This window comes from Lysobacter sp. P5_C4, assembly GCF_054049695.1.
In genome coordinates, this window is sequence record NZ_JBFULX010000002.1 from 679270 (window position 1) to 735923 (window position 56654).

The following is a 56654-nucleotide window of genomic DNA, read 5'->3' on the forward strand; positions in this document are numbered from 1 at the left end:
GGATGACCAGGTCGGGCTGTTCCTTCTCGACCAGCTTCAGCAGCGCGCGCGCGGCGGTGAGCGGGGCGATGGGGCCATCGGCGACCACGTGGATCGCGCGGTTGGCGCCCATGGCCAGGCCGTTGCGCAGGTGGGCCTGGGCATCGGCGGGGGCGATGGTGGCCACGATCACTTCCGTGGCGATGCCTTTGTCGCGCAACCGCAGGGCTTCCTCGAGCGCGATCTCGTCGAACGGGTTGGCCGAGAGCTTCACGCCCTCGGTGACCACGCCCGAACCGTCGGGTTTGACCTGGATGCGGACGTTGTAGTCCACCACGCGCTTGTAGCCGACGAGGATCTTCATTGGGGGAGGGCATCCGGTGAACGAAGCGGACCGCGATTTTAGCCCGGCCGGCCGGCAAGGTGGACGAAAGACCGATGGGCGCAGGACGTGCAGGCGCTAGAATCCATGCTCTTTGCATCGGAGGTTCCATGGCCGGCAACAAGCTATTCCCGGACGCGGCGACGGCCTTGGCCGACCTCGTCGCGGACGGACAGACGCTCGCGGTCGGCGGTTTCGGCCTGTGCGGCATCCCCGAGGCGCTCATCGCCGCGCTGCGCGACACCGGGGCGAAGGGCCTCACGGTGATTTCGAACAACGCCGGCGTCGACGGCTTCGGCCTGGGCCAGCTGCTCGCGACGCGGCAGATCCGCAAGATGATTTCCTCGTATGTCGGCGAGAACAAGGAGTTCGAACGCCAGTACCTCGCCGGCGAGCTGGAACTCGAATTCAATCCGCAGGGCACGCTGGCCGAACGCCTGCGCGCGGGCGGCGCAGGCATCCCGGCATTCTTCACCCGCACCGGTTACGGCACGATCGTGGCCGACGGCAAGGAAACGCGCGAGTTCGACGGCCACCACTACGTGCTCGAAACCGCGCTGCACGCCGACGTCTCGCTGGTGAAGGCGTGGAAGGCCGACAAGGCCGGGAACCTCGTGTTCCGCAAGACCGCGCGCAATTTCAACCCGGCGGTCGCGATGGCCGGCAAGACGACGGTGGTGGAAGTGGAGCAGCTGGTCGAGATCGGGCAGATCGATCCCGACCACGTGCACCTGCCCGGCATCTACGTCGACCGTATCGTCGTCAATGCGACGCCCGAAAAGCGCATCGAACAGCGCACCGTCCGCCAGGGAGGCGTGTAATGGCCTGGACCCGCGATGAGATGGCGCAACGCACCGCGCAGGAACTCACCGATGGCGCATACGTCAACCTCGGCATCGGCTTGCCGACGCTCGTGGCCAACTACATTCCCGACGGCATCGACGTGTGGTTGCAATCGGAGAACGGTTTGCTCGGCATCGGGCCCTTCCCGGTGGATGCCGAGGTCGATGCGGACCTCATCAACGCCGGAAAGCAGACGGTCACCGCGCGCCAGGGTGCGAGTTATTTCGGCAGCCACGATTCCTTCGCGATGATCCGCGGCGGCCACATCGACCTGGCGATCCTCGGCGCGATGCAGGTCACCGACCAGGGCGATCTCGCGAACTGGATGGTGCCCGGCAAGATGGTCAAGGGCATGGGCGGTGCGATGGACCTGGTCGCCGGCGTCAAGCGCGTGGTCGTGCTGATGGAACACACCGCGAAGAACGGCGAACACAAGTTGCTCCCGCAGTGCACGCTTCCGCTCACCGGCGTGGGCGTGGTGAATCGCGTGATCACCGAACTCGGCGTCTTCGACGTGACCCCTGCGGGCCTGCGCCTGACGGAACTGGCGCCGGGCGTCGCGCTCGACGAGGTGCGCGAGAAGACCGGCGTCCCGCTCGTCGAATGACGGGCGCGTCGAACGCGACCTCCGCGCAACTGCCGCCTTGCGCCGTGTGCGGTGCGCGTGACTATCTCGATCGCGCGGTGCTCTGGCCCGCGCTCATCGACGAATGGGAACTCGCCGCGCACGAGGCCGCCTTCGTCGATCGGCAGCAGGGCACGGTCTGCACGCAGTGCGGTGCCAACCTGCGTTCGATCGCGCTCGCCGCCGCGCTGTGCCGCAGCGCCGGGCACGCCGGAACACTCGATGCATGGATCGCATCGGCGCCGACGTTGTCGGTGCTCGAAGTGAACGAAGCCGGCACGCTGCATGCGCGCCTGCAGCGGCTTCCGGGGCATGTCTACGGCGCATGGCCGCAAATCGACCTGCAAGCGCTCGCGTATCCGGATGCGTCCTTCGACCGCATCGTCCATTCCGACACGCTCGAACACGTGCCCGATCCGAAGGCCGCGCTGATGGAGATGCGTCGCGTGCTGAAACCGGGGGGTGCGGCGGTGTTCACCGTCCCGATCCTCCCGGGCCGCCTGACGCGCGGCCGGCGCGGTCTTCCGCGCAGTTACCACGGCGATCCGTCGACCGCGACCGACGACCTGCTCGTGCACACCGAATTCGGGGCCGACACCTGGGCCATGGTGCTCGAGGCCGGATTCGCCGCCTGCACGCTGGTCGGCTTCGATCCGCCGGCCGGCCTGGCGGTGATCGCCTCGCCCTGAACCGGTCCAGGGGTGACCTGCCGGGTCATTGCTGAACCAAACGGGTCACTTCACGGTAACCGCAGCAAAACGCCCACGTCGATTCGTGACGGCACGAGGCTTGCGTCTGCCATCGCATCGGGATAATCCTTAGCCGAGCGGGACTTGGAAGTCCCGTGCACGCTGCATCAGGGGGCCGTCTCCCACGGTTCGCGGCGGTACACCACCTCAACGGGAACCCATTTCAATGCGCCTTCCTCTGCTCCTCGCCAGCGCACTCGCCCTGGCGGCCTGCACCGCACACGACACACCTTCCGACGGCGATGGAACCGCCGCGAAAGGCACCGCCGCGGCGTCCGCTCCGCATGCGCCCGCCGGCCTGCGCGACCATCGTGCGCGCGCCATCGCCGGCTTGCCGGACCGTGGGCAACTGCTCGCTTACACCGCCGGCGCGCCGGTCACCCGCAGCGCCTACACGTGGCACGACATCGCGTTGAGCGAAGCGCACGCCATGAACGCCATTGCGACGGGCACGCTCGACGTGCCTGCGCCCGACGGTTCGACCATCGCGCTGAAGTTCGACCACGTGGTCGACCACGGCGACGGGAACTGGACCTGGGTCGGTCGCCCGGCAGGCACCAAGCCGGGCACCGAGGCGATCATCACCTTCGGGCCGAAGGCCGTGTTCGGCACCGTGCCCTACGGCCGCAAGCCCTCGCTGCGCATTGCTTCGGCGCAGGGCCGCACGTTCCTGATGGAAACCGACCCGGTGAAGCTCGCGCGCCTGCACAACGACCCGCGCCGGCCGAAGGGCCCCGATTCGTTGCTTCCGCCGGTCCTCGCAGGCGCGCGCGACAAGGTGCGCCAGCGCGCCGCCGCGCAACCCGGGACGCAGGCGCTGGTCGCCTCGGGCCTGGTGCCGGAGTCGAGCACCGTCGATGTCGTGCTCGGTTACACGAACACGTTCGCCTCGCGCCTGGGCGGAACCTCGCAGGCGAACACGCGCCTGACCTTCCTCGTCGCGGTCGCCAACCAGGCCTTCGTCAACAGCCAGATCAACGGCCGACTGCGCCTCGTCGGCACCGTGCCGGTGGATTACCCGGACGCCACCGACAACGAAGCGGCATTGCGCGAACTCAGTGGCGTGACCTGCACCGAATTGTCGAACGGCGGCCTCACGTGCGACGACGCGCCGATTCCCGCCGCGCTGCAACCACTCACGAATGCGCGCGAAACGCTGCACGCCGACCTGGTGTCGCTGGTGCGCAACTTCAGCGAGGCAAACGTCAGTTGCGGCATCGCCTGGCTCATCGGCGGCGGCGAAATCCCGATCACGAAGGACGACGCCTATGCGGCCGTCTCCGTGGTCAGCGATTCGAACGGCAACGGCTACGACGACAGCAGCGGAAGCCCGTTCCCCGACAACGGGTGGGTGTGCCGCAACGAAACCCTGGCGCACGAACTCGGCCACAACATGGGCTCGGCGCACGACGCGACCACGGCCGCGGGCGACGACGGCCTCTTGACCATGGACGAACACGGGGCCTACCCGTATTCGTTCGGTTACAAGACCAGCGCCGGCAACTTCTTCACGATCATGGCCTACGAAGACGACGGCCAGAAAAGCTATCGCGTCTTCTCCAACCCGCGCATCAACTACTGCGGGAGTGCGTGCGGCACGGCCGACGCGGACAACGCGCGGAGCCTGTCCAGCACGATCCCGATCGTCGCCTCGTTCTACACCTCGCTCGCGCAATCCACGCCGATCCCGCGTTCGGATTTCAACGGCGACGGCAATGCCGACATCTTGTGGCACAACACCAACGGCGCGAACGTGCTCTGGTACAACCCCGCCGGCACGTCGACGCTCAACGTCGCGGCCACGGCGGCGCCGTGGACGCTGGGCGGCATCGGCGACGTCAACGGCGACGGACGCGGCGACATCGTCTGGCGCAACACCTCGACCGGCGGCAACTCGATCTGGCTGTCGGGCAACAACCAGACGCGTGCGTCGATGGGCGCGGTCGCAACCGCGTGGAGCATCGCGGCGGTTGCCGACTTCAACGGCGACGGCAAGGCCGACGTGTGGTGGCGCCATCCGACGACCGGCGCGAACGTGCTGTGGCGTTCGGCGAACGTGGCGACGAAGTCGACGCTGGCCAATGCGGGGACGGTGTGGAAGTTCGTCGCGGCGGCCGACTTCAATGGCGACGGCGCGGCCGACGTGCTGTGGCGCAACCCCACCAATGGCGCGAACCTGATCTGGCGTTCGGGCAACGGGGCGACGACGCAATCGGTCAACAACATGCCGGCGCAATGGATCGTCGCGGGCGTGGGCGATTTCGACAGCGACGGCAAGGCCGACATCCTGTTCCGCAACACCTCGACGGGCGCGAACGAAATCTGGCGTTCGGCCTCCTCGGCCACGAAGACCGCGGTGGCGACCGTCTCCAATCTTGCCTGGCGCGTGGCCGGCGTCGGCGATTTCGATGGCGACGGTCGCGCCGACATTTTCTGGCGCCACACCAACGGTGCCAACCAGGTCTGGAAGTCGGGCACGCAGGCGCAGATCCCGACCAGGGCCTCGGTTGGCACGGCGTTCCAGCCCAACATGTAACGCGTTACTTCAACAGGCTTCGCAAAACCCTCACGCCCCGCGCTTCCAGCGCGGGGCGTATTTGTTGGCGCGGTGTGAAACAAGCGGCGACGATCCGTGCGTTTTCATCACGTCACCTCCATGAACCCTGCCGTATCACCTGCAGACCTTCAACGGGGGATCCCCATATGCGTAATCTGCTCGCGATCTCGATCGCCTGCGGGCTGCTTGCGGCCTGCCACGGCGACAGTACTTCCACCGTGGGTGCCGACGCGCGCAGCGCCGTTGCCCATCCGCATTCGCAAGGTGCCGTGCGCAAGGCATCGGGCATCGCTTCGCTCGCCGACCACGGTTCGCTGGTCGCGTACGAAGGCGCGCCGGTCCAGCGCGGCGCCACCACCTGGCGCGACGTGCAGATCAGCGAAGCGCATGCGTTGCGCGCCGCCGTCGCCGGCGGAGCGTTGACGCTCCCGGCGCCCGATGGTTCGACGATGAAGGTCGGCTTCGTTCGCCGCGTCGAACACGCCGACGGCAACTGGTCGTACGTCGGTCGCGCGGAAGGCGCGCCGGTCGGCAAGGAAACCGTGCTGACCTTCGGCGACAAGGCCGTCTTCGGCACGATCCCCTACAAGAAGGGCGCGCCGCTGCAGATCACGACGATCGGCGATCGCACCTTCATGGTCGAAAGCGATCCGAACAAGGCCATCGCGCTCGGCATCAAGGATCCGACCGGTGCCGATTCGATCAACCTGCCCGCCGAAGCGACCGCGTTCGCGAACGACATGCGTCCGCGCGTCTCCGCCGCGATGGCGTCGCGTACGAGCGCCGCGGGTGCGCAATCGCTCGTCGCCTCCAGGGCGCCGATCACCACGAGCACCGTGGACATCGTCGTCGGTTACACCGCCGGCTTCGCGACGCGCCTGGGTGGCACCTCGCAAGCGGTGACGCGCCTGCGCTTCCTCGTCGATACGACGAACCTGGCCCTCGCCAACAGCAAGGTCGGCGGCTCGCTGCGCGCGTCGCAATTCATCCAGGTGGATTTCCCGGACGAAACCAACAACCGCGAAACGTTGTTCCAGCTGACCGGCGTGTCGTGCACGAACCGTAGCAACACCGGCGAGCTTCCCGACAGCGGCGTGACCTGCACCTCGGCCGCGCGCCCGGCCGCGCTGGAACCGCTCGCGCTCGCACGCGAACAGTTCGGCGCCGACCTCGTCACGCTGGTGCGCGCCTTCGACAACGATACCAACGGCAGCTGCGGCATCGGCTGGAAACTCGGTGGCGGGCAGACGCCGATCAACGCCGCGAGCGCGGCGTTCGGCTACTCGGTGGTGAGCGACTCCAGCGGCACGATCTTCACCGATGGCGGCGCGAACTGCCGCGACGACAATCTTGCGCATGAAGTGGGCCACAACCTCGGCCTGCAGCACGACGTCGCAACCGCGGCCGGGAGTGACGACACCAACGGCGACACCAACCTGCTCGATCCGGAAGAATACGGTCGTCTCGCCGATTCGTTCGGTTACTTCGCAGCGCCCGAAGCCGGCGACTTCTTCGACACGATGGCGGTGCGACGCCCGGGCAAGGACAACTTCCTGATCTATTCGAACCCGAGCGTGGCCGATTGCAACGGCTTCGCGTGCGGCGTGGCCAACGAGGCGAACGCGGCGCGCACCTTGAACCTGACCATCCCGCAGGTCGCGGCCTTCCGCAAGAGCGTGGTGCCGACGGTGGGCAACTGGTATCGCGGCGACTTCGACGGCGACGGCAAGAGCGACCTGTTGTGGCGCAACCTCACCTCGGGCAGCAACGTGGTGTGGCGCGGCGCGGTCTCGCAGCAGTCCATGTCGATCAAGGGCGTGGCGAGCATGGTGTGGCAGATCGCCAGCACCGCCGATTTCGACGGTAACGGCAAGTCCGACATCGTCTGGCGCAACAGCACCAGCGGCCAGAACCTGTTGTGGCGCGACGGCCAGAGCACCTTGCAGGGCACGCTCGGTTCGCCGCCTGCGCCGTGGGGCATCGTCGGCGCGGGCGACTTCAACGGCGACGGCAAGGCCGACCTGTTGTGGCGCAACGGCGGCACCGGCGGGAACGTTTACTGGCGCGGTGCGGTCAACACGCAGGCCACGTCGCTGCGCGCGCTGGCGGACCTGGATTGGGTGGTCGCGGCCATCGGCGACTTCAACGGCGACGGCAAGTCGGACATCCTCTGGCGCCACAGCACCACGCGCGCGGCGCAGATCTGGCTGTCGGGCAACGGGGCGACCACGCAGGGCGTCACCGCCTGGGCGGCGCAGTGGACGGTGATGGGCGCCGGCGATTTCAACGGCGACGGCAAGGCGGACATCCTGCTGCGCAACCTCGCCACGGGGCAGAACGTGATCTGGCGTTCGGGCAATTCGGCCACGCCGCAAGGCATGGCGGTCCAGCCCAACCTGGATTCGGTGCCGGTCGCCATCGGCGATTTCAACAACGACGGCAAGGACGACGTGATGTGGCGCAACGTGGTCAATGGCCAGAACGTGATCTGGCTGTCGGCGAACGCCAACACGGTGATGAACCTCACCACGACGCTCACGCCGACCTGGTTGCAGGCCGGCTGACGCGGGCATTGGGTCACGTGGAAAAACACCGGGCGCGCAATGCGCCCGGTGTCATTTTGGATCACAGGTTCTGGTAGTTCGGGCCCGAGCCGCCTTCGGGCGTGACCCAGGTGATGATCTCGTACGGATCCTTGATGTCGCAGGTCTTGCAGTGCACGCAGTTGGCGGCGTTGATCTGCAGGCGCTTGCCGGTGCCGGCGGGGCCGTCGGGATCCTCGACGATCTCGTAGACGCCGGCCGGGCAGAAGCGCGTACACGGGTTGTCGTATTCGGCGGCGCACTTGGTGACGCACACGCTCGGGTCGTGCACCACCAGGTGCACCGGCTGGTCTTCGTCGTGTTCGGTGGCGGCGAAATACACGCCGGCCAGGCGGTCGCGGGGCGCGAGGTCGCGCTGCACGTAATCGCGCGTGGCCCGTTCGCGTTCGGCCACCTTGTCCAGCGCGTTCCAGTCGGGCTTGTTCTTCAGCGTCCAGGGCGACAGACCGAACGTCACGGTTTCCCATGCCGCGTTCGCCAGGCCGAACCAGAGGCCGCGCTTGAAGCCCGGCTTGATGTTGCGCACGCGCCTGAGCTCGCGGAAGACCTTCGACTTGCGCACCTTGCGGTCGAAGCCGCGCGTGTTGGTGTCGAACTCCACGATGTGTTCGGCCGCGAGCAGCGCGGTTTCGATGGCCTGGTGCGTGCCCTTGATCTTCGGCACGTTGAGCGTGCCGGCCGCGTCGCCGATCAGGATGGCGCCGGGCATTTCCAGTTTCGGCAGCGATTGGTAACCGCCCGTCACGATCGCGCGCGCGCCCGCCGACACGATGGTCCCGCCCTCGAGCAAGGGCTTGACCGAGGGATGGTTCTTCCACTGCTGGAAGGCTTCCCATGGCTTGTACTGCGGATCGGTGTAATCCAGGCCGCTGATGTAGCCCAGGGCGATGCGGCCCTTGTCCAGGTGATAGAGGAAGCTGCCGCCGTAGGTGCGGTCGTCCGCGGGCCAGCCGAGCGAATGCACGATCTTGCCCGGGCTCACGCGTTCTTCGGGCACCTGCCAGAGTTCCTTGATGCCGATCGAGTAGCCCTGCGGATCGCAGCCGGCGTCGAGCTGGAAGCGCTTGATGAGCCGTTTGGTGAGATGCCCGCGCGCACCTTCGGCGAGCACGGTGACGCGCGCATGGATGTCGATGCCCTGCGTATAGGCGGGCTTGTGCGTGCCGTCCTTCGCCACGCCCATGTCGCCGATGCGCACGCCGATCACGCGGCCGCTTTCATCGTGCAGCGTTTCCGACGCCGCGAACCCCGGGAAGACATCCACGCCCAGCGCTTCGGCCTGCGGCGCGAGCCATGCGCACAACGCGCCGAGGCTGACGACGAAGTTGCCCTTGTTGTGCATCTGCGGCGGCGTGGGCAGCTTGAACCCGCCGGTCTTGGTGAGGTACCAGAATTCGTCCCTGGCCGCGGGGATGCAGATCGGCGGCGGGTTGTCGCGCCAGCCGGGCAGCATTTCGTCCAGCGGGCCCGGTTCGATCACCGCGCCGGACAGGATGTGCGCGCCGATCGTCGAGGCCTTTTCGATCACGCAGACCGTCATGTGCGCGTTGTGCTGCTTGACGCGGATCGCACAGGCCAGGCCGGCGGGCCCGGCGCCGACGACGACGACGTCGTACTCCATTACGTCGCGTTCGGTTTCGGTCATGGCGCCCTCCATTGGATCGCGCCATTCTAAAGCGCATGGCGGCGCAGGCGATTCATCTGGCAGATGCGGACGTGGCCTTCGACCCCGCGTGGCTGGGCGAAGGGCAGGCGTGGGCGTTGTTCGAGGCGCTGTGCTCCGGCCTGCCGTGGGAGCGCCACCGCATCACCGTGTACGGCCGCACGCTCGATGCCCCGCGGCTCAGTTGCTGGATCGGCGATGTGGCCTACACCTATTCCGGGACGCTGTTCGAACCGCATCCCTGGCCCGCGGCGCTGGCACCGGTGCGCGAACGGCTGGAGCGCGAACTGCGGGGCGGTTTCAACAGCGTGCTCGCCAACCTCTACCGCGACGGCGCCGACCGCCTGGGCTTCCATCGCGACAGCGAACCCGAGCTCGGGCCCGAACCGTTGATCGCATCGGTGAGCCTCGGTGCGACGCGGCGCTTCCGCTTCCGTGCGCGCGAAGGAAAACAATCGCTCGGGCTCGACCTCACGCACGGCAGCCTGCTCGTGATGGCAGGTGCGACGCAACGCAACTGGCTGCACGCGGTGCCGCCCACCGCACGCGCGGTGGGGCCGCGCATCAACCTGACCTTCCGGCACGTCGCGCCGAAATGAGGCGCCTCAATCTTCGTCGACGAGCAACTCCAGCGCCATGACCAGCGCGTCCTCGCGCCCGTCCTTCGCCGGGTAATAGCGCGGGCGGCGGCCGATCTCGTTGAAGCCTTCGTCGTGGTAGAGCGCGATCGCCGCGGCATTGGACGGACGTACTTCGAGGAACACGCGCTGCGCACCGCGCCCGCGCGCGAGTTGCAGGATCGCGCGCAGCAAACGGCGCCCATGGCCGCGACCCTGGACTTCCGGCGCGGTGCACACGTTGAGCACGTGCGCTTCGCCCGCGGCGACGCTCAACACCGCGTAGCCCAGGATGCCGCCGTCCTGCACGAGCACCCACGCCGGATGATTGGCGAGCAGGCAATCGCGGAACACGCCCTGCGTCCAAGGAAAAGCGTAGGCGCGTTGTTCGATCGCCATGACATCGGGCAGATCGACTTCCCGCATCGGGCGCAGCGCGGGAAGGGGCAGGCTGTCGGCTGCGAGCGCGCTCATCGGCGCGCGGCCTTGCGCAACGCGCGCAACTGCGGCCACAACGCGCGCTTGGCGGCGGGCGTGCGCAACTGTGCGAGCGACGGGAGCCTGGGAAGCGATGGCAGGTCGGTCTTCGCCGCGCGCGCGATCGCCTGCGTCAGCGGTGTGTCTTCGACGGCATCGGGGTGCTGCACGCGGTACACGACATGCCCGAGCGCGTCGAGCACGTCGCGCTGGAAGTCGTCCCACGGCGGCGAGACATCGCTCATGTCGCCTCGCTCACGACCTTGCGGCGACGGAACCACATCACCGGGCCCGACAACGCATACAGCGCGGTCACCGCGAGCAGCACGCGCGGCGGGTCGATCCACAGCGCGATCAGCGCGGCGACGGCGATCACGATCGCGGTGAACGGCACGCGTTCTGCGCGCGCGCCCTGGCCGCTGCCCTTGAAGCTGTTGTAGCGCACGCGGCTGACCATCAGCAGGCCGGCGAACACCGCGACCGCAGCGGCCGGATAGCGCAACTCGGTGCCCGAATAACCGATCTCGTCGCAGGTCCAGACGAAACTCGCCATCAACCCGGCGGCCGCGGGACTGGCCAGCCCGATGAACCAGCGCTTGTCGACCGTGCCGACCTGGCTGTTGAAGCGCGCCAGCCGCAAGGCGGCGCACGCTGCATAGAGGAAGGCGACGAGCCAGCCGACCTTGCCGAAGACCACGCCGTCGAGCTTCATCGACGACAGCGCCCAGTGGTACATCACCAGCGCCGGCGCCATGCCGAAGCTGACCAGGTCGGCGAGGGAGTCGTACTGCACGCCGAATTCGGTCTGGGTGTTGGTCATGCGGGCCACCCGGCCGTCGATGCCGTCGAGGATCGCGGCGATGAAAATCGCGAGGCAGGCCGCCTCGTATTTGCCCTGGGCGGCCGCGATGATCGCGAAGAACCCCCCGAACAGGCCGCCGGTCGTGAACAGGTTGGGCAGCAGGTAAATGCCGCGCGGACGTGGCCGCGCCGGTTCGATGGGCTCCATGGCCGAAGTGTAGCGCCTGCGACGCAGGTCGCTTGCGCGCCCCCCGTCGCAGTGCTGCAATCGCCCCACGCGAATACGCGATGTCCTCAGGGGAAGCGCCATGAACCGTTCGATCCGCCTGCTCGTGGGTGCCTGTGCCCTGGTGATGTTGGCGCCTGCGGTCGCGCAGGAGGTCTACACCTGGAAGGACGCCAAGGGCGTCACCCACTATTCCGATTCCCCGCCGCCGGCCGGCGCGAAGAAGAAGAACGTGCGCATCGCGGCCGACCCGGTGCCGTCGGCCGCGCCCGCCGCCGTCGTGAAGCCCGCCGACGCGGCCGATGCCGCGGCCAAGCCCGACACCGCCGACCAGCAGGCCGCCGAGCAGGCGGCCGCCGCGCAGCGGGCCAAGCAGCGCGAACAGTCCTGCAAGCAGGCGCAGGCCAACATCGCGGTGTTGAACAGCCAGGCCGGCGTGTCGATCGACCGCGACGGCGACGGCAAGCCCGACGCGGTGCTGGACGACAAACAGCGCCAGCAGGAAGTGCAGGCCATGCAATCGGTCGCCGCCGCCAACTGCAACTGACATCGTGGCGGGCAGCGCCGGGTGCGCGGCACGCGAGCCCGCCGATCCGGGCCCGCGTGTCCGGGCGCGCGATCGACGTCGACGGCCGCCGCCCTTGGTGCGCTCCGCGGTACGGGCCGGGGGCGCTGCGGGGTCCCGTGGCAGAATGCGGCTCTTTCCGCCGTCCGAAGTCCCCCGATGCGCCTGTCGCAATTCCATCTCCGCACCGTCAAGGAAACGCCCGCCGACGCCGAAGTCGTCAGCCACCAGCTGATGCTCCGCGCGGGCATGGTCCGCAAGCTCGCCGCTGGCCTGTACACGTGGTCGCCGCTCGGCCTGCGCGTGCTGCGCAAGGTGGAAGGCATCGTGCGCGAGGAAATGAACCGCGCCGGCGCGATCGAACTGCTGATGCCCTCGATCCAGCCGAAGGAGCTGTGGGAAGAGACGGGCCGCTGGCAGAAGTTCGGCGGCCAGCTGTTGAAGATCAGGGACCGCAAGGAAGCCGAGTACTGCTACGGCCCGACGCACGAAGAGGTGATCACCGACTTCGCGCGCAACGAGTTGTCCAGCTACAAGCAATTGCCGGTCAACTTCTACCAGATCCAGACCAAGTTCCGCGACGAGATCCGCCCGCGCTTCGGCGTGATGCGCGCGCGCGAATTCCTGATGAAGGATGCGTACTCCTTCCACGTCGACGAAGCCTCGCTCGCCGACGAATACCGCAACATGTACGACACCTACACGCGCATCTTCACGCGCCTGGGCCTGAAATTCCGCGCGGTGTTCGCCGACACCGGCGCGATCGGTGGCAATGCCTCCCATGAGTTCCAGGTGCTCGCCGATTCGGGCGAGGACGCGATCGCCTTCTCCGACGGGTCGGACTACACCGCCAACATCGAATTGGCCGAGGCGCTCGCGCCCGGTCCACGGCAAGAGGCGGCGGAATCCTTGCGCAAGGTGGAGACGCCGACACAGAAGACATGCGAAGACGTCGCTGCGTTGATGGGTATCACGCTCGATCGCACCGTGAAGTCGGTTGCTGTGATGGGCGATAACGGCTTCGTTTTGGTCCTGGTGCGCGGCGACCACGTCGTCAACGAGGTCAAGCTGCGCAAGCTCGCCGGCCTGTCCGACTACCGCCTCGCCACCGAAGCGGAAATCGCCACGCACCTCGGTGCCGATCCCGGCTTCCTCGGTCCGCTGCAGTCGCGCGCCGACATCACCGTGATCGCCGATCGCAGCGTCGCAGCGATGCACGATTTCGTCGTCGGTGCCAACGAAAACGGCTGGCACGTCGCGGGCGTGAACTGGGTGCGCGACCTGCCCGAAGCCGACATCGTGGCCGACGTGCGCAACGTCGTTGCAGGCGATTCCTCGCCCGACGGCAAGGGCACATTGGGCATCGCGCGCGGCATCGAAGTGGGCCACGTCTTCCAGCTCGGCCGCAAATATGCCGAGGCGATGCAATGCACCGTGCTCGACATGGCGGGCAAGGCCGTCGTGCCGATGATGGGTTGCTACGGCATCGGTGTTTCGCGCATCGTTGCCGCCGCGATCGAACAGAACCACGATGCCAACGGCATCCTCTGGCCCGAAGCGATGGCGCCGTGGCAGGTGGCCGTGTGCATCATCAACCCGAAGAACGATGCGAACGTCGCCGCCGCCGCCGAAACGCTGCACCGCGAGCTCAACGCGGCGGGCATCGACGCGGTGCTCGACGACCGCGGCCTGCGCCCCGGCCAGATGTTCGCGGACATCGAGCTGATCGGCGTGCCGCACCGTGTCGTCGTGTCCGAGCGCGGGCTGGCCGCGGGCACGTTCGAGTATCGTGCGCGCACCGCGGCCGATGCCGAACAACTCGATCGCCAGGCGCTCTTCGCACGGTTGCGCGCCTGACCGATTTCCCTGTCCGTGTCCCCTTCACCTTGCGGAGGAACGCCCCGATGCCCATCGACCTCAACGGCCTGTCGGCCAAGGAACTCGACGCGCTGATCGCGCAAGCGAAGAAGCGTCGCACCACGATCAGCAAGCGCAAGCCCATCGCGCTGGTCCGCAAGAAGCTCACCGCGCTGGCGCGCGCGGAGGGTTACACGATCGGTGAACTGTTCGGCGGCGCGGCAAGCGCTGCGCCGGCGAAGAAGGCCACGGCGACAGGCGCTGCGCCTTCGCGCAAGTCGACCAAGGGTTACAAGCTGGGCAAGGTCGCGCCGAAGTACCGCAATCCGCAGAATTCCGCGGAGACGTGGGCCGGCCGCGGCCAGCAACCGAAGTGGATGGCCACGCAGATCGCCGCCGGGCGGAAGCTCGAAGACTTCCTCATCCGGTAAACGTCACAGGTTGCGGCGCGCGGAAATCAGCAGGTTTCCGAACAACAGCCCCGCAACCAGCGCCATCAACGAGTTGAGCACCGCGATCGCCGCGGCGCTGCCTGCATCGACGTTCTGTTGTTGCACCAGGTTGATCACGCCGCGCAGCGCGACGCTGCCCGGTACCAGCATGATGATGCCGGGGACGCGCACCAGCGCGCCCGGCCGTTGCGCAAGGCGCGCGTAAGCATTGCCGAGCGCGGAGGTCACCAGCGCAGCGAGGAAGACGCCGGCCGGGCTGTCGAACGCCTGCCCGCCGAAGCGCGCGATGAGATAACCCGTCGCCGCCGACAGCATCACCACCCAGTAGTCGCGCAAGCCCGCGCGGAAGAGCACGGCGAAGGCGAACGCGCCGCTCACCAGTGCCAGCCCTTCCACCCAGTCCGGTTGCGGGCGCGATGCACGGATGTGCGGTTGCAGACCGATGTACTGCGCAAGCTTGAACGCGATGACGGTGCCGATCGTGAGCTTGAGGATCGTCGTCAGCGCGCCGGCGAAGCGCGCGGTCCCGGACACCAGGTGCCGGCTCGTGAGTTCGTTCACCGCGTTGGTGAGCGTCATGCCGGGCAGCAACACGATGAGCGCGGCGATCGTCACCGTGTTGAGGTTCAGCGGTCCGATCGCGCTGGCAACGGTGATCGCGACCAGGCCGGCGACGACGCCGGCGATCGCGTCGCTGGCTTCGTTCAATCGCGCGCGGCCTTGCGAGGCGAGTTCGAGCAGGCCGATCAGCAGGCCGATCAAACCTGCAGTGCCGATGTCGAGCCAGGGCAGGCGCAAGAGGCCCGCCACCGCGGCGGAAGCGAGGCCGAAACCGAAGATCTGGATCGCGCGCTGTCGCGTCGTCGGCGGTTTGGAGAGTGCGCGAAGTTGCGCATGTCCTTGCGCGATGCCGACGCGGCCGGCCATCACGTCTTCTGCGATGCGATCGGCCTCGCACAACTTGTAGAGGTTCGTGTCTCCGGGCGCCAAACGGATCACGCGCGTCGTATCCGAGACGCCGGCGGGTCGACGCGGATCGCTGAAGGACAGGATCATGCCCGTGGGGTTGGACCACGGTTCGCAGTCGAGTCCGAGGCGTTGTGCGACTGCGACCACTGCGCCTTCGAGCCGTTGCGCGGTGGTGCCGTAAGCGTGCAGGTGCTCGGCGACTTCGAGCACGAATTCGATGCGTTCGGCATAGCCGGCGCTCGCGGCGTCGGCCGTTGCCGCCGCCGCTGTGGGAACCAAAGAAGGAGGGGCACTCATGTTCGAAGCATCGCACGACACTTGCACCCGCCAAGGCGGCGGCGCCGGCACAGGCGCGTCCGCGAGCGGACAAATCCTTGCAATTAGTCCCAATATGGATTACAAGGAGTTCGCCTCCCGCCTGGGGTCCGCCATGGCCCAACCACTCGAAACACCGCACGTGCATGCACCGGACCTGTCCTCGGCGGAGTCCGCCGCGGCCGCGCTGCGCACCTTCTTCCGCATCGCCGATGCCTGGGGCCTGTCCAACGACCAGCAGCGCCAGTTGCTCGATTGCGGCCGCAGCACGTTCTACGAATGGAAAAGCGGGCGCGTGAAGCGCGGCCTGGACAACGCCACGCTCGAGCGCCTGTCGCACGTCTTTGGCATCTACGCCGCGTTGCAGTTGCTGCTGCCCATCCCGGAACGCGCGCACGCCTGGATCAAGGGCGACAACGCCGCGCCGCTGTTCGGCGGCAAGTCCGCGCTCGATCGCATGCTCGCCGGGCAGGTGTCGGATCTGTTCGTCGTCCGCCAATACCTCGACGCGCAACGCGGCGGTTGGTCCTGAGGCGCGCGTGCGGCTGACGCACGTCCAACTCGCGTGGGACACCTCGTGCCGGCTAGTCGCAAGCCGGTATCCGGCGGTGGGCCTGTTCGATGCCGTCGCCGATCCGGCCGACCTCGATGTCGTGTTCGCCGTCGAAGCACTCGGCAACCCGCGCCTGCGGCAGGAACACGGCGCGCTTTCGCTCCTGCCGCAGGACCAGCGCATCAGCGGTCCGGGGTCGACGCCGGTGATGTCGGCGTTCACCCATCTCAATCCCGAAGGCTCGCGCTTCTCCGACGGCACCTGGGGCGTGTACTACGCGGCGAGTGATCTAGACACCGCCGTCGCCGAGGTGAGCCACCACCGCGCCCGTTTCCTCGCACGCACGGCGGAGCCGGCGATCGAAATCGACCTGCGCTGCTATCGCGTCCCGGTCCGCGCGCGGCTGCTCGATCTCCGCGGCCGCCGCGCGCCGGCAGGCCTCCTGGATCCCGCCAGTTACGCCGTCTCGCAGCCATTCGCGCGCACGCAGCGAGACGCGCGCGAGCCGGGCATCGTCCACGACAGCGTGCGGCGCCGCGGAGGGCAATGTGTCGCGCTGTTCACCCCGAAGGCGACGGTGCCCCCCGCGCAGCAGGCCGAACACGTCGCCCTGTGCTGGAACGGCGAGCGCATCGCCGCGTGGTACCGCAAGTCCGACGCCCGGTTGCTGTAATCGCGCCGTCGACGCCCGGCGCAAGCGGGACTCTGTATGCTCCGCGCCAAAGGGGACCCGATGCGCGACGAAAGCCGCCCGCCCAGTCTAGAAACCGATGCCGACAGCCGCCTGCGCCTGCTCGGCAGCTGGACGCTCGTGCATGCCGCCGGCATGGCCGAGCAATTGCGGATGGCGCCGGAGTCGGTCGAAACCGTCGACGCCCACGACATCGAACATCTCGACTCCGCCGGCGTCCTGCTCTTGCTGCGCTATGCCCGCCGCCGCGGCCTGGAACTGGAGAGCTTCCACTTCCGCGACGACCACGTGCCGCTGGTCTCGGCCATCGAAGATGTCGCGGACGACCGCCCGAAGAAGAAACGCGAATACGGTGTCAGTGCCGCGCTCGCCCGCCTGGGTTATGCCGTGCACGACAACTGGCGCGAGATCCTCGCGCTGGTCGGTTTCCTCGGCGAAAACCTGATGAAGTTCGGCCGCATGCTCGCGCAGCCCCGGCGCTTCCGCCTCACGGCGACGGTCTACCACATGGAACAGGTGGGGCTCGACGCCGTGCCGCTCGTGTTCCTGCTGTCGTACCTGGTCGGCGCGGTGATCGCCTTCCTCGGCGCGAACATCCTGCGCGACTTCGGCGCGGAGATCTACGTCGTCGAACTGGTCAACGTGGCCTTCCTGCGCGAATTCGGCGTGCTGCTCACCGCCATCATCCTGGCCGGCCGCACCGCGAGTGCGTTCACCGCGCAGATCGGCGCGATGCAGAGCCGCGAGGAAGTCGATGCGATCCGCACCCTCGGCATGGACCCGATCGACCTGCTCGTGCTGCCGCGCGTCATCGCCTTGCTGGTGATGCTGCCGCTGCTCACGTTCATCGCGATGATCGCCGGTTTGCTCGGCGGCCTGTCCGTCGGCGCCTTCAGTCTGGACATTCCGCCGCAAGCGTACCTCGCGCGCATGGAAGCGACGATCGAAGTGCGGCATTTCCTCGTGGGCCTGTCGAAGGCGCCGTTGTTCGCCCTCGTCATCGGGTTGATCGGGTGCCTGGAAGGCCTGCAGGTCGAAGGCACGGCGCAATCGGTCGGCGAACGCACGACATCGAGCGTGGTGCAGAGCATTTCGCTGGTGATCATCATCGACGCGATCATGGCCCTGTGGTTCCTGCAGATGGACATCTGACCATGCCCAACGACGAAAACAACATCGTCATCCGCGTGCGGGGCCTGGAGAACCGGTTCGGCGAACAGGTCGTGCACGAGAACCTCGACCTGGATGTGCGCGCCGGCGAAATCATCGGTGTCGTGGGCGGTTCGGGCGCGGGCAAATCGGTGCTGATGCGCTCGATCATCGGCCTGCGGCGCCCCGACGCCGGCACGATCGAAGTCCTCGACGTCGACGCGCGCAGCGAAGACGAGGAGATTCGCAACCGCATCGAGCGCAACACCGGGGTGCTGTTCCAGGATGGCGCGCTGTTCTCCTCGCTCACCGTCGGCGAGAACGTGCAGGTGCCGCTGAAGGAGCAACATCCCGAATTGCCCGAATCGCTGCGCTACGAACTGGCGCTGCTGAAGGTGAAGCTCGCCGGCCTGCCGGCCGAGGCGGTGAACAAATTGCCCTCGCAGCTCTCGGGCGGCATGCGCAAGCGCGCGGGCCTGGCGCGTGCACTCGCGCTGGATCCACCGCTGTTGTTCCTCGACGAACCGACCGCCGGCCTGGACCCCATCGGCGCGGCGGCGTTCGACGAACTCATCCTGACCCTGCAGCAGGCCCTGGGCCTGACGGTGTTCCTGATCACGCACGACCTCGACACGCTGTACGCGATCTGCGATCGCGTCGCGGTGCTGGCCGACAAGCGCGTGGTGGTGAACGCGCCCATCGAGGAGGTCGAGCGCTTCGACCATCCCTGGGTGCAGGAATATTTCCACGGCCCGCGCGCCCGCGCCGCCCGCGCTTCCAGCGCGCCGGCCGCTGGCACAATGGCCTGAAGGGAGGATCCATGGAAACCAAGGCCAACTACGTCCTGATCGGCGCGTTCACGCTGGCGGTCAGCATCTTCGGCCTGCTGTTCGCGCTGTGGGCCGCCAACTGGTCCTCCGAACGCGAATGGAACAAGTACCACATCGTTTTCAACGAAGCGGTGACCGGTTTGTTCGAAGGCGGGAGCGTGCGCTACAACGGCATCACCGTCGGCACCATCGACGCATTGCGGCTGGCGCCGAACGACCCGCGCAAGGTGATCGCCACCGTGCGCATCAACAGCCAGACGCCGATCAAGACCGATACGCACGCGAAGATCTCGCAGGACGGCCTCACCGGCCCGACCTTCATCCAGCTCAGCGGCGGGAGCCCGACCGCACCGCAACTGGTGTCCAACGACAGCGACGTGCTGCCGACCATCGCCACGGAGCCTTCCGCGCTGCAGAATATCGCCGACACCGCCAATCGCCTGGTGGCGCGCATGGACGTGCTGCTCAGCGACGAGAACGTGCAGCGTATCTCCGACTCGCTGGCGAACATCGAAGCGTTGACCGATTCGGTCGCCGCGCAGCGCCAGGACCTGGGCGCGCTGATCGTCAACGCGCGGCAGGCCAGCGAGCAGTTGAAGGTGACGCTCAATACGACCAACGGGGCAGTCGAACGCCTGGATCGCGATGTCGTGCGGCAGTTGCCGCAGATCATCGGGAAACTGGATCGCACGCTCTCGCAACTCGAATCGGTCGCGACCAACGCCAACGGCGTGATCACCGACAATCGCGCGCCGCTCGCCAATGGCCTGCAGCAGCTCGGCCCGGCGATGACCGAACTGCGTGGCCTGGTGCGCGACTTGCGCCGCGTCGCCAGCCGCCTCGACGCCAACCCGGCGGGCTACGTGCTCGGCCGCCAGCAACCGAAGGAGTTCGTGCCCGAATGAGTACGCGCATTGCCCTGGTGGTCGCAACCGCCGTGCTGGCGACACTGGCCGGCTGCAGCAGCATCGTCGGAAAGCGGGAATCGATTGCGATCTACGCACCCGAAGCGACGGTGCAGCCCGATGCCGCGTGGCCGCAGGTGGAGTGGGCCTTGCAGATCCCGCGCCCGCACGCATCGGAACTGCTGGATTCCCCACGCATCGTGGTGCGCCCGACGGATGGCGAATTGCAGGTCTACCACGGCGCGATCTGGGCCGAACCGGCGCCGGACCTGGTGCAGGACGCAGTGCTGCGCGCCTTCGAAGACAGCGGGCGCATCGCCGGCGTCGCGCGCCGCGGCAGCGGCCTCACCGGCGATTACGAGTTGCTGCTCGACATCCGCAATTTCCAGTCCGATTACGCGGGCGGCGCGACGCCGAACGCCGACGTGGAGATCGTCGCCAAGCTGGTGGCCAATCGCAGCAACACTGTCGTGGCCACGCGCATGCTCAAGCAACGTGCGCTGGCCTCCTCGACGAAGATCGGCGATGTCGCGCGCGCCTTCGACGTCGCGCTATCGGCCACCGTGCAGGAGCTGGTCGGGTGGGCGTTGCTGGAAGGACAGAAATACGACGCCATGCACCCGGCGCCCGTCAAACCTGTCAAGCGCTGACTTTCTTCCGCGCCAGCGCCGGCTTTTCGACCAGGTGCCAGGACAACACGGCCAGTGCGGTCGTCCCCGCGCCTGCAGCCGCGATCATCTGCACGGGCGTGATGCCCGGCACCGTCGAGACCAGCAACTGTTGCATCGGGAAGGCATAGATGTAGATGCCGTAGGAGTAGTCGCCGAGCTTGTTGAAGCTGCGTAGCCAACCGCCCGGGACGTACGCCAGCCACATCACGATGTAGGGCGCGGTGAGCGGATAAATCCAGAAGAACGCCTTCGGCTGCACGATGCCCGCGACCAGCAATACGCAGGCGGGCACGAACAACTTCCACGTCATCGGGATCCGGACGCGGAAGATCCACATGCCGGCGCCGCAGAAGAAAAAGAAGAACAGGCGGAAGGTGTGCCAGTGCTTGTAGGCGTGCGCGTGTGCGATCCAGAACGCCACCAGCATCAACGCCGTGCCCACGACGACGATCCGCGTGAACGTGCGCACCTTGTCCGACTTGACCAGGCCCGCCACCCACCACACCAGCGCGAGCGTCAGGTAGCAGCGCAGTTCGAAGGGCAGCGTCCACAGTGAGCCGTTGACGACCTGCATCTGGTTGGATTCGAACACGCCCGGCAGGCTGAACTTCAGGCCGGTGAGGACGGTCGTGTTCTTCCAGATGAATTTCCAGACGGCGGAGTCGCTGAAGTAGTCGGCCAGCGGCAGCGTCGTGATCCAGGGCCCCATCACCAGCGCCAGCAGCGCCGACATCACCAGCAACGCTGGGAAGATGCGCAGCGCACGCGCGCGCACGAACGCCTTGAAGTTGTCCAGCCGCAGCAGGCTCGCAGTGACCAGGAAGCCGCTTGTGACGAAAAACACGTCGACCGCGACGCCGCCCGGCGTGTAACCGAGCCATTGCACCCACGGTTCGAAGGCGGGGCTGAGCACGATCGCGTAGCTGTGGCTCCACAGCACGGCGAAGGCCGCCATGAACCGGACCAGGTTGAAGTTGTTGTCGCGACCCGTCGCGTACTGCGAGAGCCGCATCGTCAACCCAGTCGCGCCCGTTGCGCGGCCAGTGCGTCGCGCTGCGCGGTCCAGTCGTTCAGGCGCTGGCGCTCCTGTTCGACGACGGCGGCCGGCGCGTTTTGCACGAAGGTTTCGCTGGCGAGCTTGTTGGTCGACTTCACCAACTCGGATTCGACACGCTTGAGTTCCTTGTCCAGTCGCGTGCGTTCGGCCGAGAGATCGACGAGTCCTTCCAGCGGAACGAACAGGCGCATCTCGCCGACCAGGCCCGCGGCGGCGGCCGGGGGTTCGCCCTGCAACACGTCGATGGTCTGGATGCGGTTGAGGAAACGCAGTTGCGAATCGAAGCGGCTCAGGCGCTTGCATTCCACTTCGCCGCCCCCTTGCACGAGCAATGCGATCTGCTTGGTCGGCGACACGCCGAGCTCGCTGCGGATGCGGCGCAATGCGCTGACCATCGCCTTGAGCCATTCGACATCCGCTTCGGCCGCGGCGAAATCGCCGCCGTTGTCGCCGGCCTGCGGGTAGGGCTGCAGCGAAATCGTCGCTGCATCGATCGACAGGCGGGGCGCGACCGATTGCCACAGTTCCTCGGTCACGAACGGCACCAGCGGATGCAACAGGCGCAGCAGCGATTCGAGCACGTGCAACAAGGTGTGGCGCGTGCTGTCGGCGGCCTGCACGTCGCTGCCGTTGAGCGCGGGCTTGGCGAGTTCGACGAACCAGTCGCAGAACTCGTTCCAGGCGAACTCGTACAAGGCCTGCGCGAGCAGGTCGAAGCGATAGGCGGCGAAATGCGCCGCCGCCTGCGTCGTCGCGTTTTCCAGGCGCGCGAGGATCCAGCGCTCGGCGTCGGTGGCAGGCGATGGCTTGCCCCTGAACTCGTAGCCTTGACTGTTCATCAGCACGAAGCGCGTGGCGTTCCACAACTTGTTGCAGAAATTCTTGTAGCCCTCGGCGCGGCCGAGGTCGAACTTGATGTCGCGGCCGGGGCCGGCGAGGGCGCACATCGTGAAGCGCAACGGGTCGGCGCCATGCGCGGCGATGCCGTCGGGGAATTCCTTGCGCGTGGCCTTCTCGATCTTCTCGGCCATCTTCGGCTGCATCAGCCCGGTCGTGCGCTTGGCGATGAGCGCGTCGAGCGCGATGCCGTCGATGATGTCGAGCGGGTCGAGGATGTTGCCCTTCGACTTCGACATCTTCTGGCCGTCCTTGTCGCGGACCAGACCCGTGATGTAGACGTCGCGGAAGGGCACGCGCCCGGTGAGGTGGTCGGTCGCCATGATCATGCGCGCCACCCAGAAGAAGATGATGTCGAAACCGGTGACGAGCACGGAGGACGGCACGTACCGGTCGAACCCGAGTTCGTCCATCTTCGCCTGGTCCGGCCAGCCCATCGTGCTGATCGGCCACAACTGCGAGGAGAACCACGTCTCCAGCACGTCGTTGTCCTGCGTCAGCGCGACGTCTGCCCCGAGCGCGTTCTTCGCGCGCACTTCTTCCTCGGTGCGGCCGACATGGATCTTCCCGTTCGCGTCGTACCACGCCGGGATGCGATGGCCCCACCAGAGCTGGCGGCTGATGCACCAGTCCTGGATGTTCTCCATCCAGTGGCGATAGGTGTTGATCCAGTTCGGCGGGACGAACCTGACGTCGCCGCTCTCGCACAATTCGAGACCGCGCTTGGCGAGCCCGTCCATCTTCACGAACCACTGGTCCGTGAGGTAGGGCTCGATCACCTGGCCCGTGCGATCGCCACGCGGCACTTGCAGCTTGTGCGGCTTGGTTTCGACGAGCAGGCCCAGCGCTTCGAGATCGGCGAGCACTTGCTTGCGCGCGATGTAACGATCCAGGTCGCGGTACTTTTCGGGGACGTTGTCGTTCGTCACCGCATCGGGCGTGAAGATGTTGATCAGCGGAAGCGAATGACGCTGGCCGACAAGATAGTCGTTGAAGTCATGCGCAGGCGTGACCTTCACCACGCCCGTGCCGAATTCGCGATCGACGTAGGCGTCCGCGATGATCGGAATTTCGCGATTCGTGAGCGGCAACTTCACCGTCTTGCCGATCAGCGGCGCGTAGCGCTCGTCGTCCGGATGCACCATCACTGCGGTATCGCCGAGCATCGTTTCCGGGCGCGTCGTCGCAACGGTGAGCACGCCACTGCCATCGCTGAGCGGATAGGTGATCGACCAGAGAAAACCGTCTTCTTCTTCGTTGACGACTTCCAGGTCGGAGATCGCGGTCTTCAGCACCGGATCCCAGTTGACCAGGCGCTGGCCGCGATAGATCAAACCTGCTTCATGCAGGCGCACGAAAGACTCGACCACCGCCTGTGCGTTCATCGGGTCCATCGTGAACACGCTGCGCGACCAGTCGCCCGACGTGCCGAGGCGGCGCATCTGGCGTTCGATCGTGTGGCCGCTCTGCTCGCGCCACTCCCAGACCTTGTCGATGAAACCCGCGCGGCCGAGGCCGTCGCGCGTGAGGCCATCGCGCGCGAGGTTGCGCGCGACCACCATTTCCGTTGCGATGCCCGCGTGGTCGGTGCCCATCTGCCACAGCGTGTCGAAGCCGCGCATGCGGTGATAACGCACCAGCGCGTCCTGCAGCGTGTGCTGGAACGCGTGGCCCATGTGCAACGTGCCGGTGACGTTCGGCGGCGGCAACAAGACCACATAGGGTTCGCCTTCACCGCGCGGCTTGAACGTGCCGGCGCTTTCCCATGCCTGGTAGAGGCGGGATTCGAAGGAGGAAGGATCGTAGCTGGGGGCGAGGGTGTCGCTCATCGGGTCACATGTCGTGCTTGGTTACATCGAAGCCGCGCGCGGCGTACTGCTTCCAGCGCTCGCGCAACGGGCCGCGCGCGCTTTCGTCGGCGGGCACCACTTCCAGGACGCGTTCGACTGCGCCCTCCACGGCGCCGTCGCGCAGGTTGATCACGATCGGGCGCAGGCCTGCATCGACGTCGGGCGGCGCGATCAACACCGCGGCTTCCTCCTCGTCGTCGTCCTGGCCTGCGATCTGGTGCGGGATGTAGGCATCGTCGCCCATGTCCCACAACAGGTCGTCGAGCGTTTCGGCCTGCTGCGCATCGCGCGCGAGGATCAGCGTCCAGATCCCCGCATCGTGCGCCTTGCGCGCAAGTTCGCAGACCAGTCGCAGCGGCTCGTCGCGGAACCGCGGCTTCGCGATCAGGTAGAAGTCGGCGCGCGGCACGTCAGGCCGCGCGGTCCAGCAACCACTGCGAGAGCAGGCCGACCGGACGCCCGGTCGCCATGCCGCGCTTGCCTTCGTCGTTGGCTACGCCCGCGATGTCCAGGTGCGCCCAGCGCTGGCCCTCGGCGAAACGCGCCAGGAAGCAACCCGCCGTGATCGCGCCGGCCCAGCGGCCGCCGATGTTGTAGACGTCGGCGAAGCTCGACTCGAGCAGCGACTGGTATTCGTCCCACAGCGGCAGGCGCCATGCGCGGTCGAAGGTGGTTTCGCCGGCGGCGAGCAATTCGTTCGACAGATCGTCGTGCTTGCTCATCAGGCCGCTGGCGAACTTGCCAAGCGCCACGACGCACGCGCCGGTGAGCGTCGCGACGTCGACCAGTGCGGCAGGTTCGAAGCGCTGCGCGTAGGTGAGCGCGTCGCACAGGATCAGGCGGCCTTCGGCGTCGGTGTTGCCGACTTCGATGGTCTTGCCGGACATCGAGGTGATGACGTCCGACGGGCGATAGCTGTCGCCGTCGGGCATGTTTTCCACCGCCGGCACGATGACGACCAGGTTGATCGGCAACTGCATGCCGACCGCGGCGACGAAGGTGCCCATCACCGTCGCGGCGCCGCACATGTCGTACTTCATTTCCTCGACGCCGCCCTGGACCTTCAGGTTGATGCCGCCGGTATCGAAGGTGATGCCCTTGCCGACGAGCACGTACGGCTTCGCGCTGCCGCCGTTGTTCCACTTCATGATCACCATGCGCGGCGCGTTGGCCGAACCGCGGGCCACCGCCAGCAGCGAGCCCATGCCGAGGGCGTCCATCGCGTCGCGGTCGAGCACGTCGCACTCGGCCTGCGGGAAGCGGCCGGTGAATTCCTGCGCCTGCTGCGCCAGATACGCGGGATTGCAGATGTTCGGCGGCAGGTTGCCGAGTTCGCGCGAGAACGCGACGCCCGCGGCGATCGCCTTGCCCTGCGCGAGCGCCTGCGCGTCGTCGCCGGCAATCGCCATCGACTTCAGGCCGGTCTCTTCGCGCTTCTTGCTCTTCGCGCCGAGCGTGGCGGTGTAGCGATAACAGGCGTGCGAGGCGGCGACGATGGCCTGTCGGATGTTCCAGGCGCTGTCGCGTTCCTTCACGGGCACCTCGGCCAGCGTGAACAGCGCCGAAGCGACCGGGCCGGTGCGCAGCGCGCGCGCTGCGTCGCCGACGGCCTTGAGGTATTGCGCGGTGCCGAACTTGTCGCGCTCGCCGAGGCCGACCACGAGCACGCGCGGCGCGGCGATGCCGGGCAGGTCGTGCATCAGTGCAGTGCGGCCGGTCTTGCCGCTGGCGTCGCCGCGGGCGATGAGGGCGCCGATGCGGCCGTCGCTGGCGGTATCGATCGCCTGTGCGGCGGGGGACAGGCTGCCGTCGGCAAACGCGCCGACGACGACGCAATCGGTCGCGACGCTGGCAACGGCCGCGGAATTGAGGGTGAATTCGAGGGACATCGCAACATTCCGGGGGTGAGGAGGTCGCCCGCGACTTCGGGGTCGCGTCGGTTTCCGTACAATCGCCCGGCGTTTCATGCCGCGCGGCCGGTCATCCGGCGAACGAAGGCGGAATTCTAGAGCAACGAGGCCCGATGCCGAAGCTGGACCGCTATCTCTCGCGCGAATTGGCCCAGTCTGTCCTGGCGGCGTTCGTGGTCCTCGGCCTGATCAGCATGGGGGGCGTCTTCGCGGACCTGCTCAGCGAAATCGCCCGCGGGCGCGTTCCCGCCGGCCTGATGCTCTCGCAGTTGGGCCTGCGCATCCTCACCTTCCTGCCGATCCTGCTGCCCCTGTCGCTGATGCTGGGCATCCTGCTGGCGATGGGCCGGCTGTACCGGGATTCGGAAATGCCGGTGCTGGCTTCGGTCGGCGTCGGCCCGAAACGGCTTCTCAAGCCCTTCGCGCTGGTCGTCGGCCCCGCGGTGGTGATCGTGGGCCTGTGTTCGCTGTGGCTCGGCCCGGCGGCGCTGCGCCTGGGCGAGCGGATGATCTGGGACGCCAACCGCAACCTCGTGCTCACCGGCATGGAGCCGGGGCGCTTCATCGCGCTGCCCAACAATGGCGGCGTCATCTACGTCGGGGGCATGTCGCCGGACGGGACCCGGTTCTCGCGCATGTTCGTGCACCGGATCTCGGGCGACCGGATCGACGTCAGCACCTCGATGACCGGCAAGCTCACCGTCGATGCCGACGGCACGCGTTACCTCAAGCTCGACGACGGCTTCCGCGTGGAAGGGCCTTCGGGCATCGGGCGCGACTATCGCCTGATGCGCTATGCCAGCAACGAACTGCGCCTGCCCGACACCGAAGCCAGGCGCGCGAAGGACGACCCCGAACTCGCACCGACCACCGAGCTGATGACCGACCCGCGCCCCGGCGCCGCCGCGCAGTTGCACTGGCGCATCGCGCCGCCGCTGCTCACGCTCGCCTTCGCGCTGATCGCCGTGCCGCTCGCGCGCAGCGCCCCGCGCCAGGCGCGTTACGGCAGCATCATGATCGCCTTCCTGGGTTACCTCGTCGGCATGTTCAGCGTCGTGCTCGGCCAGCAGTGGATCGAAGCAGGGCGGGTGCCCGCGGCGCTCGGCCTGTGGTGGCTGCTCCTGCCGCTGCTCGCGTTCGCGACGTGGTTGTATTTCCGCGATGGCCGCATGCGTCGTCCGCGCACGGGGAGCGGTGCATGAAGCCGTTCCCGAAGGTGCACGATGTCTACATCGGCCGCGTCGTCCTGAGTTCGGTGCTGCTCACCTGGGCGATCGTGACCGGGCTGGACCTCGTGCAGGCGTTGCTGCTCGGCGAGGTCAAGGACATCGGCCAGGGCCAGTACGGCTTCATCGAAGCGCTGACCTATGTCGCCTATACCGCGCCGCGCCGCGCGTATACCTTGTTCCCGACCGCAGCGGTCGTCGGCACGTTGATGGGCCTCGGGCAACTCGCCGCGAGTTCGGAACTCACTGCGCTGCGCGCGCTGGGCCTGTCGCGTCGTCGGCTGAGCGGCGCCGTCGCGCTCGCCCTGGCCGTGCTCACGCTGCTGATGGTGGTGAACGGCGAAACGCTCACGCCCTGGAGCCAGCGCAAGGCCGACCAGATGAAGGCGCAGGCGCGTTCGAACAACGCGATCCTCGCCCAATATGCCGGCGTGTGGGCACGCGAGGGCGACGTGTTCTTCAACGCGCTCACGGGCCAGCAGCGCAGCGCGAAGGGCGACCAATGGCTCGAACTGAACAACGTCAACCTGTACGAGTTCGACGACGAGGGTCGCCTGGCGTCCATCTCGCAGGCCGCCATCGCCGAGCATCGCGCGAGCGGCTGGATCCTGCGCAACGTCACGCGCACCAAGTTCGGCGCGCGTTCGGTGGAGCAGAAAACCATTCCGCTGGAACGCTGGAAGACGCAGCTCGACGATGCGGCGCTGGCCGCGAGTGTCACGCGTCCGCGCTATCTGCCTTCGCGCGAGCTCGCGCAGAGCATCGACTATTTCAAGCGCAACAAGCTGGATGCCGGCGAGTTCGAGGAAATCTACTGGGGCCGCTGGTTCTACCCGATCAACGTGCTGGCCCTGTGCCTGGCGGCGGTGCCGTTCGCATTCGGTTCGCTGCGCAGCGGCGGCATGGGCAAGCGTTTGTTCATCGGGATCGTGTTCGCGCTCGGATTCTGGATGCTGCAGACGCTGTTCGGCAACCTCGCGCAGGCCTTCCACTTCGACGTGCGCGTGGCGATGTTCCTGCCGCTGGCGGTGATGTTCGGCGTGTCGATGGTGTTGTTCCGCCGGCGCAGCGGTTAGTCAGTTTTTCGTCTCGCGCCGCATGCGCGTGCCGCTCGCGCGGTCGTGCCAGGTGAGGCGGTCGCGGTCGATCCAAGCCCACCAGAAGCCGAAACCCGCAGCGAGCAGGGACACCGAACCCACCGCGTAACGCACCCACAGTGCGCGCGCAGTGGGTTTGCCGCCATCGGCCGCGACCACGCGCAATCGCCACGGGCGCATGCCGAGGGTCTGTCCGCCGCGTTGCCAGCTGAGCACGGCGTAGAGGCCGGCAATCGACCAGCACACGAGCCAGAGCAGCAACTGCAACGGGCTGTATGGCGCGATGTTCTGGTGCGTGTCGTGGTGACCCAGGTACGTGTAGGCGAGGGTGAAACCCAGGGACGCGAGGAACCACAGCGCGATGACCGGGAAGGCGTCGTACAGGAGTGCGAACAGGCGCCAGAAGACGAGCGCTTTGGGTTTCTCTGCCGGGGTGTGCGTGGTGGATTCCATTTCGCAAGGATACCGGGGGCCGGAATCAAGAGCGCTCCACCATCATTGGCGCGCCGCCCGAACGTGGGTGGTTCATTTTTTTTTTGGGAAAAAAATTTGGAACTCACAACGTTCGGGCGGCGCGCCAATGATTGCTCCCCTCGGATAAGCTGCGAACCATGCCCTCCTCGCCCTCCGAACGCCGCACGCTCGCCATGCACCGCGGGCCCGTTCCCGAGGCGGACGAGCGCGCGATCGCCGACTTCCTCGACGCCTTGTGGGCCGAGTCGGGCGTGGCGCAGGCGACGCTGGAGAGCTATCGCCGCGACCTCGAAGGCTACGCGCGCTGGCGCGAAGGGCAGGGGGGCGGGCTCGCGGGCGCCGATCGCGCGGCGTTGTTCGATTATTTCGCCGAGCGCACGCATGCAGGCTATTCGCCGCGCAGCAATTCGCGTCTGTTGTCCACCTTGCGCGCGTTCTACAACCATTGCGTGCGACGCCAGGTGCGCGAGGACGATCCGACGGCATTGATCGATCCGCCGCGCCTCCCGCGTTCGTTGCCCAAGGCCTTGTCCGAAACCGATATCGACGCGTTGCTCGCCGCCCCCGGCATCGACGACCCGATGGGCCTGCGCGATCGCGCGATGTTCGAATTGATGTACGCCTGCGGCCTGCGCGTGAGCGAGCTGTGCAACCTGCCTGCGACCGGGCTCAACCTGCGCCAGGGCGTGTTGCGCGTGATGGGCAAGGGCAGCAAGGAACGCATGGTGCCGCTGGGGGAGGAGGCGCAGCACTGGTTGCAGAAGTACCTGGCCGAATCGCGCCCGAAGATCGCCGGCAAACGCTCGCTCGCGCCCCTGTTCCTGGAACACAGCGGCGAAGCACCGACACGACAGCGCTTCTGGGTGCTGGTGAAGCAATATGCCGCGATGGCCGGCATCGACCCGCGCCGCATCAGCCCCCACGGGCTGCGCCACAGCTTCGCCACGCACCTGCTCAACCGCGGCGCGGACCTGCGCGCGCTGCAGCTGCTGCTCGGCCACAGCTCGCTCTCCACGACACAGATCTACACGCTGGTGGCGCGCGAACATTTGCAGAAACTGCACGCCAAACACCATCCGCGCGGGTGAATGCGCCCGGCGTGGGCCGATCCGTGACCAGTGGTACGCGACCTTCAGCGTGGTCGTGCCATGATCCGGCCGCCTCCCCCCTGGATTGTTCGATGATGCGTTTCTTTGCCGGCCTGCTCTGCGTCGCCCTCAGCCTGTCCGCCTGTGCGCAGGACGGCCCGCCGGCGGTGGCCGCCAAGCCGGGCGCGCAGTCGAAAAAGGCGCCGAACGCCATCGAACCCTTCATCCGCGCCGGCACCCCCGAAGCGCGGGCGCGCGACGCGATCCGCCGCATCAACGACCAGGTGACGATCGAATGGATCGGCGCGGCGCCCTTCCCGGGCTTCCGCCAGCTGGTGGTGGGCGGCCAGGTCGTGTACGTGAGCGACGACGGCAAATACTTCATGCAGGGGCAGGTGTTCGACACGCTCACCGATACCAACGTGGGCGACGCCCCGCTCAACGCCGTGCGCCGCAAGCTGATGGCCACGATCCCCCGGGCCGACCGCATCGTCTTTTCCCCGCCCAATCCCAAGTACACGGTGAGCGTCTTCACCGATGTCGAATGCGGGTTCTGCCGCAAGTTCCACAGCGAGATCGCCCAAATCAACCGCCAGGGCATCGCGGTGGAATACCTCGCCTTCCCGCGCATGGGCCTGGGCAGCGACGACTTCAAGAAGATGGTCTCGGTCTGGTGCTCGCCCGACCGGCGCAGGGCGCTGACCGATGCCAAGAACGACCGCCCGGTGAAAGCGGTCGACTGCAAGAACCCGGTGACGATGGAATACGACCTGGGCCGCCGCGCGGGGCTGACGGGCACGCCGATGATCGTCGCGGCCGACGGCACGGCGCTCGGCGGCTACCTCCCGCCGGAGAAGCTGCGCGCGGCACTCGACCAGCTCGCGGCCGGCAAGCCGGTCGGGCGGTCGAACGCGACCGAACCGGCGGACGGCCGGGGCGGGGCCGGGAGCCGCTGACCGGTTAGAATGCCGGGCCCGTTCCCACGGTCCCGTCCCAGATGATCGTCCTCGAGGGCCTGCCGGCCCTTTCGCCGTTCCGAACCGAACGGCTCGAAGCGCGCCTGAAGGCGCTGGCTCCCGCGCTGCGCATTACCGGCGCCTGGTTCACGTATTGGGTCGAGCCCGCGGATGCGCAGGCGCGCGTCGATCGCGACGCCCTGCACCGCATCCTCGAAGCCGGCGACACGCAGGCGCCGCGCGCCGAGGGCGCCGTTTCGCGCTACGTGCTGCCGCGCCTGGGCACGATCTCGCCCTGGGCGAGCAAGGCGACCGAACTCCTGCACGGCGCAAACGTGTCGATCAAGCGCGTCGAACGCGGCCTGCGCGTGGACGTCAGCGGTTGGCCCGACGATGCCGCCACGCAATCGGCGCTCGCGCGCCTGCTGCACGATCCCATGACGCAATCGCTCGTCGCCGATCGCAACGCCGGCGCGGCGATGTTCGCAACGCCCGAGCGGGCGGCGCTCGAAGTCGTGCCCGTCTCCACGCTCGATGCCGCCAACGCGCGCCTGGGCCTGGCCCTGGCGCAGGACGAAATCGAGTATCTGCGCGATCGTTACACCGAACTGGCGCGCGACCCGCACGACGTCGAACTGATGATGTTCGCGCAGGCGAACTCCGAGCATTGCCGCCACAAGATCTTCAACGCGACCTGGACCATCGACGGGCGCGAGATGGCGATCAACGGGCAGGCCGCCTCGCTGTTCAAGATGATCAAGAACACGCACGCGCGCACGCCGAAGCACACGCTGTCGGCGTACAGCGACAATGCGGCGGTCATGGAAGGCGCCGACAACGTCGCCCGCTTCCGCCCGGACCCGCAGACGCACGAATACCGCAGCGAACCCGCGCAGCCCGGCGCGTTCTGCATCAAGGTCGAAACGCACAACCATCCGACGGCGATCTCGCCCTTCCCCGGCGCGTCCACCGGCGCGGGCGGCGAAATCCGCGATGAAGGCGCCACCGGCCGCGGCGGCCGCCCGAAGGCGGGCCTTGCCGGATTCTCCGTGTCGCACCTGCGCATCCCGACCCTGCCGCAACCATGGGAAGCCACGCGCGCGCTGAACCCACGCATGGCGCCCGCGCTGGAAATCATGATCGACGGCCCGCTTGGCGCCGCCGCGTTCAACAACGAATTCGGCCGACCGAACCTCAACGGCTATTTCCGCAGCTTCGAACTCGGCGAAGGCGACGGCCTGGTCCGCGCCTACGACAAGCCGATCATGCTCGCGGGCGGCCTGGGCACGATGGATCGCGACATGGTCGCCAAGCGCCTGCTCTCGCCGGGCGACGCGGTGATCGTGCTCGGTGGTCCGGCGATGTTGATCGGCCTCGGCGGCGGTGCCGCAAGTTCGGTGGCGTCGGGCGAAAGCGCCGAAGACCTCGACTTCGCCTCCGTGCAGCGCGACAACCCGGAGATGGAACGTCGTGCGCAGGAAGTGCTCGATCGTTGCGTCGCGCTCGGCGAACACAATCCGATCCAGTCGGTGCACGACGTGGGTGCGGGTGGACTGTCGAACGCGATCCCCGAGCTGCTGCACGACTCCGGCGTCGGCGGCGTGATCGACCTGGATCGCATTCCCACCGACGATCCGACGCTCTCGCCGATGCAACTGTGGTGCAATGAATCGCAGGAACGTTACGTGCTCGGCATCGCGCCGGATCGCGTCGCGGAATTCGCGGCGCTGTGTTTGCGCGAGCGTTGCCCGTTCGCCGTCGTCGGCCACGCCACGGCCGAAGAACGATTGATCGTCGCGCACGGCGCCACGCTGGAATCGTTGCCCGACGATCGCGCGATCGACCTGCCGATGGACGTGCTGTTCGGCAAGGCGCCGAAGATGCACCGGAACACCACGACGCCGCCCGCGCCGCGCTGGCCGGAGCTGACGACCACGGCGCTCGATCTCAACGAGGCCGGCCTGCGCGTGCTCGCGCACCCGACGGTCGCGGCGAAGCAATTCCTCATCACCATCGGCGATCGCACCGTGGGCGGCCTGACCGCGCGCGACCAGATGGTCGGCCCGTGGCAGATGCCGGTCGCCGATTGCGCGATCACGCTTGCCGACTATGCGAGCTTCGGCGGCGAAGCGATGGCCGTCGGCGAACGCACGCCGCTCGCGTTGCTCGATGCCGCCGCCGCGGCACGCATGGCGGTGGGTGAAGCGATCACCAACCTGTGCGCCGCGCCCGTCGCCTCGCTCGATCGCATCAAACTTTCCGCGAACTGGATGGCCGCCGCCGGCCACGCAGGCGAGGACGCGAAGTTGTTCGACGCCGTGCGCGCGGTCGGCATGGAACTCGCGCCCGATCTCGACCTGAGCATCCCGGTCGGCAAGGACTCGCTGTCGATGCAGGCGCAGTGGACGGCCGACGGCGTCGCGCAGAAGTCGGTGTCGCCGGTGTCGCTGATCATTTCCGCGTTCGCACCCGTCGACGACGTGCGCCAGCAACTCACGCCGCTGCTCGTGCGCGAAGCCGACACCGAGGTGTGGCTGATCGGCCTGGGTGGCGGCAAGCAGCGCCTGGGGGGTTCGATCCTCGCGCAGACGCATCCGGCGTCGGGTGTCGGTGCCTCCGCTGCATTGCCCGCGTTCGCAGGCCCGGTGCCCGACCTCGACGATCCGCAGCGCCTGCGCGCGTTCTTCGAATTGATCCGCGATGCGCGGCAAGCCGGCCTTGCGCAGGCGTATCACGATCGCTCCGACGGTGGCGCATTCGCCGCGCTGTGCGAAATGGCGTTCGCCTCGCACCTGGGCCTCGACATCTCGCTCGACAACTGGGGCGAGGATCCGTTCCGCACGTTGTTCAACGAAGAGCTCGGTGCGCTGGTGCAGATTCGCGCGGAGGATCGCGCGGAGTTCGCCGATCTGGTCGCGCGCCATGGCCTGATCGATTGCGCGCAACGCATCGCGCGCCCGACGACGGCGCCCGCGGTCCGCGTGTTGCGCGAAGGCGCGGTGCTCACCGAGTGGCGGTGGGACGCGCTGTTCGACGCGTGGTGGTCGGTGACGCACGCGATGCAGCGCCTGCGCGACAACCCCGAGTGCGCGGACGAAGAACAATCGACCGCGCGCCGTTTCGACGCGCCCGGTTTGCAGCCGCGCCTGAGCTTCGATCCGGCCGAAGACATCGCCGCGCCCTACATCAATACCGGCGCACGTCCGCGCGTGGCGATCCTGCGCGAGCAGGGCGTCAACAGCCAGATCGAGACGGCGTATGGTTTCGATCGCGCGGGCTTTGCCGCGGTCGACGTGCACATGAGCGACCTCATCGCCGGTCGCGCGACGCTGGAGGACTTCAAGGGTTTCGTCGCGTGCGGTGGATTCAGCTATGGCGACGTGCTCGGCGCGGGCCGTGGCTGGGCGACCTCGGTGCTCGAACGTCCCGAGATGCGCGCGCAATTCGCACGCTTCTTCGAGCGTGCGGACAGCTTCGCGCTCGGCGTGTGCAATGGTTGCCAGATGCTCGCGCAACTCAAGCCGATCATTCCCGGCGCAGAACACTGGCCGCGCTTCCTGCGCAATCGCAGCGAACAGTACGAAGCGCGACTGGCATTGCTGGAAGTGTTCGACTCGCCATCGGTGTTCCTCCGCGACATGGCCGGTGCGCGCATCCCGGTGGCGGTGGCGCATGGCGAAGGCCGCGCGGCGTTCGCGGACGACGCGGATGCGAAGCGCGCGTTGATCGCGCTGCGTTACGTGCATGGCGATGGCAAGCCGGCGAGCTTGTACCCGGCGAACCCGAACGGTTCCCCCGACGCCATCGCCGGCCTGACGACCACCGACGGCCGCGTGACCATCCTGATGCCGCATCCGGAGCGCACGCTGCGCTCGGCGAATTACAGCTGGGCGCCGCGCGACTGGCCCGACGACGGCCCGTGGATGCGGATCTTCCGCAATGCGCGGAAGTGGGTCGCGTAAAGAAAAGGGCCCGCGCAAGCGGGCCCTCCTGCATCTGCGCGCGGCGCCCTATTTCTTGATGATGAAATTCGCCACCTGCGTGCTGCCATCGGCGAACTTCAGCTGCAACTGCCGGCACGAATTCGCCCAGGCCTTGTCGGTTTTCCAGACGTAGTTGTATTGGCCGTCCGCCGAATACGACAGGCTGCTGTTGCCCGCGGTCACCGTCTCTTCGACGGGATCCTGCACGGTGTTCGCCTGGCAGCTCATCACCGCCACCTTCGGCCAGCCCGTCGTGAAGATCGACAGGCCCTGGTCGCCGCCCAGCGAGAACTTCACCGGGATCGCCTGGCCGGCGTTGACCGCATTGACGATCGGCAGGTTGTCGATCGGTCGGAAGAACCCGTTGAAGGCGTAGCGCACGTTGACCTTGAACGTGCTCGTGCGGCTGTTGCCGGCCGCATCGGTCGCGGTGCACGTCACGGTGGTGGCGCCTGCCGCGAACGTCGAACCCGAGGGCAGTACGCACGTGGTGGCAACGTTGCCATCGACGAGGTCGGTCGCGGCCGGGTTCACGAACGTCACCATCGCAGCCGAATGCGACTGCGCGGTGGCATCGACGTCGGCGTGCGCGGCGATCGTCGGCGCGGTCGTGTCGACGATGCGGATGCGGAACGAACCGGTCGCGGTGTTGCCCGCATCGTCGGTGGCGCTGCACGACACCGTGTTCCAGCCCAGCGCGAACGTGCTGCCCGACACCGGGAGACACGCGGCCGCGACGCTCGTATCGACGATGTCGTCGGCATTCGCCGTGTAGGTCGCAGCCGCACCGGCGGCGGAAGTCGCTTCGCGCGTGAAGTCGGCGGGCAGGTGCAGGTTCGGTGCCGTCGTGTCGCGCACGGTGACGCTGAACGAGCCGCCGCTGCTGTTGCCGGCATCATCGGTCGCGGTGCACGACACCGTGGTGATGCCCAGGCCGAAGGTGCCGCCGGACGCCGGCGTGCAGACGATGGCGACGCTCGCGTCGACCAGGTCGGTGGCGCTCGGCGTGAAGTGCACCGTTGCGCCCGAGGGTGCGGTCGCTTCGGTCACGATGTTCGACGGGACCGTCAGTTGCGGCGGCGTCGTGTCGACCACGGACACCTGGAAGGTTTCGGTGCCCGTGTTGCCCGCGCCGTCGGTGGCACTGCACGACACGGTCTTCGCGCCCAGGGCGAACGTCGTTCCCGACGCCGGCGTGCAGGTCGTCGGCACGCTGCCGCTGACCAGGTCGCTCGCGCTGGTCGCGAACGTCACCGACGCGCCCGCGGCGGACGTCGCTTCACTGACGATGTCGACCGGAACGATGACTGTCGGTGGCGTCGTATCGACCACCGTGGCGACGAAGCTGCCGCTTCCCGTGTTGCCTGCGTCGTCCGTCGCGCTGCAAGACACCGTATGGGCACCGAGCGCGAGCGTCGTGCCCGAGATCGGCGTGCACGTCACCGGCACGTCGCCGCTCACCAGGTCGCTCGCGGCGGCCGCGAACGTCACCGCTGCACCCGCCGGCGATGTTGCTTCGGCGTCGAAGGCCGTGGGCAGCGTGAGTGCGGGCGGCGTGGTGTCGCGCACGCGCACGTTGAAGTTCCCGCTCGCGGTGTTGCTCGCGCCGTCGGTGGCGCTGCAATGCACCGTCGTATCGCCCAGCGCGAACTGCGCACCCGACGCCGGCGTGCACGCGACCGCGACCGCGCCGCTGACGATGTCGTTCGCCGTCGCGGTGAACGTCACGTGCGCGCCAGCGGCCGACGTCGCTTCGTCGATGATGTCATCGGGCAGCGTGAGTGCCGGCGGGGTGGTGTCGCGCACCACGATGTCGAATCCGGCGCTGCCGGCGTTGTGGTGCGCATCGGTCGCGGCGCAGGTGAGGTGGTTCGTGCCGAGCGGGAAGACGTCGCCGGAGACGACCACGTTGCCGTCGAGTGTGCAGACGGGCGTCAGCGCACCGTCGACGACGTCGCTCGCCGACACCGCGAAGGTCGCATCGGCGCCTTGCGGCGAGGTCGCTTCGCGCGTGATCGTGCCGGGCACGAGGACGCTCGGCGCGGTCGTGTCTTCGACGCTGAAGGTAAAGGTCTTGTCGGCCGCGGCGTTGTGGTGCGCGTCGCTCGCCGAGCAGGTCACGAGCGTGTCGCCCAGCGGGAAGACGCTGCCCGACGGCGGCGTGCACGAAGCATTGCCGGCGCCGTCGACGCGGTCGGAGGTCGTGGCGACGAACGTGCCGATCGCACCAGTCGGCCCGGTGGCTTCGATCATCGTGTCGCCGGGGACGGTGAGGGTCGGGGCGATCGTGTCGACCACCGCGATCCTGAAGCTCGCGTTGGATGCGTTGCCCGCGCCGTCGACCGCATTGCACGCGACGGTCGTGTTCGCATCCAGCGCGAACGTGCTGCCCGATGCGGGCGTGCACGCGATCGGCACGGGCAGGGCGTCTTCGACTGCATCCTGTCTCGTCGCCGTGTAGAACACCTGGGCGCCGGCCGGCGACGTGGCTTGTTCGACCTTGTCGCTCGGCACCACGATCACGGGCGCGGTCACGTCGTTGATGAACAGGCCGCACGCGCGCGAAGCCGAGACGCCGCTGTTGTCGGTCACCGTGGCGGTGACGGTCATGCCGCCGAGTTCGCCGAGGCCCAGGTGCGGCGCGAGGAACGTGATCGAAGGCGTGGTGAGTGCACCGATGCCGAGGTTCGGCAGGCCGACGTTCTGTGCCCACGCATAGCTGGCGATCGCACCGTCCGGATCGCTCGACCCGCTCGCGTCGAAGGTGACCGACTGGCCCTCGTTCACCACGCGCACGCCGCCGGCGGGGCAGACGAGTGCGGCCAGTGGCGGATCGTTCGTCCAGACGATGTTGACCGTGCGATCGGCGATGCCGGACAGCGTGCCGTCGGAGACGGTGAGGCGGAAGCCGAGCGTGCGCGTGGTCGGCACGTTGGGCGCGATGAAGGTCTTGATCGAACCGTTGCCGCTGGCGTTGGTCAGCGTGACCGTCGGCGTGCCGGAGATCTGCGTCCACGTGTAGGTGAGCGCCTGGCCATCCGGGTCGGACGAGGCGGACCCGTCGAGCGTGACGAGCTGGCCTTCGGTCGGATTGACCGGCGAGATGAAGGCGGACGCGGTCGGCGGAGAATTGGTGAGGACGTCGGTGACGTTGACGACGGTTTCGAGGGACTCGGAGCCGTTGCACGTGACCGTCAGCCGGAAGCGCAGGGCAGCGCCGCCGACGCCGACGTTCGGCGCGACGAACGTCGGCGTTCGCGAGGCAGGGTTGCTCAACGTGACCGACAACCCGGCAGGGGTGCTGCCCAGGAATTCCCACGCGATCACGACGTCGTTGTTGCCTGCGCCCGGGGAGGACCCGCTGCCGTTCAGCGTGACCACCGTGGGCACGCCGCCGGTGCGCTCGGGCACGGTCTGGGTGCCGGGGTCGATGCGGGCGTTCGGATTGCCGTTGCAGGCCGCCCAGGCCGGTGCGGTGATGGATGAAGCGACGAGTGCGAGCGCGAACAGCCCCCATCCCCGGCCCTTGGCAAGGTGCATGTGCATCGGACGATCCCCTGTAGACCCCTGTGTTCAGCGCCAACGGCGCAAATTCGGGGAACCGGTCACGGTTTTCGTTCACCGAGCTGAAAAAGGCCGTCGAATCGGCCGCCACGGACCCTCTGCTACAGTCGCGACCCGGGTTCATGTGAAGACCCCGACCGTCGCAGCGCACCGAGTACGAATGAACGCAATCGTCGACACCACGGCCCAACCGGCCGGCATCGAGGTCGCGGCCGACGACCGCATCGTCGCCGCGCTCGTCGAACGCGGCCGCCTGAAGGACGCCGACCTCGCCCGCGCGCGCCGCCTGCAGGAAGAAACCGGCGGCAGCCTGCTCGGCTTGCTCGCGCGCCTGGGTTTGGTGTCCGAACGCGACCACGCCGAAACCGCCTCCGCCGTCCTCGGTCTGCCGCTGGTCAGCGTGAAGGATGCGCCCGAACTCCCGCCCGAATCGGTGGTGCTCTCGACGAAGTTCATGAAGCAATTCCACGTCGTGCCCGTCGCCGAACGCGACAACGTGGTCGACGTGCTGATCGCCGATCCGCAGGACGTGTACGCGCTCGACGCCGTGCGCCTGGCCACCGGCCGCGACGTGCGCCCGAACATCGCGCTGCGTTCGGAGATCGACGACCTCATCGAACGCTGGCACGGCCAGGGCCGCAGCGCGATGGGCGCGATCATCGAGACGGCGGAAGGCGAAACCGGCGACATGGACGATGTCGAGCATCTGCGCGACCTCGCCTCCGAAGCGCCCGTCATCCGCCTGGTGAACCTGATCATCCAGCGCGCGGTCGAGTTGCGCGCGTCGGACATCCACATCGAACCATTCGAAAACCGCCTGAAGGTGCGTTATCGCGTCGACGGCGTGCTCGAAGAATCCGAGAGCCCGCCGGCCAACCTCACCGCCGCGATCATCAGCCGCATCAAGATCATGGCGAAGCTCAACATCGCCGAACGCCGCCTGCCGCAGGACGGCCGCATCATGCTGCGCGTGCAGGGCAAGGAACTCGACCTGCGCGTGAGCACGATGCCGACCTCGCATGGCGAGAGCGTGGTGATGCGCCTGCTCGATCGCGAAACGGTCGTGTTCGATTTCGAGCGCCTGGGCTTTACCGACGAATTCCTGCCCCAGTTCCGCCACGTGCTGGAACAACCGCACGGCATCCTGCTGGTGACGGGCCCGACCGGTTCGGGCAAGACCACGACGCTCTACACCGCGCTGAGCAAGCTCAACACCAGCGACGTCAAGATCATCACCGTCGAGGATCCGGTCGAATACCAGATCGAAGGCATCAACCAGATCCAGGCCAAGCCGCAGATCGGGCTGGACTTCGCCAACGCGCTGCGGTCGATCGTGCGACAGGACCCGGACATCATCATGATCGGCGAAATGCGCGACCTGGAAACCGCGCGCATCGCGATCCAGTCCGCGCTCACCGGCCACCTCGTGCTTTCCACGCTGCACACCAACAATGCGGCCGGCGGCATCACGCGACTGCTGGACATGGGCGTCGAGGACTACCTGCTGACCTCGACGGTCAACGGCATCCTCGCCCAGCGCCTCGTGCGCCGGCTGCATACCGAAAGCGCGGAGCGCTATCGTGCGTCGCCCGAGGAAATCGAGAAGTTCGGCCTTCGCAAATACCAGCCCGAAGGCGAGATCCATCTTTATCGCCCGCGTGCTTCGGAGTTTTCGCCCTCCGGCTACCTCGGGCGCACGACGATCATGGAGTTCCTCGTGATGAACGACGATCTGCGTCGCGCCGTCATGCGCCACGCCGGCATGGGCGAGCTCGAACAGCTCGCGCGCCAGTCCGGTGGCATGCGCACGATGTACGAGGACGGCATCGTCAAGGCGCTCGCGGGCGTCACCACCATCGAAGAAGTCCTGCGCGTCACCGAAGACGCTTAAACCATGCCCCTATTCCGCTACAAGGCGCTCAATTCCCGCGGCGAACTGCTCGACGGCCAGATGGAAGCCGGCACGCCGGGCGAAGTGGCGGTGCGCTTGCAGGAACAGGGGCACCTGCCGGTGGAGACGCGCCTGGCGTCCGAGGGCGGTGGGGAGTCGGCGTGGCGCGCGTTGTTCAAGCCCAAGCCCTTCGCAGGCGAGCGGTTGGTGCAATTCACGCAACAGCTCGCGACGCTGCTCGGCGCGGGGCAGCCGCTGGATCGCGCGTTGACGATCCTGCTCGAACTCCCCGAGGACGAAGCAGCCAAGCGCACCATCGCCGACATCCGCGATGCGGTGCGCGGCGGCAGCGCGTTGTCGACGGCACTGGAGCGCCAGCACGGCACGTTCTCCCGGCTCTACGTCAACATGGTGCGCGCGGGCGAGGCCGGCGGCACGCTGCACGAAACGCTGCAACGCCTGGGCGAATATCTCGAACGCAGCCGTGCGTTGCGCGGGCGCGTGGTCAATGCATTGATCTATCCGGCGATCCTGCTGGTCGTCGTCGGCGGTGCGCTGTTGTTCCTGCTGGGCTACGTGGTGCCGCAGTTCTCGGCGATGTACGCCAGCCTCGATGCGGAACTGCCGTGGTTCTCGAAGATGGTGCTGGGACTGGGCCTGTTCGTGCGCGATTGGTGGATCGTGATCGTGGTCCTGCCCACGCTCGCGCTTTGGTGGTTCGACCGCAAGCGGCGGGATCCGGCGTTCCGTGCCCGCTTCGACGAATGGCTGCTCGGCAAGAAGATCGTCGGGCCGCTGGTCGCGCGGCTGGAAACCGCACGTTTGGCGCGCACGCTGGGCACGCTGCTGCGCAATGGTGTCCCGCTGCTGACCGCGCTGGGCATCGCGCGCAACGTGATGGGGAACCTGATGCTGCAGGCGGATGTCGAATCCGCCGCCAACGACGTGAAGAGCGGCGTCGGCCTGTCGACGGCGCTCGGCAAGGGCAAGCGTTTTCCCCGACTGGCCCTGCAGATGATCCAGGTGGGCGAGGAATCCGGCGCGCTCGACACCATGCTGCTGAAGACCGCCGACACGTTCGAAGCCGAAACGGGACAAGCACTGGACCGCATGCTGGCCGCGCTGGTCCCCGTCATCACGCTGCTGCTCACCGCCGTCGTCGGCGTCGTGATCATGGCCGTGCTGATGCCCATCTACGACCTCACCAACGCCATCGGATGACCGCCATGAACCGAAACCTGAGGGCACCGACCGCCCGAGCAACGCAATCGGGCTTCAGCCTGATCGAAATCATCATCGTCGTCGTCCTCATCGGCGGCATCGTCGCCTTCGCGGCCACGCGCATCCTCGGCGGCAGCGATCGCGCCAAGGTCAACCTGGCGAAGGCGCAGGTGCAGACCATCGCCGAGAAAGTGCAGCAGTACGAGCAGGACACCGGCACGCTGCCGCCCACGCTCAACGCACTCGTGCAGAGCGATGCGAGCGGCTGGCTCGGCCCCTACGCCAAGACCGCCGAGCTCAACGACCCCTGGAACCATCCCTTCGCCTACAAGACGCCGGGCGAGGGCAAGCCGTTCGACCTGATGAGCCTGGGCAAGGACGGCAAGCCGGGCGGCACGAGTGTCGACGGCGACATCGCGTTCGAATAACCCCATGCGCCCGGTCGCGTTACCGCGCGGCTTCACGCTGCTCGAAGTGCTGATGGTGCTGCTGCTGATCGCAGTGGCCAGTGCACTCGCGGCCGCGGCGATCACCGGCGGCTTCACCGGCATCCGCCTGCGTGCCGATGCCAAGGAGATCGCGGCGCAGCTGCGGTACACGCGCGCGCTGGCGATTTCCACCGGGGAGTCGCAACGCTTCATCATCGATCCGGCCGCGCACACGTGGGCAGCCCCGAACGACCGCGGCGGCACGGTCGACAAAAAGTTCGGCATCACCTTCACCGGTGCGCGCGAAGTGAAACCGGCCAGCGGCATCGGCGGCATCGTGTTCTTCTCCGACGGCGCATCCACGGGCGGGCGCGTGCAACTCACCGAAAAGAACGCGGCGTGGAATATCGACGTCGCGTGGCTCACCGGCGAAGTGAAAGTGCGTCGTGGGGAGGTGCAGCAATGAACCTGCGTCGTCGCGCGGCGGGCTTCACGCTGATCGAAGTGATCCTCGCCTTCGCGCTGCTCGCGCTCGGGCTCACGATCCTGCTCGGCATCCTGTCCGGCGCGACCAAGCAGGTGCGTTGGGCCGATGACGCGGGACGCGCGGCGATGCACGCGCAGACGCTGCTTGCCGAACAAGGCGTCGGCGAACCGCTCGAGCAGGGCCACAAGGAAGGCGATTTCGAACAGGGCCGCTATCGCTGGACGCTCGACGTCGAGCCCTGGCGCGACCCGAGCATCGTTTCTGAAAACCCGCAGCCGCAGGATCCGAACGCCGCGAAGATGTTCGCGATCGACCTGCAGATGCAATGGGGCGACGGCACGCCGCGCAATCGCCTGCGCGTGCAGTCGCTGCGGCTGGTCGCGCCGACGCTGCAGGGAGGCATGCGATGAGGGCACAGCGCGGGTTCTCGCTGATCGAAGTGCTGCTTGCGACGATGTTGCTCGCCGCGGGCCTCGCACTCGCCTTCGCGTCCTTGCGCGCAGCGACGGCCACCGCCACGCGCGGCGAAAACATTGCGCAGCGCAACGAACACATGCGCGCGGTCGAACTGTTCCTTCGCCGTCGCATCAGCGGCGCGCGCCCCGTGCAATTCGGCCTGAACCAGGACACGGGCATGCCGCGCCGCTTCGAAGGCGACGCCACGCACATGCGTTTCGTCGCCGACCTGCCCGATTACCTCGGGCGGGGCGGGCCGTACCTGCACGAACTCGCGCTCGTCGACGGCGAAGGCGGGGAACGCCTCGAAGTCACCTTTACCCTCGTGCTCGCAGGCGAAACGAAAGTGGAGACACCGCCGCGCGAACCGGAAATGCTTGCCGGCCCGCTGCGCGAAGCGACGTTCCGCTATCGCGCGATGAAATCCGACAACACGCTCGGCGATTGGCAGGACCAGTGGACCGCGGGCGATCGCCTGCCGTTGCAGGTGCAGATCACGCTGCGCGACGCCGACGGTCGCGCGTGGCCGCCGATGGTGATGGCGCTGCCGCTCGCCGCCGGTTACGTGGGGTCGGCGCTGTGAACGCCCGGCGCACGCAACGCGGCGTGGCGCTGCTGCTGGTGCTGTGGATGATCGCGTTGCTCACCGCGCTCGTCGGTGCATTCGCGCTGACGGCGAAGATCGAAGGCTTGCAGGGGCGCGTGTTGCATCGTGGCGTGATCGCCGACGAAGTGGCGCGCGCGGGATTCGAATATGCGCTCACGCGCGTCGTCGAACCCGACCCGCGCCGCCAGTGGCGTCCGGACGGCCGCGACTACGATTGGAAGTTCGCCGACGCCGACGTCAAGGTGTCGCTCACGGACGAGAACGGGAAGATCGACCTCAACCAGGCCGACCTCGCGTTGCTCGCCGCGTTGTTCCAGCAGCAGGGCGGGATGTCGATGGAAGACGCGCGCCAGATCGCGGCCGCGGTCATGGACTGGCGCGACCCCGACGTGCTCACGCAGCCCGAAGGCGGCGCCGAAGATCCCGATTACGCATCGGCCGAACGCCCCTACGGCGCGAAGGACGCGCCCTTCGAAAGCGTCGCCGAGCTCGAACAGGTGTTAGGCATGACGCCCGCGCTGTACGCGAAGGTCGCACCCGACCTGACCGTCTTCAGCGGCCGCACGCGTCCGGACCCGGCGTTCGCCTCTGCGCCGGTCCTGCAGGCGATGGGCCTGGACCCGGAACCGACGATCGCGCGCCGCCGCGCATGGGATCCGTCTTCCGGGCAACCCGCGCCGGTCCTTGAAGGTGGCGAGCCTTTAGTGAGCAGCGGCAGCGGCACGTATAGTATCGACAGCCGTGCACGGCTTCGCGATGGACGCGAAGCGAGGCTGCGGGTCGTGGTGCGTGCGGGGGGCAACGGCCTGCCGGGCTCCGCGTACACGCCGCTGCGCTGGGAGGAGGGAGCATCGCCGCGATGACTGCACTGCGCGACCGTATCGGCCGCATCCAGACTCGTGTCCTACCGGGCGCGGGCGGATGGCTGTCGTGGTGGTCGCGCGCGCTCGCCGCATGGTTGCCGGTGCGCTGGCGCGCGGCACTCGGCCTCGGGCGCGATCGCCTCCTGCTCTCGCAGGATGCCGGCACCGGCGAGGATGCCTTGCAGGTGCGCCTGCAGACCGGCGACGTCGACGCCGCTGCGATTCGCGACATCGGGCGCCTGCCCGCGGGCGAAGCCCTCGGCATCGACGCCGATCCGCTCGCCGCCGTGCTCGCCCCGGCGATCGCCGACCTGCCGCGCTGGCTGGTGATGCCCGCTGCTTCCGGCCTGCGCCGTCGTCTCACCTTGCCCGCAGCCGCGGCCGAGCGGTTGCGCGACGTGGTGTCCTTTGAAATCGATCGGCAGACGCCGTTCACCGCGGAGACCGCGGCGTTCGACGCGCGCATCCTCGCTCGCCGCGCGAGCGACGGGCAGCTCGACGTCGAACTCGTCGCCGTGCCCCTCACCGCGATCCAGCCGCGCATGGCCGCGCTCGGCGGCATCCAATCGACGCTCGCGGGCATCGACCTGTCCGACAACGGCGGCATGCCGCTCGGCGTGAATCTCCTGCCGCCGGCGCAACGCCGCCATCGCGCCGATCCGCTGGCGCGCTGGAACTGGGTATTCGGCCTCGTCGCGTTGCTCGCGCTCGTCCTTGCGTTGTGGCAGATCCTCGAGAATCGCCGCGCCGCCGCCGATGCATTCGAAACGCAGGTTTCCGGGCAAACCGCGAAGGCGCGCACCGCCTCGCAACGCCGCCAGGAACTCGTCGACATGGTCGAAGGGCAGGCGTATCTCGACCAGATGCGCCGCGGCCGTCCGAGCACCATCGAAGTCATCGACGAACTCACGCGTCGCTTGCCCGACACGACCTACATGGAAAAGGTCGCCATCGAAAACGACAAGCTCACGCTCATCGGGTTGAGCAGCGAAGCCTCCTCGCTCGTGCAGCGCCTGGAAGGCTCGCCCTTGTGGCGTGCCCCCGCGCTCACCGGTGCGCTGCAACCCGATCCGCGTTCGGGCCGCGACCGTTTCACGCTGACGGCCGACATCGCGGTCGTGCCGCCCACCGTGCAGAACCGCCAGGAGACCACGCCCCGTGGCCCCGGCAACGACTGACCGCGATCGCTGGCTCGCGCTCGGCCTGCTCGTGGCCGCGCTCGCCCTGGCGTATTTCGTGCTGCTGCATCCGTGGTGGACGGTGCCGATGATGGACACCGAAGACCGCATCGCGGCCCTGCAGTCGCGCGAACTGCGCGTGCGCACGCAGCTGGCGCAGGCGCCCGCCGTCGAACGCCGCCTGGTCGAGGTCCGCGAAGCCTTGCGCGCCCGCCCCGGCTTCCTGCCCGAAGCCACGCCCGAACTCGCGACGGCCGGCCTGGTGCAACGCCTCGAAGCCACGGTCGCGCAGGCAAGCCCCGGCAACCGCAGTTGCGCGATCACCAATCGCTCGCCGTTGTCGGAACAGCGCCCGGCCGAACGCTTCCCGCGCGTCACCGTGCAAGTACGCCTGCGCTGCGGCACCGCCGAACTGGCGAGCGTGCTGCATGCGCTGGAGAGCGGCAGCCCGCGCGTGTTCATCGAAAACCTCAACATCCTCGCGCAGCGTTACTTCTACATGCCGGGGCAGGGCAAGGCGCAGAGCGGCGGCCTGGACGTGAGCTTCGACCTGTACGGTTACATCGCGCCGCGTCCTGCCGGGAAGACAGCGCAAACCTCCGCGCCTGCGCCGACGCAGGCAGCACCGCCGGAAGACGACCCCGCCTCGCAGCCGGGAGGTCTCGATGAGACTCAGTGACGCCGGCCCGCGGACCTGGCTGCTCGCGACCGTCGCCGGTTGGGCATTGCTCGCATGGGTGCTCGCACTGGTGGGCATGGGCGGGCGCATCGGCAAGTTGCCCGACGATCCGGCGTTGTCGCGCGCCTTGCCGGACGTGCCGAAGGCGCAGCCCGAGCGCATCGGCCCCATCGCGCAATACGCCGAAACCGCGCAGCGTCCGCTCTTCTCCGAAGATCGCCGCCCGCAACCGTTCTCGCTGCAGCCGCAGGGCGAGAACACCGAAGCGCAGCAATTCGAATTCGTGCTCACCAGCGTGCTGATCACGCCGAAGCTGCAGATGGCGATCATCACGCCCACCAACGGCGGCCAGCCGATCCGCATGAAGCAGGACGAAGCGCCGGCCGAAGCGCAGGGCTGGCGACTGGTCTCGCTGGAGCCGCGCGCAGCCACGTTCATCGGCCCGCAGGGCGAGAAGCGCATGGAATTGCGGACCTTCGACGGCAAGGGCGGCGCCGCGCCGACCACGACCGCACCGCCCGACATCACGATGGACAACCCGGCCGCCGATGCGGCCGTGGCCGATGCGACGGCCCCCGCGCCCGTTCCGCCGCCGCCGCCCGCCACCAGTGCGAACGCAGCGCCGCAGCAAACGGGTTCGACCCTCGAGGAAGCGCCGATGACGCCCGAGCAGCAGATGGACGCGATCCGCAAGCGCATCGAGCAACGTCGCGCGCAACTGCGCCAGGAAGCGCAGCAACAAAACAACCAGAAGACTCCGGCGCAATGAGCAGAGAGCGAGCCATGACGACTTACCGATCCAAACTCGCGACGCTCGCGATCACCGCCTGCCTCGTGGCCCTCGCCGGGTGCACGTCGCAACCGGTGGCCACGATCAAGAAGGACGGCGATCGCGGGGTGCCGGTCATCCAGTCGAACCTGCCGCGCCCGCAGATGGACACCACGACGGGCACGACGACCACGCCCGTCGGCGAGACGCCGGCGGCCGAAGGCGCGCCGTCGGCGCAGCTCAAGCGCGGCACCGGCGAAGTCATCAACCGCAGCGCGGCGAGCGCGCCGCCACCCAACCTGGGTGGCAGCTCGGGCGCGGCGACGTTCAACTTCGAAGGCGAATCGCTGCACGCGGTGGTGAAGGCCATCCTCGGCGACATGCTCGGCCAGAACTACGTGATCGCGCCCGGCGTGCAAGGCACCGTGACGCTGGCCACGCCGCGCCCGGTGAGCCCCGCGCAGGCGATGTCGCTGCTCGAACAGGTGCTGGGTTGGAACAACGCCCGCATGGTGTACGCCGACGGGCGCTACAACATCGTTGCCGCCGACGCCGCGCTCGCCGGCACCGTCGCGCCGCGCACCGGTTCGCCCGCGCTCGCGCGCGGCTACGAGGCGCGCGTCGTGCCGCTGCGCTTCATCTCCGCCGAAGAAATGAAGAAGGTGCTGACGCCCTACGCGCGCCCGAACGCGATCATCACCACCGACAACGCACGCAACGTCATCACCATCGGCGGCACGCGCGCCGAACTCGAAAACTACATGCGGACGATCGAGATCTTCGACGTCGACTGGCTCAAGGGCATGTCGGTGGGCGTGTTCCCGCTGAAATCGGGCAAGGCCAGCAAGGTCGTCGGCGACCTGGAGAAGGTGTTCGGCGAGACGAGCAAGTCGCCGGTCGCCGGCATGTTCCGTTTCATGCCGCTCGATGGGGCCAACGCGGTGCTCGTGATCACTTCGCAGCCGCGCTATCTCGACGAAATCCAGTCGTGGCTCGATCGCATCGAAGGCGCGGGCGGCGAAGTGCAGTTGTTCTCCTACGAGCTGAAGTACGTCAAGGCGAAGGACCTCGCCGATCGCCTCGCCCAGGTGTTCGGCGGCAGCAGCCGCGGCAACTCGGACGAGGGCACGGGATCGCCGTCGCTGATGCCGGGCCTGGAATCGACGGAGATCAAGGACAGCGGCGTGGACAGCAACGGCACGAGCAACGCATCGCTCGGCAACGATTCCTCGGGCGGTACCGGTAGCGGCCTGGGCGAAGGCATGTCGCTCAACCCGCGCAGCGGCGGCAACGGCAATGGCAACGTCACCCTGCAGGTCGATGGCGGCACCGTCGGCGTGGCCGCCGTCGACGAAACCAACACCTTGCTCGTTCGCGCGAACGCCGGCGCGTGGGCGTCCATCCGCGACGTGATCGAACGCCTCGACACCATGCCGCTGCAGGTGCATATCGAAGCGCAGGTGGCCGAAGTGAAGCTCTCCGGCGATCTGCGCTATGGCGTGAATTGGTATTTCGAGAATGCCATCCCGGATCCGACCTTGCGCGCGCTCGCGCTGGGGCGCTCGATCTGGGGGTCGACGGCGGGCCAGGCCAGCGGCATCACGACCGATGCCGACGGCTCCATCACCGGGGGCATGTCGTTCACCTTCCTCGGGCCCAACGCGATGGCGGTCATCAATGCGCTCGACCGCGTCACCGACGTCAACCTGCTGCAAACGCCGTCGGTCGTGGTGCGCAACAACGCCGAAGCGACCTTCAATGTCGGCAGTCGCATCCCGATCGAGTCGGTCAGCGTCAACACCGGCACGTCCGATCCGACGAACACCATCAGCCAGGTGCAATACCTCGATACCGGTACCATCCTCAAGGTGCGCCCACGCATCACGAAGGACGGGATGGTGTTCCTCGACCTCGTGCAGGAAGTCAGCACGCCAGGCCCGCAGACCGCGAACAACGCCAACGTTCGCATCGACACGCGCCGCCTGAAGACCGAAGCCGCGATCCAGAGCGGCGAAACGGTGATGCTCGCCGGCCTGATCCAGGACGAACGTTCCAAGGGCTCTTCGGGCGTTCCGGGCCTCAGCCGCATTCCGTGGATCGGTGGTCTGTTCGGCACGCAGTCGTCCGGCACCTCGCGCACCGAGGTGATCGTGCTGCTCACGCCGACGATCATCCGCAACCCGCAGGAAGCGCGCGACCTCACCGACGAATACGGGCAGAAGTTCCGCGCGCTGGAGCCGCTGTATCGCAAGTAAGCGAAGGGTAAGATCGGCGCCAGGGGCAACACGGAGCCTGGAATGACCAATGCGACGGCGCCCATCGTCGTCCTGCCGGTGTCGGTCGACGATGGCGCACTCGATGCGTGCCTCGCTGCCGTCGATGCCGGCACGCAGCCCGGCACGCGCGTGTGGCTTGCCGACGACGCACGCGCGGGGCCGCGCGAACACGCCGTCATCCAGGGTTGGCTCGCGCGCACGCCGATGGAAGCGCACTACACGCGTCGGCAACGCATGGTCGGCGACGTCGCGCATCTGGATGAAGTGCTCACCGCGTGCGGCGATGCCGATGTCGTGGTCCTTGCGCCCGACGCGCAACCCGCGCCGGGCTGGCTCACCCAACTCACCGCGTGTCTCGCACGCGATCCTGCGATCGCGACCGCCACCCCGTGGAGCAACGCCGGCGAGGCGGCCGCGTGGCCACGCGTGGGCGAGATCGGCCCAATGCCCGCAGACCTCGAACGCATTGCGCGCGCATGCGCCGCGATGGCCCCGGCGCATCCCGAACTGCCGGCCGCCGTCGGCCATGCCGTGTTGTTGCGCGGCCGCGCGCGGCAACGCGCGGGCGGGCTCGACGCCGCGAGCTACGCCTCGTGGATGGCGGCGTTGATCGATCTGTCGCTGCGCCTGTCGGGCCTGGGTTGGCGCAACGCCCTGTGCGAAACCGCGTTCGTCGCGCGGCCTGGCGAAGGCTTCCCGTTCGACGGCGACATGGATGCGCTCGCCGTGCGTTGGCCCGCATGGCATTCGCGCTTGGCGCAGTTCCTCATGGGCGATCCCTTGCGCCACGTGCGCGAGGAGCTCACGACGAAACTCGCCACCGTCGGCCCGCCGGCGCCGCAGCGGGAGTTGTTCGCGTGACCGATGCCGGCATCGCGGTGGTCCTCGTCGCGCACGAAAGCGCCGATACGCTCGACGATTGCCTGGTGCGCCTGCGCCACGCGGCCGACGTCGGCCAGATCCGCATCATCGACAACGGCTCGCACGACGGCACGCTGCAGATCATGCAACGTCATGCCGCGGCGGATCCGCGCGTCCGCTTCGTCGCCAATCCCGACAACCCCGGCTTCGCCAGCGCGTGCAACCAGGGTGCGGCCGAATGCGACGGCCCGTGGCTGGCCTTCGTCAACCCAGATTGCCTGGTCGAACAGGACACGTTGCAGCGATTGCGCGAGGCCGCCGAGGACTTGGGCGGTGCGGCGATCGTCGGCGCCGACCACGTCGACGGGAACGGCGAGCGCGACCCCGCGGCGCGTCGCCGCGATCCGGATTTCGCGGCGATGCTGCATACGCCTTCGAATGCAAACCTCGGGTTGGCCATGGACGACGGCGAACCCTTGCAACGGGTCGAAGCGATCTCCGGCGCATTGATGTTGCTGCCGCGCGTGTTGTTCGAACGATTGCAAGGTTTCGACACGGGCTATCGGCTGCATGCCGAAGACCTCGACCTGTGCCGGCGCGCGCGTGCGCTCGGCGCAACGGTCGCCGTCGCGAACGACGTGCAGGTGGTGCACCTGCGCGGGGTGTCGTCGCGCGCGCGGCCGGTGTTCGTCGAATGGCACAAGCACCGCGGGTTCTGGCGGTACTTCCGGAAGTTCGAGGCGCCGCAACGTTCGATGATGCAGCGCCTCGGCGTGTTCGCACTGATCTGGGGGCGTTTTCCCTTCGCGGCGATGCGTGCGTTCGCGCGCACCGCCGTCGGGCGCTGAAGATCAGTCGAGGGTCGCGGCCGGTGACCAGATGGTCGCAGCCGTGCCGTTGCAGGCCGCCATTTTCAGGACCGACGTGGAGTCCGAGAGGCATCGTCCGGTGCCCACGTTCTGGATTTGCCAGCGGCTCGCCGCCTCGCCGTTGGGGATCGCGCCGTACTGTGGCGACACCTGCACGAGGCGCCAGGCGGCATTGCCCGCGCATCCCGAATACATCGCGAACGTGCCGGAATCGACAAGGCACTGGTTGGCGTCCTTGAACTGGAATGTCCCGCCGTCCGATTCAAGCTTGTTGATTTCCAGGTCGTTGTGCGTGGGGCCCTTGCACGCGCCGAGCACCGGGGCGGCATCCGTGGTCATGCAATACCCGCTCTGCTGCGAGCGCATGCCGAAGGGCTTGAACGGCGTGCGTACGGACTGTTTATAGGCCCGCCACGCCGGCCCCGTGTTGTAGTTCTCGATGCCCCATCCGGCGCAGTCCGCATGTACGGCGACGCCGTTGGCGACCTCGAGGCACAACTTGCTCTGCCAGCCGCGGATCTTGACCCATCCGCCGTAGTAGTTGACGTCCCAGCGCTGGTTGTCCTGGTTGTTGCAGGGCCAGTCGAGGATGCGGCCGCCAAGCCAGTTGTTGCCCCATTCGACATCGAGGCAACCAAAGGTTTCGGTGTTGATGATGCGATAGCCGCCGCCTTCGACAGGCCAGAAGCTGAACATCTGCAGCCCGCCCATCTTCATGCACGTGGCAGGCACCAGGCGATTCTGCACCTCCGTGGGCACACGCGCCGTCTGGAGGCAGAGCTCCGCCGCGGGGCCGTTGACCCTCACGAGCTGCAAGGGTGGGCCGGGTGGATTTTGCGCTGGGCGAGGCCGGGCGCGAGCGCGAACAACGCGCCCAACAAGAGCAGACACAAGTGGAGTCTCGACATTGTTTTATCTCCTGGACGGGAGGCGCAGCATTGCCAATCCCGCCGCGGATTTCGCCAAGTCGCGTCGCTTGCACACGGGATCATCGTCTCGTCGTTCGACAAACGCGCCTCCTGCGCGCATGCGAATCGTCGGTGGCAGCGCGGTGCGACACGCACGGCGGACGATCGCGTGCGAAGACCGGCGCTACGCGCGTATTACGCGCGCAACGCCGGGGGGACCTCAGTACTTCACGAACTGCCACTTCGCATTGTCGGAGGCGTCGCACGCCCACGCCGTCACCGTCTCGCCCTCCGGAACGACGCTGCCGCGCCCCACGTGGAGGCATTGCGCGGTGCCGACGTTCTGCACCTGCCATGTCGCGCGCATTTCGCCGGGCGCCGGCGACTCGAAGCCGGTTTCGAGAATGCGCCATTGCCCATTCAAGCCGGCGACACAGGTGGCGTATACGACCGCTTCGCCACCATCGAGCAGGCACGTCCCGTCGACGGGGCCGTCGAAGCGAAAGATCGAGGCCGCCGCATCCAGCGGGACGAACCGCAGGCTGCTGCGACGATCGTTGCTGCATGCCACCGACACGGGGAACTCGCCGAGACTCATGCACGCACCGTCGATCACCGACCGCAATGCGAGCGCGCCGCTCGGCACGCGTGCGGCCTGGCGACTGACCATCCACGTCGGGCCCTCGCCGGAGGCGAGGCTGCATGTCGACTGCATTGCGCCAGTCCCGTTGAAATCCAGGCACATGTTGGTCTGCTGACTGCGGATCATCGCGGTGCCAGGATTGCCTTCCGAATGATTCACGTCCCAGCGTTGCGACTGGGCGCCATCGCATGTGAATGCCTCGACGACCTCGCCGGGCATCGAACCGGGCGCGGCATCCAGACAGCCCTGCGACTTGACGTTGCGGATCTGGTAGCCACCCTGCACGGCGGCTTCGAACTGGAACATCTGTGCATTGCCCACCGTGAGGCATTGCCCCCGCATCACCTTGAAGCCGTAGTCGGGCGGCTCGGGCACATGCAGGCAGGAATTGGCGTTGGGGCCGTCGAACATCGCCAATTGCACGGGCACGTCGGTGGGCGGCGCGTCGGCGAAGGCGGGCAGGGCAACGCAACACAGGGACAACGCAAGCATCGAACGCAACATCGGAACCTCCTCTCTCCTGAAGGAGGTCCAGCGTTGCAAACCGGCCCACGTTGTGTCGCCCAGCGCGCGACGCGACATTCGCGCGCCGATTCGCCCTGAAAGTCGGAATCAGCCGCGCGCGGCGTTGATTGTGTCTCGCAGATCGCGGGCAGCGCGCCCGGCAGCGGCTGCGAAATCGTCGCCGGAGGAGGCGTAGAGGATCGCGCGCGAGGAACTCACGAGCAGGCCGGTGCCGTCCTTCGTCGCGGCGTTGCGCACGACCGCTTCGGCGTCGCCGCCCTGCGCACCGACGCCGGGCACGAGGATCGGCATGTCGCCGATGATCGCGCGCACGTCGCGCAGTTGTTCGGGCCACGTCGCGCCGACGACGAGCGCGCAGTTGCCGTGCGTGTTCCATTCGTTGGCGACTTTCTCGGCGACGCGCTGGTACAGCGGGCGGCCATCGACGAGCAGGTCCTGCAAATCGACGGCGCCCGGATTCGACGTGCGGCAGAGAATCACCACGCCACGCTCGGCGCGATCGAGGAAAGGCTGCACCGAATCGCGCCCGAGATAGGGATTGGCCGTCACCGCGTCGGCGGCGTAACGATCGAATGCTTCGCGCGCGTACTGCTGCGCCGTGCTGCCGATGTCGCCGCGTTTGGCGTCGAGGATCACCGGAATGCCGGGGTGCCGCGCATGGATGTGTGCGATGAGGCGGGTCAGCGCGTCTTCGGCGCCGAGTGCAGCGAAGTGCGCGATCTGCGGCTTGAACGCGCAGGCGTAGGGCGCGGTCGCATCGACGATGTCGCGGCAGAAGGCGAAGACCGCGTCGTCGCCGTGGGCGAACGACGCGGGGAACTTCGCCGGCTCCGGATCGAGCCCCACGCAGACGAGGGAGTTGCTGGACGACCAACGATCCTTCAGCGCCTGCGTGAAATGCATCGATCGCTCCTTTACTTGAGGGCCTTGAAACGCAGGCGATGCGGCTTGGCGCCTTCTTCGCCCAAACGACGTCGCTTGTCTTCTTCGTACTCGCGGTAGTTGCCCTGGAAGAACTCCACGTGCGAGTCGCCTTCGAAGGCGAGGATGTGCGTGGCGATGCGGTCCAGGAACCAGCGGTCGTGCGAGATGACGAAGGTGTTGCCGGGGAATTCGAGCAACGCGTCTTCCAGCGCGCGCAGCGTTTCGACGTCGAGGTCGTTGGACGGTTCGTCGAGCAGCAGCACGTTGCCGCCCTGCAGCAGCGTCTTGGCCAGGTGCAGGCGGCCGCGCTCACCGCCGGACAACGCGCCGACCATCTTCTGCTGGTCCTGGCCCTTGAAGTTGAAGCGGCCGATGTAGGCGCGCGACTGGATCTCGATGCCGTTGATGTTGAGGATGTCCGCGCCGCCGGAGACTTCCTGGAAGACGTTGTGGTTGCCTTCCAGCTTGTCGCGGCTCTGGTCGACGTAGGCGAGCTTGACCGTCGAGCCCATGTCGATCGAACCGCTGTCCGGCGTTTCCTGCCCGATGATCATGCGGAACAACGTGGACTTGCCGGCGCCGTTGGGGCCGATGATGCCGACGATCGCGCCGGCGGGGACCATGAAGCTGAGGTCGTCGATCAGCAGGCGGTCGCTGAAACGCTTGGAGACGTTCTTGAACTCCAGCACCTTCGCGCCGAGGCGTTCGCCCGGCGGAATGAAGATTTCATTCGTTTCCTGGCGGCGCTGGTAGTCCACCGACTGCAGTTCCTCGATGCGCTGCAAACGCGCCTTGCCCTTCGAACGGCCGCCCTTGGCGTTCTGGCGGGCCCACTCGAGTTCCTTCTGGATCGCCTTCTGGCGCGCCTTTTCACCCGACTCTTCCTGCTTCAGGCGCTCGTCCTTCTGGATCAGCCACTGCGTGTAGTTGCCCTTCCACGGGATGCCACGGCCGCGGTCGAGTTCGAGGATCCACTCGGCGGCGTTGTCGAGGAAGTAGCGATCGTGGGTGACGGCGACCACGGTGCCCGGGAAGCGGGCAAGGTATTGCTCGAGCCACTCGACCGATTCGGCGTCGAGGTGGTTGGTGGGTTCGTCGAGCAGCAGCATGTCCGGCTTCTGCAGGAGCAGGCGGCACAGCGCGACGCGGCGCTTCTCGCCGCCGGACAGCTTGCCGACGACCGCGTCCCACGGCGGCAGGCGCAGGGCGTCGGCGGCGACTTCGAGCTGGTTCTCCAGCGTGTGCGCATCGCCGGCGGCCAGGATCGACTCCAGGCGCTGCTGCTCGGCGGCGAGCTTGTCGAAGTCCGCACCTTCCTCGGCGTAGGCCTCATAGATGCGGTCGAGCGCGGCCTGGGCCTGCAGCACCTCGCCGACGCCTTCCTCGACGGCCTCGCGGACGGTCATGCCCGCGTCCAGCTGCGGCTCCTGCGCCAGGTAGCCGACCTTGATGCCCGGCTGGGGGCGGGCCTCGCCGTTGAAGTCGGTGTCCACGCCGGCCATGATCTTCAGGACGGTCGATTTGCCCGCGCCGTTGAGGCCCAGCAGGCCGATCTTGGCGCCCGGGAAGAAGGACAGCGAGATGTCCTTGATGATCTGGCGCTTCGGCGGGACCGTCTTGGACACGCCGTTCATGGTGTAGATGTATTGCATGCAGGCTCCGCAGGCGGACGCGGGCGAGCTGCCTTGGGGGCAGGGCCGCGAGGAAAATCGGGATCGCGGGATTATAGGGGACGCCGGCCGACACGGCGCCCCGAAACGCTAAACTTGCCGCCTTTCCCCACGCCCACGGACCGCCGAATGTTCCCCCGCGACGCTCGCATCGAAGGCTTCGACCCAGAACTCGCCGCCGCCATCGCGGGCGAGAACCGCCGCCAGGAAGACCACGTCGAGCTGATCGCGTCGGAAAACTACGCCAGCCCGCGCGTGATGGAAGCGCAGGGCAGCCAGCTGACCAACAAGTACGCCGAAGGCTATCCAGGCAAGCGTTACTACGGCGGCTGCGAATACGTCGACGTCGCCGAGCGCCTGGCGATCGAACGCTGCAAGCAGCTGTTCGGCGCCGACTACGCCAACGTGCAGCCGCATTCGGGTTCGCAGGCCAACCAGGCGGTGTACCTCGCGCTGCTGTCGCCGGGCGACACGATCCTCGGCATGTCCCTCGCCCACGGCGGCCACCTCACGCACGGCGCGAAGGTGAACATCAGCGGCAAGCTCTTCAACGCCGTGCAGTACGGCGTGGACGAAAAGGGCCTGATCGATTACGCCGAAGTCGAACGCCTGGCGCTGGAACACAAGCCGAAGATGATCGTCGCCGGCTTCAGCGCGTACTCGCAGGTGATCGACTGGGCGAAGTTCCGCGCCATCGCCGACAAGATCGGCGCGTATTTCTTCGTCGACATGGCGCACGTCGCCGGCCTCGTCGCCGCGGGCGCGTATCCCAACCCGGTGCCGCACGCGCACGTCGTGACCTCCACCACGCACAAGAC

Annotated in this window: 50 protein-coding genes (2 of these 50 only partly in view); 34 read left to right on the forward strand and 16 right to left on the reverse strand. The window is 67.6% G+C overall.

The window, feature by feature from the left end; genetic code table 11:
* Positions 1-343: the 5' end (the start) of an electron transfer flavoprotein subunit beta/FixA family protein gene (locus tag ACXJJ8_RS07605; protein ID WP_499028414.1), read on the reverse strand. The gene continues 404 nt to the left of window position 1, outside the view; the window shows 343 of its 747 coding nt (coding positions 1-343); its start codon is at positions 341-343; its stop codon lies off the left edge, out of view.
* Between the two features lie 128 nt (positions 344-471).
* Between ACXJJ8_RS07605 and ACXJJ8_RS07610 the strand changes: the two genes are divergently transcribed.
* The 5 genes from ACXJJ8_RS07610 to ACXJJ8_RS07630 all read left to right on the forward strand — a co-directional run bounded on the left by ACXJJ8_RS07610 (position 472) and on the right by ACXJJ8_RS07630 (position 7699).
* Positions 472-1182 carry a CoA transferase subunit A gene (locus ACXJJ8_RS07610; RefSeq protein WP_499028417.1) on the forward strand — a complete coding sequence of 237 codons (711 nt, stop codon included), beginning with the start codon at positions 472-474 and terminating at the stop codon, positions 1180-1182.
* Positions 1182-1811: a CoA transferase subunit B gene (locus ACXJJ8_RS07615; protein WP_499028419.1), complete on the forward strand. Its 630-nt coding sequence runs from the start codon at positions 1182-1184 to the stop codon at positions 1809-1811. Before ACXJJ8_RS07610 ends, ACXJJ8_RS07615 begins: the two co-directional genes overlap by 1 nt.
* Complete coding sequence (locus ACXJJ8_RS07620) at positions 1808-2518, forward strand: class I SAM-dependent methyltransferase (RefSeq protein ID WP_499028421.1); 711 nt, start codon at positions 1808-1810, stop codon at positions 2516-2518. Before ACXJJ8_RS07615 ends, ACXJJ8_RS07620 begins: the two co-directional genes overlap by 4 nt.
* A gap of 226 nt (positions 2519-2744) precedes the next feature.
* The gene (locus ACXJJ8_RS07625) at positions 2745-5114 is read left to right on the forward strand and encodes an FG-GAP-like repeat-containing protein (RefSeq protein ID WP_499028423.1); all 2370 of its coding nucleotides are present in this window, start codon (positions 2745-2747) and stop codon (positions 5112-5114) included.
* A gap of 167 nt (positions 5115-5281) precedes the next feature.
* The gene (locus tag ACXJJ8_RS07630; protein ID WP_499028425.1) at positions 5282-7699 is read left to right on the forward strand and encodes an FG-GAP-like repeat-containing protein; all 2418 of its coding nucleotides are present in this window, start codon (positions 5282-5284) and stop codon (positions 7697-7699) included.
* Between the two features lie 61 nt (positions 7700-7760).
* Here the strand turns inward: ACXJJ8_RS07630 and ACXJJ8_RS07635 are convergent, their stop codons facing one another.
* The gene (locus ACXJJ8_RS07635; protein WP_499028427.1) at positions 7761-9395 is read right to left on the reverse strand and encodes an electron transfer flavoprotein-ubiquinone oxidoreductase; all 1635 of its coding nucleotides are present in this window, start codon (positions 9393-9395) and stop codon (positions 7761-7763) included.
* A 23-nt stretch (positions 9396-9418) separates the two neighbouring features.
* On the opposite strand from ACXJJ8_RS07635, the gene ACXJJ8_RS07640 reads away from it, so the two are divergent.
* Positions 9419-10000, forward strand: a complete 582-nt coding sequence (locus ACXJJ8_RS07640) for an alpha-ketoglutarate-dependent dioxygenase AlkB family protein (protein WP_499028430.1) — start codon at positions 9419-9421, stop codon at positions 9998-10000.
* A gap of 6 nt (positions 10001-10006) precedes the next feature.
* Here the strand turns inward: ACXJJ8_RS07640 and rimI are convergent, their stop codons facing one another.
* The 3 genes from rimI to pssA are packed head-to-tail and all read right to left on the reverse strand — an operon-like array spanning position 10007 to position 11504.
* On the reverse strand, positions 10007-10492 hold the full coding sequence (gene rimI, locus ACXJJ8_RS07645; RefSeq protein WP_499028431.1) for a ribosomal protein S18-alanine N-acetyltransferase: 486 nt from the start codon (positions 10490-10492) through the stop codon (positions 10007-10009).
* Positions 10489-10740, reverse strand: a complete 252-nt coding sequence (locus tag ACXJJ8_RS07650; RefSeq protein ID WP_499028432.1) for a hypothetical protein — start codon at positions 10738-10740, stop codon at positions 10489-10491. The genes rimI and ACXJJ8_RS07650 overlap by 4 nt, the downstream gene beginning before the upstream one ends.
* Complete coding sequence (gene pssA / locus ACXJJ8_RS07655) at positions 10737-11504, reverse strand: CDP-diacylglycerol--serine O-phosphatidyltransferase (protein WP_499028435.1); 768 nt, start codon at positions 11502-11504, stop codon at positions 10737-10739. The genes ACXJJ8_RS07650 and pssA overlap by 4 nt, the downstream gene beginning before the upstream one ends.
* A 100-nt stretch (positions 11505-11604) precedes the next feature.
* Between pssA and ACXJJ8_RS07660 the strand changes: the two genes are divergently transcribed.
* The 3 genes from ACXJJ8_RS07660 (at position 11605) to ACXJJ8_RS07670 (ending at position 14375) form a co-directional block, all read left to right on the forward strand.
* Positions 11605-12069 carry a DUF4124 domain-containing protein gene (locus tag ACXJJ8_RS07660; RefSeq protein ID WP_499028436.1) on the forward strand — a complete coding sequence of 155 codons (465 nt, stop codon included), beginning with the start codon at positions 11605-11607 and terminating at the stop codon, positions 12067-12069.
* 177 nt (positions 12070-12246) lie between these two features.
* Positions 12247-13944 (forward strand): proline--tRNA ligase, encoded by a 1698-nt coding sequence (locus tag ACXJJ8_RS07665; RefSeq protein WP_499028439.1) that lies wholly within the window; start codon positions 12247-12249, stop codon positions 13942-13944.
* A gap of 47 nt (positions 13945-13991) precedes the next feature.
* The gene (locus tag ACXJJ8_RS07670) at positions 13992-14375 is read left to right on the forward strand and encodes an H-NS histone family protein (RefSeq protein ID WP_499028440.1); all 384 of its coding nucleotides are present in this window, start codon (positions 13992-13994) and stop codon (positions 14373-14375) included.
* 3 nt (positions 14376-14378) lie between these two features.
* Here the strand turns inward: ACXJJ8_RS07670 and ACXJJ8_RS07675 are convergent, their stop codons facing one another.
* Positions 14379-15662, reverse strand: a complete 1284-nt coding sequence (locus ACXJJ8_RS07675; protein ID WP_499028442.1) for a threonine/serine exporter family protein — start codon at positions 15660-15662, stop codon at positions 14379-14381.
* 133 nt (positions 15663-15795) lie between these two features.
* Between ACXJJ8_RS07675 and ACXJJ8_RS07680 the strand changes: the two genes are divergently transcribed.
* Genes ACXJJ8_RS07680 through ACXJJ8_RS07705 form a run of 6 tightly spaced genes read left to right on the forward strand, consistent with a single transcriptional unit; the run spans position 15796 to position 20458 of the window.
* A complete protein-coding gene (locus tag ACXJJ8_RS07680) occupies positions 15796-16212 on the forward strand; it encodes an MbcA/ParS/Xre antitoxin family protein (protein WP_499028445.1) in 417 nt (138 codons plus the stop codon).
* A 7-nt stretch (positions 16213-16219) separates the two neighbouring features.
* On the forward strand, positions 16220-16906 hold the full coding sequence (locus ACXJJ8_RS07685) for an RES family NAD+ phosphorylase (RefSeq protein ID WP_499028447.1): 687 nt from the start codon (positions 16220-16222) through the stop codon (positions 16904-16906).
* 60 nt (positions 16907-16966) lie between these two features.
* A complete protein-coding gene (locus tag ACXJJ8_RS07690; RefSeq protein WP_499028450.1) occupies positions 16967-18076 on the forward strand; it encodes an MlaE family ABC transporter permease in 1110 nt (369 codons plus the stop codon).
* Positions 18077-18078: 2 nt separating this feature from the next.
* Entirely contained in the window at positions 18079-18882 is an 804-nt protein-coding gene (locus ACXJJ8_RS07695) for an ABC transporter ATP-binding protein (protein ID WP_499028453.1), read from the forward strand.
* A gap of 11 nt (positions 18883-18893) precedes the next feature.
* Positions 18894-19808, forward strand: a complete 915-nt coding sequence (locus ACXJJ8_RS07700; protein WP_499028457.1) for an MlaD family protein — start codon at positions 18894-18896, stop codon at positions 19806-19808.
* A complete protein-coding gene (locus ACXJJ8_RS07705; RefSeq protein ID WP_499028459.1) occupies positions 19805-20458 on the forward strand; it encodes an ABC-type transport auxiliary lipoprotein family protein in 654 nt (217 codons plus the stop codon). The genes ACXJJ8_RS07700 and ACXJJ8_RS07705 overlap by 4 nt, the downstream gene beginning before the upstream one ends.
* Here the strand turns inward: ACXJJ8_RS07705 and ACXJJ8_RS07710 are convergent.
* Genes ACXJJ8_RS07710 through ACXJJ8_RS07725 form a run of 4 tightly spaced genes read right to left on the reverse strand, consistent with a single transcriptional unit; the run spans position 20448 to position 26172 of the window.
* The gene (locus tag ACXJJ8_RS07710; RefSeq protein WP_499028461.1) at positions 20448-21491 is read right to left on the reverse strand and encodes an acyltransferase family protein; all 1044 of its coding nucleotides are present in this window, start codon (positions 21489-21491) and stop codon (positions 20448-20450) included. The genes ACXJJ8_RS07705 and ACXJJ8_RS07710 overlap by 11 nt on opposite strands.
* A gap of 2 nt (positions 21492-21493) precedes the next feature.
* Positions 21494-24262, reverse strand: a complete 2769-nt coding sequence (locus tag ACXJJ8_RS07715; protein WP_499028463.1) for a valine--tRNA ligase — start codon at positions 24260-24262, stop codon at positions 21494-21496.
* Positions 24263-24266: 4 nt separating this feature from the next.
* Entirely contained in the window at positions 24267-24692 is a 426-nt protein-coding gene (locus ACXJJ8_RS07720) for a DNA polymerase III subunit chi (RefSeq protein ID WP_499028465.1), read from the reverse strand.
* A 1-nt stretch (position 24693) separates the two neighbouring features.
* Positions 24694-26172 (reverse strand): leucyl aminopeptidase, encoded by a 1479-nt coding sequence (locus tag ACXJJ8_RS07725; protein ID WP_499028467.1) that lies wholly within the window; start codon positions 26170-26172, stop codon positions 24694-24696.
* Between the two features lie 134 nt (positions 26173-26306).
* Here ACXJJ8_RS07725 and lptF point away from each other — a divergent pair, with 134 nt between their 5' ends.
* Complete coding sequence (lptF, locus tag ACXJJ8_RS07730) at positions 26307-27395, forward strand: LPS export ABC transporter permease LptF (protein ID WP_499028470.1); 1089 nt, start codon at positions 26307-26309, stop codon at positions 27393-27395.
* Entirely contained in the window at positions 27392-28495 is a 1104-nt protein-coding gene (gene lptG, locus ACXJJ8_RS07735) for an LPS export ABC transporter permease LptG (RefSeq protein ID WP_499028473.1), read from the forward strand. The genes lptF and lptG overlap by 4 nt, the downstream gene beginning before the upstream one ends.
* Here the strand turns inward: lptG and ACXJJ8_RS07740 are convergent, their stop codons facing one another.
* Positions 28496-28969 carry an RDD family protein gene (locus tag ACXJJ8_RS07740; RefSeq protein ID WP_499028475.1) on the reverse strand — a complete coding sequence of 158 codons (474 nt, stop codon included), beginning with the start codon at positions 28967-28969 and terminating at the stop codon, positions 28496-28498.
* 158 nt (positions 28970-29127) lie between these two features.
* Between ACXJJ8_RS07740 and xerD the strand changes: the two genes are divergently transcribed.
* The 3 genes from xerD to purL all read left to right on the forward strand — a co-directional run bounded on the left by xerD (position 29128) and on the right by purL (position 34996).
* On the forward strand, positions 29128-30078 hold the full coding sequence (gene xerD, locus ACXJJ8_RS07745) for a site-specific tyrosine recombinase XerD (protein WP_499028478.1): 951 nt from the start codon (positions 29128-29130) through the stop codon (positions 30076-30078).
* 92 nt (positions 30079-30170) lie between these two features.
* A complete protein-coding gene (locus tag ACXJJ8_RS07750) occupies positions 30171-31034 on the forward strand; it encodes a DsbC family protein (RefSeq protein WP_499028480.1) in 864 nt (287 codons plus the stop codon).
* A 41-nt stretch (positions 31035-31075) separates the two neighbouring features.
* The gene (gene purL, locus ACXJJ8_RS07755; RefSeq protein WP_499028482.1) at positions 31076-34996 is read left to right on the forward strand and encodes a phosphoribosylformylglycinamidine synthase; all 3921 of its coding nucleotides are present in this window, start codon (positions 31076-31078) and stop codon (positions 34994-34996) included.
* 48 nt (positions 34997-35044) lie between these two features.
* Here the strand turns inward: purL and ACXJJ8_RS07760 are convergent, their stop codons facing one another.
* Positions 35045-38563 carry an HYR domain-containing protein gene (locus ACXJJ8_RS07760; protein ID WP_499028484.1) on the reverse strand — a complete coding sequence of 1173 codons (3519 nt, stop codon included), beginning with the start codon at positions 38561-38563 and terminating at the stop codon, positions 35045-35047.
* A 178-nt stretch (positions 38564-38741) separates the two neighbouring features.
* Here ACXJJ8_RS07760 and gspE point away from each other — a divergent pair, with 178 nt between their 5' ends.
* From gspE to ACXJJ8_RS07825, 13 genes are read left to right on the forward strand one after another with little or no spacing between them, the layout of a single operon-like run.
* Positions 38742-40472: a type II secretion system ATPase GspE gene (gspE, locus tag ACXJJ8_RS07765; RefSeq protein ID WP_499028487.1), complete on the forward strand. Its 1731-nt coding sequence runs from the start codon at positions 38742-38744 to the stop codon at positions 40470-40472.
* A 3-nt stretch (positions 40473-40475) separates the two neighbouring features.
* Positions 40476-41693, forward strand: coding sequence for a type II secretion system protein XpsF (gene xpsF / locus ACXJJ8_RS07770; RefSeq protein WP_499028491.1), 1218 nt, complete (start codon positions 40476-40478; stop codon positions 41691-41693).
* A complete protein-coding gene (gspG, locus tag ACXJJ8_RS07775) occupies positions 41690-42121 on the forward strand; it encodes a type II secretion system major pseudopilin GspG (RefSeq protein ID WP_499028495.1) in 432 nt (143 codons plus the stop codon). Before xpsF ends, gspG begins: the two co-directional genes overlap by 4 nt.
* A gap of 4 nt (positions 42122-42125) precedes the next feature.
* Positions 42126-42587: a type II secretion system protein XpsH gene (gene xpsH, locus ACXJJ8_RS07780; RefSeq protein WP_499028500.1), complete on the forward strand. Its 462-nt coding sequence runs from the start codon at positions 42126-42128 to the stop codon at positions 42585-42587.
* The gene (gene xpsI / locus ACXJJ8_RS07785; protein ID WP_499028502.1) at positions 42584-43018 is read left to right on the forward strand and encodes a type II secretion system protein XpsI; all 435 of its coding nucleotides are present in this window, start codon (positions 42584-42586) and stop codon (positions 43016-43018) included. The genes xpsH and xpsI overlap by 4 nt, the downstream gene beginning before the upstream one ends.
* Positions 43015-43647 (forward strand): prepilin-type N-terminal cleavage/methylation domain-containing protein, encoded by a 633-nt coding sequence (locus ACXJJ8_RS07790; protein WP_499028504.1) that lies wholly within the window; start codon positions 43015-43017, stop codon positions 43645-43647. The genes xpsI and ACXJJ8_RS07790 overlap by 4 nt, the downstream gene beginning before the upstream one ends.
* Positions 43648-43694: 47 nt before the next feature.
* Entirely contained in the window at positions 43695-44534 is an 840-nt protein-coding gene (locus ACXJJ8_RS07795) for a type II secretion system minor pseudopilin (RefSeq protein WP_499028631.1), read from the forward strand.
* Positions 44531-45712, forward strand: coding sequence for a PilN domain-containing protein (locus ACXJJ8_RS07800; protein ID WP_499028508.1), 1182 nt, complete (start codon positions 44531-44533; stop codon positions 45710-45712). The genes ACXJJ8_RS07795 and ACXJJ8_RS07800 overlap by 4 nt, the downstream gene beginning before the upstream one ends.
* On the forward strand, positions 45693-46391 hold the full coding sequence (gene gspM, locus ACXJJ8_RS07805) for a type II secretion system protein GspM (RefSeq protein ID WP_499028512.1): 699 nt from the start codon (positions 45693-45695) through the stop codon (positions 46389-46391). The genes ACXJJ8_RS07800 and gspM overlap by 20 nt, the downstream gene beginning before the upstream one ends.
* A complete protein-coding gene (locus ACXJJ8_RS07810) occupies positions 46378-47160 on the forward strand; it encodes a type II secretion system protein, XpsN-like (RefSeq protein WP_499028514.1) in 783 nt (260 codons plus the stop codon). The genes gspM and ACXJJ8_RS07810 overlap by 14 nt, the downstream gene beginning before the upstream one ends.
* Positions 47161-47174: 14 nt before the next feature.
* Positions 47175-49415: a type II secretion system secretin GspD gene (gene gspD / locus ACXJJ8_RS07815; RefSeq protein ID WP_499028516.1), complete on the forward strand. Its 2241-nt coding sequence runs from the start codon at positions 47175-47177 to the stop codon at positions 49413-49415.
* 42 nt (positions 49416-49457) lie between these two features.
* Complete coding sequence (locus tag ACXJJ8_RS07820; protein ID WP_499028519.1) at positions 49458-50297, forward strand: glycosyltransferase family 2 protein; 840 nt, start codon at positions 49458-49460, stop codon at positions 50295-50297.
* A complete protein-coding gene (locus ACXJJ8_RS07825; protein ID WP_499028521.1) occupies positions 50294-51145 on the forward strand; it encodes a glycosyltransferase family 2 protein in 852 nt (283 codons plus the stop codon). Before ACXJJ8_RS07820 ends, ACXJJ8_RS07825 begins: the two co-directional genes overlap by 4 nt.
* A gap of 3 nt (positions 51146-51148) precedes the next feature.
* On the opposite strand, the gene ACXJJ8_RS07830 is transcribed toward ACXJJ8_RS07825, so the two are convergent.
* The 4 genes from ACXJJ8_RS07830 to ettA all read right to left on the reverse strand — a co-directional run bounded on the left by ACXJJ8_RS07830 (position 51149) and on the right by ettA (position 55818).
* A complete protein-coding gene (locus ACXJJ8_RS07830) occupies positions 51149-52057 on the reverse strand; it encodes an RICIN domain-containing protein (protein WP_499028524.1) in 909 nt (302 codons plus the stop codon).
* 237 nt (positions 52058-52294) lie between these two features.
* On the reverse strand, positions 52295-53221 hold the full coding sequence (locus ACXJJ8_RS07835; RefSeq protein ID WP_499028527.1) for an RICIN domain-containing protein: 927 nt from the start codon (positions 53219-53221) through the stop codon (positions 52295-52297).
* A gap of 108 nt (positions 53222-53329) precedes the next feature.
* Positions 53330-54145, reverse strand: coding sequence for an orotidine-5'-phosphate decarboxylase (gene pyrF / locus ACXJJ8_RS07840; RefSeq protein WP_499028530.1), 816 nt, complete (start codon positions 54143-54145; stop codon positions 53330-53332).
* Positions 54146-54156: 11 nt separating this feature from the next.
* Entirely contained in the window at positions 54157-55818 is a 1662-nt protein-coding gene (ettA, locus tag ACXJJ8_RS07845) for an energy-dependent translational throttle protein EttA (RefSeq protein WP_499028532.1), read from the reverse strand.
* 147 nt (positions 55819-55965) lie between these two features.
* On the opposite strand from ettA, the gene glyA reads away from it, so the two are divergent.
* On the forward strand, positions 55966-56654 hold the 5' portion of the coding sequence (gene glyA, locus ACXJJ8_RS07850; protein ID WP_499028534.1) for a serine hydroxymethyltransferase. Its footprint extends 562 nt past the window's final position; 689 of the gene's 1251 nt are visible here — the first part of the coding sequence; the start codon lies at positions 55966-55968; its stop codon lies beyond the right edge, outside the window.

Bases quoted from the DNA above. Each gene is read 5' to 3' on its own strand.
- ACXJJ8_RS07725 (WP_499028467.1), bottom strand. From the start codon at position 26,172: ATGTCCCTCGAATTCACCCTCAATTCCGCGGCCGTTGCCAGCGTCGCG.
- ACXJJ8_RS07615 (WP_499028419.1), top strand. From the start codon at position 1,182: ATGGCCTGGACCCGCGATGAGATGGCGCAACGCACCGCGCAGGAACTC.
- ACXJJ8_RS07650 (WP_499028432.1), bottom strand. From the start codon at position 10,740: ATGAGCGATGTCTCGCCGCCGTGGGACGACTTCCAGCGCGACGTGCTC.
- ACXJJ8_RS07660 (WP_499028436.1), top strand. From the start codon at position 11,605: ATGAACCGTTCGATCCGCCTGCTCGTGGGTGCCTGTGCCCTGGTGATG.
- ACXJJ8_RS07820 (WP_499028519.1), top strand. From the start codon at position 49,458: ATGACCAATGCGACGGCGCCCATCGTCGTCCTGCCGGTGTCGGTCGAC.
- ACXJJ8_RS07700 (WP_499028457.1), top strand. From the start codon at position 18,894: ATGGAAACCAAGGCCAACTACGTCCTGATCGGCGCGTTCACGCTGGCG.
- ACXJJ8_RS07665 (WP_499028439.1), top strand. From the start codon at position 12,247: ATGCGCCTGTCGCAATTCCATCTCCGCACCGTCAAGGAAACGCCCGCC.
- rimI (WP_499028431.1), bottom strand. From the start codon at position 10,492: ATGAGCGCGCTCGCAGCCGACAGCCTGCCCCTTCCCGCGCTGCGCCCG.
- purL (WP_499028482.1), top strand. From the start codon at position 31,076: ATGATCGTCCTCGAGGGCCTGCCGGCCCTTTCGCCGTTCCGAACCGAA.
- ACXJJ8_RS07625 (WP_499028423.1), top strand. From the start codon at position 2,745: ATGCGCCTTCCTCTGCTCCTCGCCAGCGCACTCGCCCTGGCGGCCTGC.
- ACXJJ8_RS07670 (WP_499028440.1), top strand. From the start codon at position 13,992: ATGCCCATCGACCTCAACGGCCTGTCGGCCAAGGAACTCGACGCGCTG.
- ACXJJ8_RS07680 (WP_499028445.1), top strand. From the start codon at position 15,796: ATGGCCCAACCACTCGAAACACCGCACGTGCATGCACCGGACCTGTCC.
- ACXJJ8_RS07835 (WP_499028527.1), bottom strand. From the start codon at position 53,221: ATGTTGCGTTCGATGCTTGCGTTGTCCCTGTGTTGCGTTGCCCTGCCC.
- ACXJJ8_RS07705 (WP_499028459.1), top strand. From the start codon at position 19,805: ATGAGTACGCGCATTGCCCTGGTGGTCGCAACCGCCGTGCTGGCGACA.
- ACXJJ8_RS07710 (WP_499028461.1), bottom strand. From the start codon at position 21,491: ATGCGGCTCTCGCAGTACGCGACGGGTCGCGACAACAACTTCAACCTG.
- ACXJJ8_RS07715 (WP_499028463.1), bottom strand. From the start codon at position 24,262: ATGAGCGACACCCTCGCCCCCAGCTACGATCCTTCCTCCTTCGAATCC.
- pssA (WP_499028435.1), bottom strand. From the start codon at position 11,504: ATGGAGCCCATCGAACCGGCGCGGCCACGTCCGCGCGGCATTTACCTG.
- xerD (WP_499028478.1), top strand. From the start codon at position 29,128: ATGCCCTCCTCGCCCTCCGAACGCCGCACGCTCGCCATGCACCGCGGG.
- ACXJJ8_RS07740 (WP_499028475.1), bottom strand. From the start codon at position 28,969: ATGGAATCCACCACGCACACCCCGGCAGAGAAACCCAAAGCGCTCGTC.
- gspE (WP_499028487.1), top strand. From the start codon at position 38,742: ATGAACGCAATCGTCGACACCACGGCCCAACCGGCCGGCATCGAGGTC.
- ACXJJ8_RS07635 (WP_499028427.1), bottom strand. From the start codon at position 9,395: ATGGAGGGCGCCATGACCGAAACCGAACGCGACGTAATGGAGTACGAC.
- gspD (WP_499028516.1), top strand. From the start codon at position 47,175: ATGACGACTTACCGATCCAAACTCGCGACGCTCGCGATCACCGCCTGC.
- lptF (WP_499028470.1), top strand. From the start codon at position 26,307: ATGCCGAAGCTGGACCGCTATCTCTCGCGCGAATTGGCCCAGTCTGTC.
- ACXJJ8_RS07795 (WP_499028631.1), top strand. From the start codon at position 43,695: ATGATCGCGTTGCTCACCGCGCTCGTCGGTGCATTCGCGCTGACGGCG.
- ACXJJ8_RS07695 (WP_499028453.1), top strand. From the start codon at position 18,079: ATGCCCAACGACGAAAACAACATCGTCATCCGCGTGCGGGGCCTGGAG.
- ACXJJ8_RS07640 (WP_499028430.1), top strand. From the start codon at position 9,419: ATGGCGGCGCAGGCGATTCATCTGGCAGATGCGGACGTGGCCTTCGAC.
- ACXJJ8_RS07790 (WP_499028504.1), top strand. From the start codon at position 43,015: ATGAGGGCACAGCGCGGGTTCTCGCTGATCGAAGTGCTGCTTGCGACG.
- gspG (WP_499028495.1), top strand. From the start codon at position 41,690: ATGACCGCCATGAACCGAAACCTGAGGGCACCGACCGCCCGAGCAACG.
- ACXJJ8_RS07760 (WP_499028484.1), bottom strand. From the start codon at position 38,563: ATGCACATGCACCTTGCCAAGGGCCGGGGATGGGGGCTGTTCGCGCTC.
- ACXJJ8_RS07675 (WP_499028442.1), bottom strand. From the start codon at position 15,662: ATGAGTGCCCCTCCTTCTTTGGTTCCCACAGCGGCGGCGGCAACGGCC.
- xpsI (WP_499028502.1), top strand. From the start codon at position 42,584: ATGAACCTGCGTCGTCGCGCGGCGGGCTTCACGCTGATCGAAGTGATC.
- ACXJJ8_RS07630 (WP_499028425.1), top strand. From the start codon at position 5,282: ATGCGTAATCTGCTCGCGATCTCGATCGCCTGCGGGCTGCTTGCGGCC.
- ACXJJ8_RS07690 (WP_499028450.1), top strand. From the start codon at position 16,967: ATGCGCGACGAAAGCCGCCCGCCCAGTCTAGAAACCGATGCCGACAGC.
- ACXJJ8_RS07800 (WP_499028508.1), top strand. From the start codon at position 44,531: ATGACTGCACTGCGCGACCGTATCGGCCGCATCCAGACTCGTGTCCTA.
- ACXJJ8_RS07610 (WP_499028417.1), top strand. From the start codon at position 472: ATGGCCGGCAACAAGCTATTCCCGGACGCGGCGACGGCCTTGGCCGAC.
- xpsH (WP_499028500.1), top strand. From the start codon at position 42,126: ATGCGCCCGGTCGCGTTACCGCGCGGCTTCACGCTGCTCGAAGTGCTG.
- ettA (WP_499028532.1), bottom strand. From the start codon at position 55,818: ATGCAATACATCTACACCATGAACGGCGTGTCCAAGACGGTCCCGCCG.
- ACXJJ8_RS07750 (WP_499028480.1), top strand. From the start codon at position 30,171: ATGATGCGTTTCTTTGCCGGCCTGCTCTGCGTCGCCCTCAGCCTGTCC.
- lptG (WP_499028473.1), top strand. From the start codon at position 27,392: ATGAAGCCGTTCCCGAAGGTGCACGATGTCTACATCGGCCGCGTCGTC.
- xpsF (WP_499028491.1), top strand. From the start codon at position 40,476: ATGCCCCTATTCCGCTACAAGGCGCTCAATTCCCGCGGCGAACTGCTC.
- ACXJJ8_RS07810 (WP_499028514.1), top strand. From the start codon at position 46,378: ATGAGACTCAGTGACGCCGGCCCGCGGACCTGGCTGCTCGCGACCGTC.
- ACXJJ8_RS07620 (WP_499028421.1), top strand. From the start codon at position 1,808: ATGACGGGCGCGTCGAACGCGACCTCCGCGCAACTGCCGCCTTGCGCC.
- pyrF (WP_499028530.1), bottom strand. From the start codon at position 54,145: ATGCATTTCACGCAGGCGCTGAAGGATCGTTGGTCGTCCAGCAACTCC.